This window comes from Flavobacterium daemonense (genome assembly GCF_007341385.1).
Lineage (GTDB): Bacteria > Bacteroidota > Bacteroidia > Flavobacteriales > Flavobacteriaceae > Flavobacterium > Flavobacterium daemonense.
In genome coordinates, this window is sequence record NZ_VJYD01000005.1 from 230,687 (window position 1) to 288,357 (window position 57,671).

Genomic DNA, 57,671 nt, shown 5'->3' on the forward strand with positions numbered 1-57,671 from the left:
CATCAGCAATACGACAGTATAGCTAAAAGTCAAGCTGCATCTGGAATAATCTATATTGGTAAAGAGAGAAAAGGAAGCGAATTAAAATCGTATGTGCTTTCTGGTTTTATAAAAAACATCAAAACAAAAAACGAACTTTCTAATGCAACAATAAGAGTTCGTGATAAAAATATAAGTACGGTCGCTAATAATGACGGCTCTTATAAATTGACTGTTCCGTATGGATTAAATTATATAGATGTAGAATTAGTAAATCATAAAAAGGCAACCGAAACTATTATGGTTTATGACAATGGGACACTTGATATTTTTCTATACGAAAGCATCAATGAACTTGATGAAGTAGTAATTAAAAAGAACGCTGACAAAAATGTAAAAGATGTTATTGCGGGAGTTTCTACCATTGATGTTGAAAAAATAAAAAACATTCCATTAGTTCTTGGTGAAAGAGATATTTTTAGAGTGGCAACAACTTTGCCCGGTATAAAAACTACAGGAGAAGGTTCTGCTGGATTTAATGTTCGCGGAGGAAAAGATGATCAAAACTTAATTCTTTTAGACAATGCTGTTTTGTATAACACATCGCATTTCTTAGGCTTTTTCTCGGCTGTAAACCCTTATACGACAAGTAAAGTTGACATTTACAAAGGAAGCATTCCTGCTAGATTTGGTGGTCGATTGTCTTCTGTATTTGATATTGCTTCAAAAAACGGAAATCCTCAAAAATTTTCTGGTGAAGCTGGCATTGGTTCTGTAACGAGTAATTTATCGATTGGAGCTCCAATTGTAAAAGACAAAGCAAGCATTTTGGTTGGTGTACGAACTACCTATTCGGAATGGATTTTAAAACAATTAGACAACGAAAATTTAAAAAATAGCCAAGCAGCATTTTTTGACGGAATCATAAAATACAATCATAAAATAAATCCAAACAATAATGTTGAAACAACTTTGTATTATAGCAAAGATCGTTTCAGTATTTCTTCCGACTCTGTTTACAAATACAGCAATGCCTTGATTTCCCTAAAATGGAACCACGCATTCAGCAACAAAACTAAAACGGACTTTATTTTTACGAATAGCAATTATAAATTCAATATTGACTTTGATAACGGAACTGCAAACTCGTTTGATTACGGCTATAAATTAAACGAAACGCAATTTATTGCAAATACAAATTATTCGCTAAACAGCAAACACGCATTTAATTATGGTTTATCGAGTAAACTTTACAATGTTGCACCAGGATATCTGAACCCAAAAACAGCGGAATCTACCATTATTCCGATACAAATTGACGATGAAAAAGCGCTCGAATCTGCTTTATATTTTTCTGACAATTATACTTTGAATGAGAAAATACAAATTAGTCTCGGGCTGCGATATTCGACCTATTCTGCACTTGGAGAATCCACACAACAAGTTTATAAAGAAAACGCCCCTATAAACGACAACAATGTTATTGCCACAAATTATTACAAAAAAAATGAAGTCATAAAAACCTATGGTGGATTTGAGCCAAGAATCGCAATGCGTTACTTATTTACAGATGATTTGTCAATTAAAGGAAGTTATGACAAAACCTATCAATACATACATTTGCTAACAAACAATACGACGCAATCGCCAACCGACGCTTGGAAATTGTCTGATCTGAACATCAAACCTCAAGAAGCACATCAATTTTCTTTAGGACTTTACAAAAATCTAGATAATGACAATGTCGAATTGAGCGTTGAAGGCTATTATAAAAAATCATACAATCTTCTGGATTATAAAGTCGGCTCACAATTAATGCTGCAAGAAAATACCGAAACGCAATTATTGCAAGGAGAAGGAAAAGCGTATGGTGTTGAATTTTTAGTAAAAAAGAATGCCGGAAAACTTAATGGTTGGTTAGGTTATACTTATGCACGTACTTTTATAAAATCGGACAGTCAGTTTCTTGATGAAAAGGTCAACAATGGACATTATTTTCCAACAAACTTTGACAAACCGCACGAGGTAAGCGCAGTACTAAATTATAAATTTACACAGCGTTATAGTATATCTAGTAATTTTGTATATCAATCTGGACGACCTATCACATTTCCAGTAGGAAGCTATATTTATAATGGTATGGAATATACTTTATATAGCGACCGAAATAAATACAGAATACCTGATTATTATCGACTTGATATTGGTTTTAATATTGAAGGAAATCACAAAATAAAAAAGTTATCGCATAGCTTCTGGAATATATCAATTTATAATGTTTTAGGCCGAAATAATCCATACTCGATATTTTTTGTAACGACAGATGGACAAATAAAAGCATACAAAACTTCTATATTTTCTGTGCCAATTCCGACCATAACTTATAACGTTAAATTTTAATCAATACTGTAATGAAATTTAAAACCCATTATATTAATCAATTTTACAAAATATTATTTTTTGCGATATTTTGCTTTTCTGTTAGTAGTTGTACGGAACAATATGTTTTTCAATCAAATACTTTCGAAAGCATATTGGTTGTTCAAGCAAATATTACAAACGAATTAAAGAAACAAGAAATAAAAGTGAGTCGCACTTACCGCCTGGGAGAAAAAGAACAAGAATTTGAAAAAGGCGCAAATGTTTATGTAACAGATAGTGATAATAATAACTATAGTTTTGAGCTTGAAGATTTCTCAGGCCTTTATGTTTCAAAAGACCCTTTTCAAGCAGTTCCAGGAAGATCATATCAATTAAATATCACTACAAAAGATGGAAAATCCTATTCCTCAACTTTGCAAACATTGACATCTGTAAGCGAAATCAATGTCGAACCAAAAGTTGTTACGGTAGATGGCATCAAAGGTGCGGAAATACTTGTAACTAGTAATGATCCTACCGCAAGTTCAAAATTTTATAGATTTGAATATGAGGAAACTTATAAAGTCATTTCTCCAAGCTGGAATCCAGACAAGCTTATAGTAGACCCAAACGGCACTGGTCAATATCCTAGTTATTTAATTGTACCCAGAGACAAGGAAACAAGAGTATGTTATACAACAAAAAAATCAGATGATTTAATTTTAGTCAGTAATGCTGGTCAAAACGAAGATCGCATCAATTTGCCAATACGTTTCATAGACATTAAAAGTCCTATTATTAACGAACGCTATAGTATTTTAGTGCGCCAATATGTTCAAAATTCAGAATCTTATACGTATTATAAAACTTTAAAGACACTTTCAACTTCCTCTAGTTTATTTTCACAGGTACAACCAGGATTCAATTATGGAAATATTAAAAATAATGATGATCCCGAAGAGAAAGTTGTTGGTTATTTTGAAGTTTCTTCGGTTTCTTCAAAACGAATCTTTTTCAACTTTAGAGACTTATTTCCTACAGATCCGTATCCGCCATTTTATACAGAATGCAGAACACAACTATTGGCAAACTGCTGGACTTCTAAAGGCTGTGCAGGATACACCATATTAGCATTAATTCAATCACCAGTACCAGAAAAGGTATATTATGGAGCCTTAGACGATATGTCGGCTATAGTATTTGTTCCTTCTCCTTGTGGCGATTGTACCAGTATTTCATCTAACATTAAACCTGCATTTTGGATAGATTAAAAAAAATAATCGGCTTGATAATGCTCATAATTGGACCTGCAATTATTGGGCAAAATAATTTATTACAGAAAAACATAACCATTAGTAAATCTAATGATGAAAGTCTTTTCATTCATTTAAGCAACACAACTTTAATTGCTGGAGAAACACTGCATTGCAAGTTCTATTGCTTAAATCCATCTGACAATACATTTAGTCTTATAAGCAAAATTGCTCATGTAGAACTTCTTGACAGCCAAAACCAAAATGTCCTTACCAATAAAATTTATCTGGAAAATGGCAACGGACAAGGCGATTTTTTTATTCCTACAACAGTAAATACAGGCACTTATAAACTGATTGCTTATACGAATTGGATGTTAAACAAAAAGGAACATAAAATATCAGAAGTTGAATTGGTAATTATTAATCCTTATGTAATTGCTAAAAACAGCATTGTCGGTAAGAAAAATGAGCCCCAAAAGAATGATGCACAAATCACAGAATCTAATTCAGTAAACAATGCAAAAAACGAACTTTTTTCATTAGAATTGAACAAAAAAACGGCTTCAACAAGAGATCAAATTCAGGTAAAAATAAAATCTTTAAAAGCACTTAAATCTGCTGGAGGAAGTTTTTCAATAGCAATCAAAAGAGCAGATAATTTACCGTCACTAAAACAAAAAGATGCTTTTGAATTCGCAAAATCAAACGTAAAAAGCACTTTGAATGACAGTTTGCAATTTTTACCAGAACTTAGAGGAGAGCTTGTATCGGGCACTATCATCAACAACAAAAATCCAAAGGAAGTTGCAGGCAAAAACATTGCACTTTCAGTTCCTGGCATCGATTTTTCTTTTAAAATTGTCAAAACAGATATACGAGGAAAATTCAATTTCATTTTAGACAAATTACCAAATTATCCAAATGTTGCGATTCAGGTTTTAGAAAGCAACAGAGCTGATTTTAATATCGAAATTAATAAAGACAAAAAATATAGCTTGTCTGAAATAAAACCTCTTGATGATTTGAATCTTACTTCAGATTATAAAAATAGCATCGAACAAAGGTCAGTCGCCAATCAAATTGAAAATATCTATTATACACACAAGAGAGACAGTATAAAAGCGGTTAAAAAAGCCATACCATTCTATCATCCTGCAGAAAAGGAATATGTTCTTGCAGATTATACTAAATTTCCAACTCTCAAGGAAACGGTTACCGAGATATTAAAAGAAGTTTATTATCGTGAGGACAATAACAATTTCACTTTGGGTGTGAGAGACATTAATTATGATTTGAAATTTTTTGCAGAACCCGCTTTAGTTCTTGTTGATGGATTATTAATTCAAAATACTAACGAGTTGAAAGACTATAAAATGGAAAATGTCTATAAAATAAGTATTGTTCCTGGAGTTTATCTATATGGCCCAACAGCTTTCAATGGCATCATAAGTTTTACTACAAAAAACAATGATTATGAAAGCAAAGAAAAAGGAAGTTATTATTTGAAAACAGAAATTCAGCGACCACAGGAAAAAATAACGTATTTCAAACAAGATTACACCGATAAAAGTAAATACGACAGAATTCCAGATTACAGACATTTATTGCTTTGGGAACCAGATTTGAAGCTTGAAAACGTAGAAAACAGCATTTCTTTTTTTACATCTGATGTGCTTGGCGTATATGAAATCGATCTAGAAGGTTTTACAAAAGATGGTTCTCCTGTATCATTAAAAGAAACTTTTGAAGTAAAAGATCTTAAAACAAATTAAAAAAACTTTCGTTTTTTGACTTTACAAACCTTTGTTCTCACATTTTGGAACAAAGGTTTTTATTTTGATATTCATTTGAAAACAAACAAATTAAAATACAAAAACTAAATACTTTTCATCCAAAACGAAATTAAATTTAAATATTTTAAAATATTTTTCATTTAGTTGTAACTTTTTTGATACATCATACGTATAACCATTTGTACACTTTAAAAATAGAGGAGGCAAAAACATGAGACAACTTAAAATCACCAAGCAGGTAACTAATCGTGAAACTGCATCGTTAGATAAATATCTACAAGAAATCGGAAAAGTTGACCTAATTACCGCTGATGAAGAGGTAGAATTAGCACAAAGAATTAAGGCGGGTGATCAAAGAGCATTAGAAAAATTAACAAAAGCCAACCTACGTTTCGTAGTATCTGTGGCTAAACAATATCAAAATCAAGGATTAACTCTTCCTGACTTAATTAACGAAGGAAACTTAGGTCTTATCAAAGCCGCACAACGTTTTGATGAAACTCGTGGATTTAAATTTATCTCTTATGCAGTATGGTGGATTCGTCAATCGATCCTTCAAGCATTAGCAGAACAATCACGTATCGTTCGTTTACCATTAAACAAAATTGGTTCTATCAATAAAATCAACAAAATGTATGCATTATTAGAGCAATCTAATGAGCGTCCGCCTTCTGCTGAAGAAATTGCAAAAGAACTTGACATGACTGTAAATGACGTAAAAGAGTCTATGAAAAACTCTGGACGTCACTTATCTATGGATGCACCTCTTGTTGAAGGTGAAGATTCTAACCTTTATGACGTTTTACGTTCTGGTGAATCTCCAAACCCAGACAGAGAATTAATTCACGAATCATTACGCACTGAAATCGAGCGTTCATTAGAAACATTAACTCCAAGAGAGGCTGATGTAGTTCGTTTGTATTTTGGTCTTGGCGATCAACACCCAATGACTCTTGAGGAAATTGGAGAAACTTTCGACTTAACTCGTGAGCGTGTTCGTCAGATTAAAGAAAAAGCAATCCGCAGATTGAAACATACTTCTAGAAGTAAAATCCTTAAAACTTATTTAGGATAAACAATATTTGTTTCAGGTTTAAAGTTTCAGGTTGTTTTTGTAACTTGAAAAATTAAACATGAAACCTTTGTAACGTAAACAACAGTTTGATTGACTGTTCGTTTTTTGATTGATGATTGAAACTCCGGCTGATTACCGGAGTTTTTTATTTTACATTTTTGAAATTTAACCGCAAAACACACAAAGGTTTTTTAAAGAATCTCGCAAAGTCGCAGAGTCGCAAAGAATAATAAACTTTGCGACTCTGCGACTTTGCGAGCATATTTCCATAAATAACAAACTTTTCATAAATCTTCGCGTGCTTTGCGGTTAAATTTCACTGCAACTCATAAAAAATTTATCTTTGTAAAAAAACAACACACAACTAAACAATGAAAAATACACTTATTGCTCCTTCCGTTCTTGCTGCCGATTTTGCAAATCTACAGCGCGATATAGAAATGATCAACAACAGTCAGGCCGATTGGTTTCATATCGATATTATGGATGGAGTTTTTGTTCCGAATATTTCTTTCGGGATGCCGGTTTTAGAAGCGATTTCAAAACATGCAAAAAAATATATTGATGTACATTTAATGATAATTGATCCTGATAGATATATTAAAACTTTTGCTGATTTAGGAGCAAATGGATTAACGGTTCATTACGAAGCCTGCACTCATTTGCACAGGACTTTGCAAGCCATTAAGGCAGAAGGCATGAAAGCTGGAGTTGCAATAAATCCGCATACAAACGTTGATTTATTAGAAGATGTGATAAACGATATTGATTTGGTGTTGGTAATGAGTGTGAATCCAGGTTTTGGCGGACAATCGTTTATCGAAAACACATATGCTAAAGTTCAAAAACTAAAAGCTTTAATTACACGAAAAAACGCTTCGACATTAATTGAAATTGATGGTGGTGTTACAAGCAAAAATGCAAAACAGCTTGTAGAAGCCGGAGCTGATGTTTTAGTCGCAGGAAGCTTTGTTTTTAAAGCGGAAAACCCAACTCACACTATTGAAGAATTAAAAGTCCTTACTGCTTTTTAAGTTTTTCAAATTTGGGAAGAAATCAATTCCAGTCATTTTTTCAACAGTTTCAATTGGAACAACGAAATCATAAATTGACTTATAGCTGAATTCATTCGGAACCAAAAAAGCAATTGCTTTATGTTCTTTTCCTGATTTAGCGACGATAATTTTATAAAAATATTGAGGGACAGCAACATTTTCTGTCCCTATTTTTTTATCTGAATCTTTCAAAATTCCACCCGTTACAATATAAATGTCATTGTATTTCCCTGCCCAGTAACGTGTTTTTTGTTCTATTCTATTCCAAATACCACTATTAAAATCATGGTCTTGAGGTGAAATATTAGACGTATAAAAAGTATCATTATAAGCACTTTCATTAAACTCCATATCACGAGCCGGGCAAAGATGCCCTTTATCATATCCTGACTTTTTATAGTTTCTCCAGTCGGCAGAACCGGTTGTTACCTTTGGATCTTCAATAAAATACGGACGCTTATAATCTCCATTTTTCAAATATTCCTTTTTTAGTTCATACGCCACCCATTCAGCCTGCTCGAATTTTTCATTATAAGAAAGTGTATAATATTTGTGCTTCACAATTTGCCCAGTAGTTGAAGTTGGCAAATATGAAATTGTGTACAAAGAATCTGTACTATTTTGAGTTGAAGCAAAAGAAGAAGTTTTTTCTGTTCCCAGATCTTCCCTTTTTGAATTCTCATTTTTACAAGAAAACAATACAAAACCAATTAAACTCAAAACAATATATTTCTTCATCTTTTATTTTTATCAGGTAATAAACTTACAAAAAAATGCTCCATAAATAATATATCTATGGAGCATTTTAATAACAAATTAATTCTTTATCGAACTAAGATTTTACCAGTTTATCCTTTTTCATTTTAGGAGTAACTGTATTTTTTACAAGACTTTTAGTCTGCAAATCATCTAAAACATTCAAAGCTTCTTCCACATAAACATCTTTAGCTAATGCTTGGTGCCAAGCCTCTCTCTTTTCTTTTAATGTAGCATCATTATTCATTTCAAGTTCTTCATAAGGCAATGATTTAAAAACCAGATTGTTTTTATAATCCGCAATTGGTTTGTATTTTTTACCTTCATTTTCAACTTGTTCCTGAGTTGCTTTAAAGTTTTTGATATTTAAACTATATGTATTCTCTTTATTTTTAAGATCAATCCATTTTGCATTGTCCTCAATCAACTTGAATTGATCGTTATTTGCAATTCTGTTTCGGCTGTTATTAATCGCCTGAGTAAATTTTTCGTTAGAAGTCCAAGTGCTGTAATCAGCCGGATCAATTTTATCCCAAGGCATTGCGTTGTCAATATCACGCTCACCCATTTTTAAGTAAGCATAACGATCTGGCATCACAACATCACTATGAACACCTTCTAATTGCGTAGAACCTCCATTGATTCTATAGAATTTTTGTCCCGTAATTTTCAAAGCACCAAGGTCGCCATAATTTGCATTACGCACAAACTGATTCAAATCAAGAACATTTTGTACAGTTCCTTTTCCGTAAGTTTGTTTACTTCCAATGATAACTCCACGTTTGTAATCCTGAATTGCAGCCGCCAAAATCTCTGAAGCCGAAGCTGAGAAACTGTTAACCATAATTACTAATGGTCCGTCCCACTCGATTTTTTTATCTTTATCGTATAAAACTTCTTTCTTTTTACCAGCAGATTTTACCTGTACAATTGGCCCTTCTTCAATAAACAAACCTGCAATGTCAACAACTGTTGAAAGAGATCCACCACCATCATCACGAACGTCCAACACAATACCATTTACATCTTCTTTTTTCAATCTTTCTACTTCAAGAGCAATATCTTTTCCAGCATCGCGTCCATCTTTATTTTCAAAATCAATGTAGAATTTAGGCAAATAAATAACTCCGTATTTCAAGCCGTTTCTTTCAACAATACTAGATTTAGCATATGTTTCTTCAATTTCAACAACATCTCTAATAATTGAAATTACTTTAATAGTTCCGTCAACTTTTTTAACTGTTAGTTTTACTTCTGTTCCTTTGTGGCCTTTGATTTTTTTCACGACATCATCAAGACGCATTCCAACAACATCAACTGGCTCTTCGTTTCCTTGTGCCACTTTCAAAATCATGTCACCTGCTTCAAGTTGTTTTCCTTTCCATGCCGGACCTCCAGAAATCAACTCATCAATTTGAGTAAAATCATTTTTCTTAGTCAAACGCGCTCCAATACCTTCTAATTTTCCACTGATATTTACATCAAAACGATCTTTTTCTTCAGGTGCAAAATAACTTGTATGAGGATCAAAACGAGTCATGATTGAGTTTACATAAACAGAAAACCAATCTTCTTTATTCAAATCTTTAATCAAACTGAAATTATCATCTAGAGATTTTAAAGAACTTTCACGAGTTTCTTTCTCTAAAGCTTCAAAAGATTTTTCTTTATAATTAGGATCTGCTTTCTTTTTATCTTCTTCCAATTTTTGTTTTGTAACCAATGAAGAAAGCGTCGACAATTTAATTTGTTTTCTCCATCTTTCATTAATTTCCGCAGTATTTTTTGCATAAGGAATATGCTCATAATCAGCATTAAAAGTCTCATCAACATTGTAGTTGAAAGGCTGTGCCAAAATTGTTTTGTAGCGTTTTTTGCTTTCTTCCATACGCTTCATCAATCTTGTGTAAGTAAGATTAAAAAACGTAAGATCTTTGTTTAAAAACTGGTCATCAAGCTGTAATTCATACTGCTTGAATTCGTCAATATCAGACTGCAGGAAAAACCTTTTTGAAGGATCTAGTGCATCTATATAATCTTTAAAAATACCTTTCGAAAATTCATCGTTGATTTCAGCCGGACTATAGTGTCCTTTTTCAATAACAAAAGCAAGCAATTCTAAAAGTGTTTTGTCTCTATTTGGATCCGGATCTTCAGACTTATCTGCATTTATCTTAAAGGCAAACAAGGTAACAGACAAGCATAATACGGCTATAAGTATTTTATAATTTCTTTTCATAAACTTAATAATAGCATTCATCAAATTTTTTAATCTAAGTTACGGTAAAAACTGTGCCAACAAAGCCAAGCCCACTATAATTTTTTGTTAAAGATATAAAAATGTTTGTTGTTGAAAAGTCCTTTAAGATTTAGTTTACAATTTTTATTTATTTGTTAGTATTCTACCAAAATCTGTTGCTACATTTGCCTAAAGAAGCCTTAATTTTGACAAAACAAAAAAAATCCTGCGACCGCATGAAAGACGAAAAGCCTTTAATATTAGTAACTAATGACGACGGAATTCTGGCTCCTGGAATCAGGGCTTTGATTAGTGTAATGGAAACCATTGGAGATGTTGTTGTGGTTGCTCCAGACAAACCTCAAAGCGCCATGGGACACGCCATAACGATAAATAATACTTTATTTCTAGATAAAATTTCGAAAGATGGTGATACAGTTACAGAATATAGTTGTTCTGGAACTCCTGTCGATTGTGTAAAATTGGGTGTAAATGAAATTTTAAAAAGAAAGCCAGATCTTTGTGTTTCTGGTATTAATCACGGTTCAAATTCATCTATAAATGTGATTTATTCGGGAACAATGAGCGCAGCTGTTGAAGCCGGAATTGAAGGAATTCAAGCAATCGGATTTTCTCTTTTAGACTTTGATTGGAACGCCGATTTCGAGCCAATAAAATCATTCGTAAAAAAAATAGCGCTTGAAACGCTTGCCAATAAATTACCTGCCGGCGTCGTTTTAAATGTAAATTTTCCGAAATTAAAAGAAAACGAAATCAAAGGAATAAAAATTTGTCGTCAAGCGAAAGCGTACTATGCCCAAAAATTTGACAAACGACAAACTCCTTTCGGGAAAGATTATTACTGGCTTACCGGAAAATTTACAAACGAAGACAAAGGCGAAGATACTGACGAATGGGCGCTTGAAAACGGTTATATTTCCGTTGTTCCGGTTCAGTTTGATTTAACGGCTCATCATTCAATGCAACAACTTAATACTTGGAAATTAAATGAGTAAATTAGACATGCTTTTTGGTTTTATAATCGGAATTATCACTTCGCTTATAGGAAGTTATCTTTTCATAAAATTATTTACCTCTTTTGATCTTTCAAACGGCCTTCAAACCATAAAACAATATGGATATTTAGGAAAAGTAATTACTTTAGGAACCGTTTTGGATCTTATTCTATTCTTATTTCTTTTGAAAAAAAATAAAGAATTAATGGCGAGAGGTGTTGTTTTTGCTGTGATTGTTTTAGCAATTTCAACTTTATTTATTTAAATCTTATCTTTGTTCTGCAAAAAAATGCTGCGTTTCTAAAATTCGGCGCACTTTTAAAAAACTCAATATGAAATATTACATCATAGCTGGCGAAGCTTCTGGAGATTTACACGGTTCAAACTTAATGAAAGCTTTGTACGAAGAAGATCCGCAGGCTGAAATCAGATTTTGGGGAGGCGATTTAATGCAAAAAGCGGGCGGAACTTTAGTAAAACACTATCGTGACCTAGCTTTTATGGGATTTGTTGAAGTCGTTTTTAACCTAAAAACGATATTGAACAATATTAAAATCTGCAAAAAAGACATTTCTGAATTCAAGCCAGATGTAATAATTTTTATTGATTATCCAGGTTTCAATATGCGTATTGCAAAATGGGCAAAAGCATTAAATTACAGAACACACTATTATATTTCGCCACAAATTTGGGCTTGGAAAGAAAACAGAATCACAGCTATCAAGCAAGATGTCGACAAGATGTTTGTGATTCTTCCGTTTGAAAAAAGCTTCTACGAAGACAAACATCATTTTCCAGTTGATTTTGTCGGGCATCCGTTAATTGATGCGATCCAAAATCAGCCTGCATTTGATGAAGCAACATTTAGAAAAGAAAATCAATTGGGCGAAAAACCAATTATAGCTGTTTTACCCGGAAGCCGCAAACAGGAAATCACAAAAATGCTAAGCGTAATGTTGAGCGTTGTTGATGATTTTCAGGATTATGAATTTGTAATTGCTGGCGCGCCGAGTCAGGATTACGAATTTTATCAGCAGTTTATAAAAAATAAAAATATCGCATTTGTTTCTAACAGAACTTACGATTTGTTGCGTTCTTCAACTGCTGCTCTTGTAACTTCAGGAACGGCAACTCTAGAAACTGCGCTTTTTAAAGTTCCAGAAGTGGTGTGCTATAAAGGAAGCGAAATTTCATATCAAATTGCAAAACGAATTATCACTTTAAAATACATTTCACTTGTCAATTTAATTATGGATCAAGAAGTTGTAACCGAATTGATTCAGAACGACTGCAACACAAAACGCATTAAAGAAGAGCTAAAAAAATTGTTAGAACCTGTTTATCGCGAAAAACTATTGAAAAACTACGATATTCTGGAACAAAAACTTGGCGGTGTGGGCGCTAGCAAAAAAACAGCAAAACTTATCGTAGCCGATTTAAAGCAAGCTTAAAACTTTTTGATTTTGAAAAAAATAATTGTTTTAATTCTTTTAGCAATCACGTTTACATCTTGTAAATCTTCTTCAAGCACAGTTAGCAAAAAGGAGACAAAACGAGAAAACAAATCCCTTGTAAATCATTTAATTGAAACTGCCACAGAAAATATTGGCGTAAAATATAAAGCTGGCGGTACTACAAAAAATGGTTTTGACTGCTCGGGATTGGTTTTTACTACTTTTGAATCTGAAAATATTAAATTGCCAAGAAGTTCTTTTGAGCAATCGCAAATTGGAACTGTAATTCCAATAAAAGATGCTCAAAAAGGCGATTTGATTTTCTTTAAAACCAACAAAAGCAGGCAGATAAACCATGTTGGACTAATTACAGAAATCAATTCAAACGAGATAAAATTCATCCACTCATCTACTTCAAAAGGCGTTATTATTTCGTCGACAAAAGAGCCTTATTACCAAAATTCTTTTGCTCAAATCAATCGAGTTGTAGAATAATTAATTTATATTCTTTTTCTTACAAAATTTTAATACTTTTAAATCATGAAAGTATTAGATTTTCCTTTGATTAAAATTACCGTTTGGTTTCTTGCCGGAATCTTGTTTTTTTATCACATACAAATTTCAGCGCTTGTTGCAATTACTGCAATAATTTTCGGCACAACTGCATTTTTGATTTTATATTTTTTAAGCAAACAACATAAAACTCTTATACCATTTTTCGGTTTAAGCACGTATTTTATAGCCTTTTTCTTTGGAGGAATTACGCTACTCGTACATACAGATTCGCTCCAAAAATCAAATTACATACATTGCCAGAAAGCATTTGAAATTCCGTCACAAATAACATTTACTTTACATGAAAAGCTCAAAAGCAATTCATACAGTGATCGTTATACAGCGCTAGTAAAGCAAATCGATGATAAAGTCTATTCTGGAAAAATTATTGTCAATATTGCAAAAGACAGTACTAATAATTCTCTCATTATCGGCAATATAATTAGAACCAAAACTACTTTACAGGCAAATAAATCGAACAAAAATCCCAGTCAGTTTGATTATGCCAAATACTTATCTGACCGACAGATTTATGCTCAAATTTACATTTCAAGACCTCAAATTCAGTTCAATAAAACCATTCAAAAAGATATCTGGTATTATTCAGATGGTCTTCATCAGCGCATTATTCATAATCTAGAAAACTCACATTTTAATGCCGACGAAATGAATGTTGCGCTTGCTCTAATTTTAGGCCAACAACAAGAAATTTCGCCAGACATCATTCAGGATTATCAATATTCTGGCGCGACACATATCTTATCTGTTTCGGGACTCCATGTCGGTTTTATAATGCTTTTGATAAATTTTCTTTTAAAACCAATTCCAAACACGAGAAAAGGATCTTTCATAAAATTAATTTCGGTTTTGACGGCTCTTGGCTTTTTTGCTATAATTTCAGGATTATCTCCTTCTGTATTGCGTTCTGTTGTAATGTTTTCATTTCTCACCATTGGAAATCATCTCCGCCGAACAGGAAATATTTACCACACTCTTTTAGTTTCAATGTTGTTGATTTTGCTTTTTGAACCTTATTTTCTTTTCGATGCAGGTTTTCAGTTAAGTTATATTGCGCTGTTTTTCATTCTTTGGCTACAGCCATTATTAAAAAAAATATGGGTACCAAAAAATAAGATTGCGGCTTATATCTGGGATGCGCTGACGGTTTCATTCGCCGCTCAAATAGGCGCCTTTCCATTATGTCTGTATTATTTTCATCAATTCCCTGGACTGTTTTTCATTACAAATATTGTTATCATTCCTGTTTTAGCCTTTGTGATGATTGCCGGAATTATTGTAATGGTTTATGCAGCATTTGATTCTCCTCCACTTTTCTTGACTAAAATTCTAGAAAAAAGCATTTATATTTTAAACGAAATTATTCATGCTATCGCTTCTGTCAAATCATTTGTAATTCTGGACATCAGCTTTAATTTTTACTTTCTTCTTACTTTTTATCTTTTGATATTCACAGCAATTATTTGGCTTAAAAAACCTGCTTTCAACAAATTAATTGCATTATTGCTAGCTATAATCATGGTTCAGATTTCTTTTATTTATACCAAAAAAGAAACACAAACACAGCAAGAATTGACCATTTATAATTTGAAGAAAAAAACAGTGATTACAATTCGAAACGGAAAAAATATTGCACTTTATACCAATGATAAACATTTTTCGATCGACTCTAAAACCAAAGTTTTAAATTCATATTTGACAGGAACTTTTGGTAAAATAAAATCCATCAGTCAAACTAAAAATTTGCTTTTTTATAATGGCAAAAAAATCTTTATCATAGACAGTTCTGCTATTTATGACCAAAAGATTCAACCAGACATTTTAATATTGGTACAATCCCAAAAATAAATTTAGATCGAGTGCTCGCGGAAATTCAACCAACAATAATCATCGCTGATGCTTCAAATTCTAACTCAATTCAAAAAATTTGGAAAAGCACTTGCAGTAAAAAAAACATCCCTTTTCATGCCACAGCCGAAAAGGGATATTATCAGTTAAAATAAAAATTTTGTTATTCTGGATTCATCATAATATTAGCTTCAGAAATCCATGCTTTTGCAGTAACGGGTTTGTAAGGAAGCCTGCCAAGCAAATTAAAAGTTGTTTTAGTTTTTCGAACAGAAGCTAAGGTTAAACAAGCCTGCGGCAATTCTACTACACCAAGTGCATTCTTCAAACTAACGTTTTGTTCTTTTTCGGCATCAGATATTGTTGTGTCTGATAAATCTAATCTTACCAAAACAACATTGTCACGAGCCCACACCACAAAATCTGGCGTATTAAAAATTTCATTTTGGAGTCTTGTTGGAGCGCCCGCAATTGTAAAAAATATAAATAGCGGTCTTTTCTGTTCCATACTTGCTGCAACAGCATCAGTCATTGAAGTTTTCCACACCAATCCTTGCGAATGGAGGCAAAACGAACCTAAAAACACGAGCAGTGTCAGTACTTTTTTTGTCATAATTATTTGGGGTTTGAAGTAGGTTAATTTCGACTAAAGTACTATAATATCCGACGAAATACCACATCGTTAAACAAAAAATCGCAAAAAAAAGTAAGAAAATCGAAATTGCTAATAAAAAGTTAAATAAATAAAAAATTGCAAAAAAATGCTCCTGAAATTTTTAAACTTTTCATCTCAATTTAAAAAATATCCCCTTTTTACATTCATAAAAAGGGGATATTTAACGAAAAAATTAGCTAATTCTTATTCGCTTGGATGCAAAATTCCATTTGATTCAGCAATCCATGCTTTTGCTCCTCCAGGTTTATAGGATATTTTTCCTAGAGCACTAAAAGTTGTTTTGTTTTTTCTGATCGATGCACTGGCAAAACAAACCTGTGGTAAATCTTCAACGCCAAAAGCATTTTTCAATCTGAGATTTTGTTCTTTATCACTGTCTGAAGCTGAATTATCAGACAGATCAAGTTTTACCAGAACAACATTGTCGCGCGACCACACAGCAAAATCTGGCGTTTTAAATATTTCATTCTGAAGATTCTCTGGTACACCTGAGGCAGTGAAAAGAATTAACATTGGTTTTCTTTGTTCATTACTAATTGCAATTGCATCTGTCATATTAGTTCTCCAAACGAGATTTTGCGCCTGCATAAAAAATGAACCTAAAAAAAATAGTAGGATAAGTAATTTTTTGGTCATATTCATTGGTTTTGGTTGGATTAGTGAAACGAAATTAACATAATATTTTAATTATGCAATTTATTTAAGATAAAAAATACATAATGTGTTTTTTTACAAACAAAAAAATATCAAATACTCAATAATATAAAAAATCTACTCAAAACTTTTCCTACTAAATAAAAAACGCTCCTTATGCAACGAGCACAAGGAGCTTTTATTTTTTTTATATTTTAAAACTTAAGACTTCTTCGGATTTATAATTCCGTCTGCAACGGTCAGCCAAGCTGAAGGCCCACCGGCAACATAACCCGTTTGCCCTAAACCTTTAAAGTTTACTTTTCCATCTTTAGATTCAGCACTTGTAAAAAAGATTGTTGGAAAACCTTGTATCCCAAATGCTTGCTGTAATTCATTGTTCTGATTTTTAATTTCTGGAGTCTGAGGTGTTCTTCTCGGGTAATCCAATTCTACCAAAACAACATTATCAGTCGCCCATTTTTTAAATTCAGGCGTCTTCAAAACTTCATTCTGCAAACGAATACACCAACCGCACCAATCACTTCCTGTAAAAAACATCAACATTGGTTTATGCACCGTATTACTTACCGTGATTGCTTCTCTTACATCAGTGTACCATTTAAGTTCCTGCGCTTGAGATGCAAAACTTCCAATTAAAAACAAAGCGATAAAATAAAACTTTTTCATATTTTATATTTTTCCACAAATTTAAACAAAAAAGGAATCAGAAAAACATGTCCTATTTTACTTCTTGCATTAATTTTTTCATCAACGGCATAGCAACTATCAAAGCAACAGCGGCAATTACCGCATAAATTGCTAATTGATAATAACCATCAGTATAAGCCATTAATTTAGACATTAAGGTTGTTCCGGTATTAGCATTTGACATTTCAGCTCCTAATTTTCCAGCAGCAAATTGTCCGAATGCGCTTGACAAGAACCAAAGTCCCATCATCATACCAAACAAACGTTTTGGCGAAAGCTTAGTAATTACAGACATTCCGATTGGTCCAATACATAATTCTCCAAGTGTGTATAAAAGATATCCTAAAGCAAAGACATCCAGAGAACTTAGCCCGTCTTTATTGACAAAAAATCTTGCCGCATAAAAAATAAAGAATCCAGCCGCTAGTAAAAGGAACGACAAACTAAATTTAATAATCGTATTAGGCTCGACTTTTCGTTTAGACAAATAAATCCACAACAACCCAACTAATGGGCTAAAAATAATAACATATAATGAGTTTATACTATTATTTACAACGTTTGGATCAATGTTAAAAAACAACAATTTAGTAGACAAATTGTCTTTTGCAAACAATGATAATGACCCTCCAGATTGTTCTGAAATAGCCATAAACATAAAATACGCAAAAATAAAGACAAATGCCGCCAATAGCTTAAGCTGCTGCTTTCGCTCTTTGATCATTATCAATTCGTATATAAAATACACTAATGCCAAAACCCCAATTGTATACATAAAATATTCTGTATAATCAGAGTTTATAACCATTATGTACACAAGCGGAATTACGACTATAGAACCCGCATAAACTGCAATTTCATAAAGACTACGTTTTTTCGGCGTCTGTTTTTCTAATGGAGAATTTCCTATTGGAGCAAGATACTTTTTAGTCAAAAGAAATGTTACAACCCCAATAACCATAACAATTGCCGCAGAAAGGAAACACAAACTCCAAGAATAGTTTTTGCCTAAATAAATAGGAATTGCTCCTCCTAACATTCCGCCAATATTGATTCCGGCATAAAACAATCCGTAACCTGCGTCACGACGTCCATCTTCTTCATGATATAATTCACCAACCATTGACGAAACATTCGGCTTAAAAAAACCAGTTCCAATAATAGAAAGTGTTATTCCGTAATAAAAGAAATCATGCGGATTTGCGGCAATCAGTAAATTACCCAAAATCATAACTATTCCTCCAAAAAGAAGTGACTTTTTAAAACCTAAAACTTTATCGGCAAAAATTCCACCAATAAAAGTAAAAGCATAAACAAATGCTTGTACAGCACCATATTGAAGATTTGCTTTCCCTTCAACCAAACCTAATTGGTCGACCATGAAAACTGCTAAAACCCCTCTCATTCCGTAGAAGCAAAAACGCTCCCACATTTCAACCAAAAACAAGTACCACAATTGCTTTGGGTACTTGCCTTTAAAATTTTGAATTTCTTCTAATGTAATTGTCTTTTCCATATTATCTAACACCGTGCATCATTTTTTTCAAGAACGGCGTCAAAGCAAATAAAATCAATGCAGCAATACCAGTAAGAACAACAAATACCATGAAGAATTCATATAAATTATGAATTTCGAATCCTGCAAAAAAGTGATTATGCGCACTAATTTGGTGTTGATCTAAAAGTGCTAATTGCTCAGCAGTTGGCGTAATTTTATTATCTAAAACTGCTTGAAGATCAATTCCTAATTCTTTTGCCTTTGCAAATTTATCACCTGTTGCTGGCAAAATAGAACCTAAAGTTCCTCCTAATGCATATCCTGATGCATTTGACAAGAAAAACACTCCATATAACAATGAAGCAAAACGTTTTGGAGATAATTTACCTACCAATGATAAACCAATTGGAGATAAACACAACTCTGCACAAGTATTCAAAAAATATAATAAAATAAGCCATTTTACTAATAACAATCCAGATGTTCCAATGTAAGAAACCTGAGTCGCAATCATGAAGAAACTTATTGAAATTATAACTAATCCTGCAGCTAATTTTACTGGAGAAATTGGTTCTTTATCCCTAGCTCTTAAGAAATCCCATAGTACACTAAATGGTACTGCCATTATAACCACAAATAATCCATTGAAAATTTGAACCATTGATGGCGGCATCAGAAAACCAAAGAAATGTCTGTCGGTTTGATTATCTGCAATAAAAGTCAATGAAGAACCTGCTTGCTCAAAAGCCGCCCAGAAGAAAATAATAAAGAACGAAACAATGTAAATTACAATAATTCTGTCTCTTTCAATTTTAGTCAATGAAGTATCTGAAATAATCAATCCAGCCAATGCCAATCCACTAGAATAAATCAAAGTATAAATCAAATTTTGACCTACTACATAATGAAAAAAGAATCCTAATGCAATAAATGCAAGTCCAGCAACCACTAAAGCTTTAGTAGAAAAATTAGCTTTTTGCGCTTCACCTTCTTCAAAGTCTGAAGCTTCATTTTTAGAAGGCAAACCTCCTAATGGTCTTCCTTCAGGAGAAACCACATATTTATTTTTTAAGAAATAGAAAAGGATTGTTCCCAAAAGCATTGCTACAGAAGCCGCCATGAATCCCCATCTAAAAGCATGAATATCTCTAATTCCTCCAGCATCTTTAACATCTCCCAATAAAGGACAAATCGACTGTCCTAAAAAAGCTCCAATGTTGATACCCATATAGAAAATAGTAAAAGCACTATCTAATTTTGTCTTTTCTTGTTTTGGATACAAGCTTCCCACCATACTAGAAATATTCGGTTTGAAGAATCCATTACCAAAAACAATAACTCCTAAAGCAGAGTACATAATAATTTTAGCCAAAGGCAAATTACTTTCAAAAATACTACCGCTGGTAAATAACAACATTTGTCCTGTTGCCATTAATAACCCACCTAATAAAATACAATTTCTGTTACCTAAAAAACGATCGGCAACAAAACCTCCTAACATTGGAGTTAAATAACAAAGCCCAAGAAAACCTCCATAAATTAATGAAGCTTCCTCTTCCTTCATCAACAATGAGTTCACAAGAAATAAAGTCAATAAAGCTCGCATTCCATAAAAATTGAATCGCTCCCACATCTCCGTCCCAAACAATACCCAAAGTCCTTTTGGATGCGCAGTTTTTACTTTAGTTTCTCCCATATTATTCATTCTTATTTAAGGTTAATATTTTTAGATTATAAATTTGCTTTGATAAAGTTAGTCATTTTATTATAAAGCTGAATTCTTGTGTTTCCGCCAGAAATACCGTGGTCTTTATCCGGATAAATTTGAGAATCAAACTGTTTGTTTGACTGAATCAAAGCTTCCATCATCTGCATTGAATTCTGAACATGAACATTGTCATCACCAGAACCGTGAATCAATAAAAATTTCCCTTTTAGTTTATCAACATGATTTATAGGAGAGTTTTGATCATATCCAGTTGGATTTTCCTGTGGCGTTTGCATGTATCTTTCTGTATAAACACTATCATAAAATCTCCAGTTTGTAACTGGCGCAACAGCAATTGCCATTTTGAAAACATCATTTCCTTGGAAAATACAGTTAGAAGCCATAAATCCTCCGTAGCTCCATCCCCAAATACCAATTCTTGAAGCATCAACATATGGATAAGAACCAATTACTTTTGCAGCATCAATTTGATCTTCAACTTCGTATTTACCTAATTGTAATTGTGTAACTTTTTTGAAATCTGCACCTTTATATCCTGTTCCTCTTCCATCAACACACGCCACAATGTAACCTTGCTGTGTAAGCATCATGAACCAATAATCGTTAGAAGCGTTCCACTGATTTGCGACCTGCTGCGATCCCGGACCAGAATATTGATACATGAAAACTGGATATTTTTTTGAAGCATCAAAATCTTTTGGCTTCATAATCCATGCATTCAATTCATTTCCTTTTGCCGTTTTTAAAACAAAAAATTCTTTTGAAGGCATATTGTATCCTTTTAATTTATCAGCAAGAGCTTGATTATTTTCTATAACCTGAATTTCTTTTCCAGCTTTAGCATCATTTAAAGTATAAACCGTTGGCTGAGAAGCGCTAGAATACGTATTAATAAAGTATTGAAAATTTGGACTGAAAGTCGCTTTGTTTGTACCTACTTTATTTGTTAAAGCAACTTTGTTTTTTCCGTCTAATGAGATACGGTAAACTGCTCTATTTATAGAACCATTTTCTGTAGATTGGTAGAAAATAGTTTTAGTTTTTTCGTCGAAACCGTAGTATGAAGTAACTTCCCAGTTTCCTTTTGTAACCTGATTTTTAAGTTTTCCGGTTTTATCATAAACATAAATATGATTAAATCCGTCTTTTTCGCTTGTCCAGAGAAAACTGTTGTCTTTAAGGAAAGTCAAATTATCTGTAACATCAACATAAGCTTTATCTTTTTCGTTCAAAACTACTTTTGCAGCAGCTGTATTTCCATCGATAAACAATAAATCTAAATTATCTTGATGACGGTTTAAAACTTGAGCAGACAATACATTATTGTCATTTGTCCATTGCATTCTTGCAATATAAAAGTCATTGTAGTTTCCTAAATCAACTTTTTTTGAAGTGTTTGCTGCAGCATCATAAATATGTAATGACACTACTGAATTTTTCTCTCCTGCTTTAGGATATTTGAACGTTTCAATTGTTGGATATAAATCTTTGTGGAAGATTGACATTGAAAATTCCGGAACCTGACTTTCGTCAAAACGGATATAAGCTAATTTTTTACTGTCTTTACTCCAGTCAAATGCCCGTACAAAAGCAAATTCTTCTTCATAAACCCAGTCCGTAATACCATTTATAACTGCATTCTTTTTACCGTCAGTTGTAACCGCAACCGATTTTTTTGAAGCAACATCATATATATATAGGTTGTTTTCTTTTGCGTAAGCAATTTTTGTTCCGTCAGGCGAGAAAGTTGGTTCCTGAATTTGAGAATCAAGCAATTTCGTCAACGTTTTTCCTGCAATATCATAAACAAAATAATCAGCAGTAAAAGAGTGGCGGAAAATCTTGTTTGAATTACAAGCAATCAGCATCTTTTTTTCAGAAGCATCAAAAGTGTAAGCATCAATTCCTTCTGCAAGCTCGTTGAAATTCTTTGTATCAATTAAATTTGAAACTTTTTTTAGCGTTGCAAAATCGTATAAATCAACCTGCATACTTCTGCTTGCCTGATCGACATTTAAAACAGTATATTGATTGGTATTTTTTAAGGATTGCATCTGGTCCATTCCTTTAGCACGAAATGTACCTCCAAAAATGTTTTCGACAGTTATTTTCTGCTGTCCAAAAACAACCGCAGTTAAAAATAAAAGTACTGCAGTAAATTTACTTGTGTTCATTATAATTATTTTAAATATAAAAAGAGCCCAATTTTAGTAAAAAAAATAAACATAATACACATTTTAAGTGTTAAATGTTAAAAAAAATAACGATTGCGTACTTTCACAACTTAAATAGATTGCAATCAAAACTCTTAAAATAGTATCTTTGTGCGCACAATATTATTTAACACACTGAGAATGAACAACGCTGTTGCCGGATTTTCTAAATTATCCAAAAAAGAAAAAATAAACTGGATCGCAAACGAATATTTTTCTACTCCTGAAGAAGCTCTAAATATTATAAGAAATTACTGGAATTCAGACGAAAAGCTTCAACAGCTGCATGACGAATTTATCGAAAACACAATTACCAATTTATATATTCCGCTTGGAGTTGCTCCTAATTTTTTAATTAATGGGAAATACAAAACGATCCCAATGGCAATCGAAGAAAGTTCTGTTGTTGCGGCAGCATCAAAAGCAGCAAAATTCTGGGCAACACGCGGCGGATTTAAAACAACTATAATCAATACCGAAAAAATTGGCCAAGTTCATTTTACATTTAATGGAAATGCTGAAAACCTACATTCTTTTTTCGACCAAATAAAACCTAAATTTTTCTCTGAAACGCAAAGCATCACTAAAAACATGCAACAGCGTGGCGGCGGAATCTTGGACATTCAATTAAAAGACAAAAGAAATTTACTTGAAAATTATTTTCAGCTTCATGCTACTTTTGAAACCAAAGACAGCATGGGAGCCAATTTCATCAATTCTTGTCTGGAACAATTTGCTTCAACATTAAAAGAGGAATTCCAAAACTCCGATTTATTTTCTGAAGATGATACACTTCAGGTGATCATGAGTATTTTATCTAATTATGTCCCTCATTGCCTTGTAAGAGCTGAAGTTTCTTGCCCAATTGAAGATTTAGCAGAAAAACATATTCCAAATCCAAAAGAATTTGCTGAACGTTTTGTTCAAGCTGTTCAAATTGCCGAAGTGGAGCCTTTTAGAGCCGTAACGCACAATAAAGGAATCATGAATGGAGTTGACGCCGTAGTTTTAGCAACCGGAAATGACTTTAGAGCAATCGAAGCCGGCGTTCACGCTTATGCGTCAAGAAACGGCCAATACGCAAGTTTATCTCATGCAAAAATCGAAAACGGAATTTTTACATTTTGGATGGAAATTCCTTTAGCTTTAGGAACTGTCGGCGGTTTGACTTCATTACATCCGTTGGTAAAATTGTGTTTAGAAATTCTTCAAAAACCTTCAGCAACCGAATTAATGGAGATTACGGCTGTGGCCGGACTTGCGCAAAATTTTGCTGCATTACGATCACTTACAACAACCGGAATTCAGGAAGGACACATGAAAATGCACCTTAATAATATTATCAACCAGTTCGAAGCTACAAACGAAGAGCGTCAATTAATCAAAGCGCATTTCAAAAAAACCGCAGTTTCGCATAGTGCAGTAGTTGAATTTATTGAAAATTTAAGAAAATAATTAGAAGCTAATCCCGCTATCCGTTACAATCTTTTGTGCCTCGTTAAAGAAACGAGACACAAAAGGATTTCCACTGCTATCGGGGCTAAAAAATCACGTATGTCAACAACATTTTATAGTAACGGAAAATTATTCATCTCTGGAGAATATTTAGTTTTAGACGGTGCAGATGCTTTTGCTTTGCCAACTAAATTTGGACAGAATCTAATTGTCGAAAATGCAAAAGACAAAATCATTGACTGGAAAAGTTATGATTACGATAACACGCTTTGGTTTGAAAACACCATTTCATTTGACGAAGTCATAAACAATCCTAATTCTGAAATCGAAACTGTAAAAACAACTTTAATAAAAATTCTTCACGAAGCTTATTTATTAAATCCAGATTTTATCAATAATTCAGAAGGCTATAAAATCACGACAAACCTCACTTTTCCAAGAAACTGGGGACTAGGAACTTCATCAACATTGATCAATAATATTGCGCAATGGACAAAAATTAACGCTTTTACATTGCTGAAAAACAGTTTTGGCGGAAGTGGCTATGATATTGCCTGCGCTCAAAACGACACTCCTATTCTTTATAAAATAGAAAACAACAGTGTTGAGCCTGTAGATTTTAATCCGGATTTTACAAAAAACATCTATTTTGTTTACTTGAATAAAAAGCAAAACAGTAAAGCCGCAATTCACGCTTACAACAAACACAAGGATCAAAATTTATCAAAAAGTGTTGCCGAGAACAATAAAATTACGAATGCAATTTTACATGCTAAAACCTTAAAAGAATTTGCAAACGCAATTGAAAGACACGAAAATCATTTAAGTGATATTCTGGAGATTCAGACGATAAAAGAAAAAGCTTTTTCTGATTTCGATGGCACAATTAAAAGTCTAGGTGCATGGGGAGGCGATTTTGTTATGGTATTATCTAAAGATAATCCAAAATCGTATTTTCAATCAAAAGGATATGAAACCATTCTCACTTATGAAGAAATGATTTTATAAAATATTAAAGACTTACTTTTTTATCCTCAACAGGTTCTGATTGCAGATGACGAACCTTTTGGTTTTCTAATTCATTAGATTCAATAAGTGTATTATGGAGACGTTCAGCCATCTTTTCGATACTATTATTGATAGAATCATAGACAAGTTCCATTCTGCGATGTTTTTCCTCCTTTACAGCTTTCAAAACATCTTCAACAAATACCTTGTCGTATTTTTCAGCCACAGAGTCGCGAGTGTTCGTCAACCTGATGACGTAATCATTACTTAAGATCGTAACCTTAAAATGCTGTTCTTCGTTGCTTAAGTAGTATTTACCACCAAGCTCATCAACATTGATGTCGGTACTGCTTACTTTTAAAAGCTCTATAATAATCCCATAAATATGATTCTCAATTTTGGAATATACCCTAGGTTTTCTTTTAAAAAGCTTAAACACAAAAAACATTAACTAACTGATTATTAAAATACTGATTCATTTTCTCTTGCTATTTTTAAAAATCGTACAAATAAAATTTATTCTGTTTAAATAAAAACGCTAACAAATTAACTGTAATAATTTTAATAACCCAAATTTTTTAAATTATATTTCTATTATTCCTATATAACTTGCAAAAAATAGCGAGATATGTATTACAAAACCGTAAAAACGTTAAACAAAAAACCCGAAACATTTTGAATGTTTCGGGTTTTTATATTTTAATTATAACTAGAAATTAGTAATTAAACTGTAATCTGTTATCTTCAATTTTAGCATTGTTTTTCAAAGCTGGCAATACTCTGTTTGTATCAGATGCACTTTGAGCTTTTAATTTAGCAACATACTCTGCGTGATTTGCAATTGCAGGAGCTTTAACAGTGCTAACGTTTTTCACTACATAAACTCCAGTATTTCCTTCAATTGGAGCAGAAAGTTTATTTGCTGCTAAAGCAAATGCATTTCCAACAACTTTAGGCTCTTGTCCAACTCCACCTGGCAACACTGGGTTATCCATAGTTACGTCAGTTGCTTGCTGAACTGCTACACCAGCACTTTTAGCGATAGCTTCGATGCTAGATCCTGTCATTTTAGCTTTTAAAATTTCAGCTTTTTTCTTGTTTTTCAAGATTGGCTCAACATAAGGTCTTGCTAAAGTTACAGATACTAAACCTGATTTGTTTTCGCTTTTGTATTGTGCAATTACGTGACCGATATTAGCCAATTCAAAACGTTTAACATCTCCAATGTTAGTTTCTTTGTCATACGCCCATCTGATGATGTTTCTTTGGTTTCCTAATGGACCAAATTGCTCATCCATAGCTTTTGCAGTTACAGGAGCCGCAACTTTTAAACCAAGTTCTTTAGCAGTAGCACTGAAATCTTTATCAGCAGCTTCCATTTCAAACTTAGTAGCCAATGTAAATACTTTATCAGAAGTAGCTTCAGATGGCTCAATTTTTTGAGCGATTGTAGCTAAACGAATTCCATCTTGTTTGTCTGTAATTTTGATAATGTGGAAACCGAAAGGAGTCTCAACCAATCCAACTTTACCAATTCCGTTGCTGAATACAAAATCATTGAATGGTTTTACCATTTGGCCTTGACCAAAATATCCTAAATCTCCACCTTGCTGTGCAGATGAATCATCAGAGCTTGTAAAAGCAAGCATCATGAAACTATCTGGATTAGCTTGAACTTGAGCTAAAATTTCTTCAGCTTTAGCTTTTGCCTCTTCTTTAGTTCTTTTCTCTTTTTGGTTTGGTGTTTGAGAACCTTCATAACCAATTAAGATATGGCTAGCCTTTGCGTTAACACCTGCTTTAAATCCTAAAGATTTAGAAATAGCGTAGTATCTTCCATAAACATATGGTCCGTAGATTGCTCCTGCTGGCAAGCTGAATAATTTATCAGCATCAACAGCTGGCAAAGCATTTTTAGGAACATAAGTAGAATCATAAGGAACATCAGAGTTTGAGTTTACAAATTCTGCAATGTTAGTAGCATTTTTAAAACCAGGCAAAGTATCATTTTTACCAGTTTTAGCATTGTAAACAACACTTCCGTTTAATAATCCTGTGATTTTAGCTTTGATTTCAGCTTCGTCTTCTTTTGAAGCTTTGTCTTCAACTAATACATATTGAATTTCACGAGTTTCATCCGCTTTAAATTTTTTCTCGTTTTTCTTCATATAATCTACGATATCTGAATCAGAGATTTTTACTTCACTGTCTTTAATAGAAGAATATAAAGCTGCAACATAACTAAAGTTTACTTTGTTAGCTTCCATTTCATATTTCAACTTTCCTTCACTAGCAGTTGTGTAAAGTCCAGATTTGATTAACGTATTGTAGATTTGAAATTTTGCATTTAATTCAGCATCTTTTTCTTTAGCAGAAATATATTGCGCTGCTTCAGGATTGCTTTTGAAGTATTCTTTAAATTTAACTACATCAAAAATTCCTGCTGCATTTAAAAACATTGGGTTTTTTCCAATATTTGGATCTGCTTTTAAAACTTCAATCAAATGTTTCTCACCTACTCTCAATCCTAATTTATCAAATTGAGCAGATAATAAGGCGATTGAAACTTCTTGATCCCAAACTCTATTTGCAGCTTCAGTGGAAGTAATTCCTTGACCACTTTTTTCAACATTACTAACTTTAACTCTAAAGTCTTCAAATGAAATATCTTTTCCGTCGATGCTTCCCACATCTTTTGAACTTTGACTAAATGTTCCTCTATTAAATAGATCTTGTATTATAAATGCAAATAATGCAAGTGCAATAACTCCTATCAATAAAGCGGAACGCTGTCTAATTTTTGCTAAAACTGCCATTTTTATTATCGTTAATTTTATATTCAGTTTGCGAAAATACAATTATCTAGTTAATAACAATACAACTAGCGTTTTATTTTCAACAATTTTTTTAATTATTAAAAAAAATCAGTCTTTTATGGTTATTTTCACCAATTCGATTTTCTTATTTGTGGCTTCTTCTATCACAAAATGATAGTTATCGATTACAATTTGATCTCCTTTTTGGGGAATTTTCTTAGTAGAATTCACTATAAATCCGCCCAAGGTTCCGTACGAGTCTTCTTCTGGGATTTCTAATTTATAGGTCTCATTTAAATATTCTACGTCTAATCGGGCTGAAAACAAGTATTTTCCTTCCCCTAATTCTTGTTCCAATAATTCTTCGTCAAGATCATGTTCGTCTTCAATTTCACCAAAAAGCTCCTCTACAATATCTTCTATTGTAATAATCCCTGCAGTTCCACCATATTCATCTAATACAACGGCAACATTTCTTCTTTTTTTGATAAGCAGATTCAGCGCATCTTTAATTAGAATTGTTTCTGGCACAAATTCAACTGTCATTAAAACAGATTTGATTGTTTTTGGTTTTTTAAACAAATCAAATGAATGAACATAACCTACAATATCATCCAATGAATTTTGGCTGACAACAATTTTAGAATAACCTGTTTCAATAAAAAGCGCTTTTAAGTCGGCCACGCTTTCAAACAAATCAATATCAACTATTTCTGTGCGTGGCGTCATGATATCGCGCGCTTTTACGCCCGAAAATTCTAATGCATTCTGAAAAATCTGAATTTCCGAATCAACTTCCTCATCATCTTCCACAGCGTTCATCTGTTCTGCAATATAGTTTCCTAACTCTACTTTACTAAAATACAACTGCACTTGATCGCCTTCGGTCTTGAAAAATTTCTTTAACACAAAGTCGGAAATCCAGATAAAAAAAGTAGATATATAATAAAACAGCTTGTAAAAAATATAAGCCGGAACTGCGAAAAACTTGATCAGCGAATTCGCATAGATTTGAAAAAATACTTTTGGAAGAAATTCGGCAGTTATCAAAACAATAAAAGTCGAAAGTGTTGTCTGAATCAACAGGCTTGTCAAATCAGAAAATTGAAATCCTAAATCTACAAAGCACTGCAGAATTAAATCTCCCATGTAAAATCCGTAAATTACAAGCGCAACATTATTGCCAATAAGCATTGCTGCAATAAATTTTGACGGATTCTGCGTTAGTCTGGTTAAGATTTTTGATAAAAAGTTATCTTGTTTTTTCTCTATTTCAAGATAAATTTTATTGGAAGAAATAAAAGCTATTTCCATTCCCGAAAAAAAGGCTGATAGTATTAAACATAGTATTATAATACTAATTTCCATTTTTTACTGTTTTTTATAATGATCGTCAAATCTCTTAGCGTATTTTCTTCTGAAGAAAAACATAAAAACACTTACTGCCGCAATCACAAAACTTAACCAAGGATTGGTAGTTGGATCATTTAATTTTGTAATTCCGTCATATATAAAAGCAACGGCAATTAATAAGTAGAGATATTGTGTATATTTTAAAATTCCCATAATATTTTTTATTCGTTTGATTCGATTTCACCGCTAATTCGCTGTGAATTAATCATTTTAAAATCTTTGCTAAAATCAATTCCCTGCCCGTTTGAAACTCCTTTAGCATCTGTAAGCTTAAATTTTCTTTCCGTATAAAACCACTCGTTTTTTTGATCAAAATAAAGCTGTTCTGTTTCCAGCATCTGACCTGCTTCTGAAGTAATTTTTACCTTGCCCTGCAAATCAATTATTCCCGTTTCTTTATATGAAACAGCGTAATTTGATGTGATAAAAGTACGTTTTTGTTTTTTATCATATAAGGTCACGTCAATTCCTTTTGGAAAATCAGTAAAAGGAAATTCAAGATTTGAATAATCCAGCATCTTTGGACTTATCAAAACGCCTGTTATGCGGCCAGAATCAGTATATTTTATATTGACAGTATCAGCATCACTTCCCGGAACGAATTCGGCAAAATTACTTCGCTGTACTTCTTTAAAATTACTTTCGCACCCAAAAAACAGTGTCACAGCAAGAACTGTGACAACGCTTATAATATATCTTTTTGGTAAATTCATTTGCCAAAAGTAGTAAATTGTGATGAGCTTAAAAAAATATAACTCACGTATTAGTCGAATTTACGATGCATAAACCATCTGTCGTTGAAAGAGAAACTTGCACTGAAGTTAAGATAATTCTCTTGAATCAAGCCTGCTGAAGTTGTACCACGTTTACCAAATTCAATTCCGAAATTCACATTTGAAAAAGATCCTGTAATTGGAAAACCAGCACCTAAAGTCATCCCGACATCATTAATTGATTGGTTGTTGATCACCATTCCAATTTGCTCATATTTCAAACCTGCTCTGTAAGTAACTCTGCTGAAATAATTTGTAAACGAAGTATAATTAGGAATATAATACCCTCCAAGAGCATATTTCGAATATTTCTCATAACGAACATTATCGCTTGAATTGTAATAATTTTGATATTGTCCTTCGCCTTGAAACGCCAAAGTCGTACCTACAAGCCATTTTCTTGGAACACCAACTCCGGCGCCAATTGTCAATTTATTTCCCATTTTCAATTTTGCCGAAACGGGATCAAATGTAATAGGATCCGGATCTGTACTTACTGCAATAACTCTTGTATTGTCAGCATTTAATGTACTTGCAAATGTATAATTCAAACTAGTAAACAATGTCATGTTTTTATAAAACTTGGTCTGATACATTGTTCCGATATTAAAATTAACACCTGATAACGTAGATTTGTTTGTTTCCTTAGTTGAATTTTGCACTCCGGTAATTGCTTCAACGCTTGTTGTTGTAATTGTACCAAAGTTATATTGCGCATCAGCTCCAATGTTCCAGTTTGGTTTAATTTTGTAACCTAAACCAAAAAACACTTTATTAACGCCGCCCTTTCCTTCAAATTGGCTATTTGTTGCGCCCTCTGTAGCGGTATTGTCATTTAAGATTTTATACCCAACAGACGTTAATGGAACCAAACCAAAAGCCGCTCCCCATTTACCCATCGGAATTCCTACGGCTAAATAATCGAAAGTTGCTCGCTGTGCTTTTTCTGAGTGGTCAGAATTTTTTAATGTAGAAGTACCAAAACTTCCTCCAACCGTAAATGTAGTTTGTCTTAAACTCGCATAACTTGAAGGATTATCAACATTCAAGTGGATACTATCTTGTTCTATTGAAACTCCAGCCATCGATCTGTTTTCCAAAGTACCTTTGAATCTTGCGTCCCCAATTCCGTAAAAAGAATATGGCGAAGCTGTACCTTGCTGAGCAAATGAAACGAACGAGATAAGTAAACAAGCACTTATTATAATTTTTTTAATCATTGTCGATTTTATATTGAAATGTTTGGTTCAAACTTTCTAGTAGGAAATTTGAATTGGCAAATATGGTATTTTTTAATCGTTTAGCCAAAAATTCTGCATCGCCTCCCGTTAAAATTATTATAAAATTTGAAAACTTAGCCCGATATTCATCGATAAAACCGTCTATCTCATAGACGAAGCCATTGACAACTCCAGAATGAATAGCTTGTTTAGTCGAATTTCCAATATACGATTCTGGTTCTTCAAAAGTCAGCAAAGGCAGTTTAGCCGTGAATTGATGCAATGATTCATAACGAAGACGAAGACCCGGAGAGATTGCACCACCGAGATAATTATCATTTTCGTCGATAAAATCGTAGGTAATGCAAGTGCCTGCATCAATAACTAATCTATTTTTTTTAGGAAATTGCAAAGTTGCACCCGCAGCCAAAATCATTCTGTCAATTCCTAACGTTTTTGGAGTTGCATATTTATTGTGAAAGGGAAAAATATCTTCATGTGTAAAAAAATGAATATTCAATTGATTTTCGAAGACCAAAAAAGCTTGTTTTTCTATATTTCCAACCGAAGCAACAACCAAATCGGAACAATTTTGAAATTTTTCTATTATTTCTTTAATTTTTTTTTCGAGTTCATTTTTCTCAAAAACAAAATTCCCCACAGAAGTATTTCCCTCAAAGACAGTTGCTTTAATTCTCGTATTCCCAATATCTACCGTTAAAATCATATCTATTTTATTACCATTGCGAAGATACGAATTGATTTTTTTAAAAAAATGTTTTGGATAAACGAAAAATGATTCTATCTTTGCACCCGCATTGAGCACAAGACGGTACCTTAGCTCAGATGGTAGAGCAATGGACTGAAAATCCATGTGTCCCTGGTTCGATCCCTGGAGGTACCACGAAACCCGAATAGCAATATTCGGGTTTTTTGTTTTTATGATTTAACCACTTTATAATCCTTATACTGTTAAAAAAACAAAAGTCAATAAATAGATTGTTTTTGTTAAAAAAGTATTAAGTGAATAAAAAAATATCTTATATATTCGTAAAAATATATTTTTATCATCTAATCACTAATAAGTATACAAAACAGTTTTTATGAGCAAAACTTCTACTAAAGGTATTTGGAAAGTTATTTCGGCGTCCTCAATGGGAACAATGATTGAATGGTACGATTTTTATATTTTTGGAAGTTTAGCGGTTGTTATCTCAACAAAATTCTTTCCAAGCGACAATCCCACTGCTGCCTTTTTATCCACTTTAGCGACATTTGCTGCTGGATTTGTTGTACGCCCTTTCGGAGCTTTATTTTTTGGAAGACTAGGCGATATTATTGGACGTAAATATACTTTTATGGCCACATTGCTCTTAATGGGAGGTTCTACTTTTTTGATAGGCTGTATTCCGAGTTATGAAACCATTGGCTTTTTTGCTCCTTTATTAGTGTTAATGCTGCGCTTGCTTCAAGGACTCGCTTTAGGTGGCGAATATGGTGCGGCGGCGACTTATGTTGCAGAACACGCTCCGGTAGGACAAAAAGGATACTGGACTTCTTGGATTCAGACTACGGCGACTGTTGGATTATTTATTTCATTGATGGTAATTCTAGCCACAAAAAACATACTTTCTGCAGAAGATTTTGACACTTGGGGATGGCGTGTTCCGTTTTGGGTTTCGATCGTGATGGTTGGTGTTTCATATTTAATCAGAAAAAATATGGACGAATCGCCTGTATTTGCAAAAGCCAAAAAAGAAGGAACAACAAGCGCAAATCCGTTGAAGGAAAGTTTTGGAAACCGATATAACCTAAAATTTGTTTTGCTAGCTCTTTTTGGCGCTACAATGGGACAAGGAGTTGTTTGGTACACAGGTCAATTCTACGCGATGAGTTTCATGAAAACTGTGATGAATGTCGATTCTTCGCAAGTTGATGAACTTTTAGGAATCGCTTTACTTCTTGGAACACCCTTTTTTATTGTTTTTGGATGGCTGAGTGATAAAGTTGGACGAAAATACATCATGATGTCTGGAATGCTTTTGGCAATCTTATTTTATAGACCTATCTATAAAATGATGTACAACACGACGGATGTTGCCTATAAGACAGAAATTACTGAAAAAACAACTCAAAATACTGAAATAAATCAAAAAAATGATGCTGTAACAACAATTTCTAAAACCTATACAGACGGAACTTCGTATGTAGAAAAGAAAACTGTTTTTGCAGATAAAAAAGAAGCTCAAACTAGTTTTACTGTCAAAATAAATTCTGGCGATGAATGGACATTGATTTTTTTAGTTTTCATTCAGGTTTTATTTGTCACAATGGTTTATGGTCCAATTGCAGCGTTTTTAGTTGAGATGTTTCCAACTAAAATCAGATATACTTCAATGTCTCTTCCCTACCATGTTGGGAATGGAATTTTTGGAGGATTATTGCCAGCAATTTCAACGTATTTCGTAACACATGCCAAAGCAAACGGAAAACCCGAATTTTATCTTGACGGCCTTTGGTATCCAATTATTATAGCTTCAATCTGCTTTGTAATTGGAATGGTTTACATTGATAACAAAAACAAAACGAATCACCTTTAATACCTACATATAATATGAATACAGTTAAGCAAATTTTAGGTGTTTTGTGGATTATACTTTCCATTGCTGCCGCTTATTTCTGTGTGTTTGAATTTGGCTTGCCCAAATTTTTATCAGACAAACAGGATGATTTGGTATTCGGAATTATAATTCTTTTCATTCTCACCCCATTAATCGTTTTAGGCTTGGGAACTTTTGGCTATTTTTCTCTGATTGGAGAATACAATGAGAAAAAATAACCAAAACGACTTAAACAAAAAAGGGCTGTCTAAAAATAGACAGCCCTTTTAACTACTAAAAAACCAAAATTTAAATACCTATTAAAATTTTAAACTTGAAAACTTCTTTAGCTTTTTGTCTAAATTTTAAAGAGATGTATTTATTTCTTAATGAATTTCATTACCTGAATTTTATTATTTTCATCGTGTGCTTTGACCACATACAATCCTGTTTTCAGATCACTTACATTATATTGAAAATCTGCATTTCCATTAGAAGTAAAACTTTTCACTAATTGTCCTGATATTGCATACACCTGAACTTTTGAAAACGCACTATTTAAAGTGAAATAATTTGAAACTGGATTTGGATATAAATTTACGGCACTTGTTTGTCCGAAATCTGGAATTGCCAAATTGGCCGTTTTATTTCCATAAATTCTATATTCTCCAGGAGCTAAATTTACTGTCGCATTCACATCGGTAACATTTAAAGAAGAATTGTCCATTAAATTATACCAAGTTCCTGTGTATTGAAAACCTGTGGCAACATTTTGTGGTATTACATCAAAATTGGCCAAAATCAAAACATCTTTTAATTGAGTCGCTGCCAAATTGCTGTTTGTAATTTTAATATTTACTGTCAATGTATTTGCATTTGCCATTGTCGCTGTTCCTGAGAAAACAGGTTCGGTCACCTTCATATTGATCATTTTAGCCCAATCATAATAAATTTTATTGCGATTTGTGTCGCCTAACCAATTTTCTGCCCATTGTGGCTGTGGTTTTGTATCAAGCTTGCAATCGCCAGCAATAGTTGCCGAAGCATCATTTACAGTTCCGTCATTACAAGTATAAATCGAATCATCCCATCCTAATTCTCCAAAATGCCAAATCATTTTTGGTCCCGGAATCAAAAGCGAAACAGCTCCAATAGCTGACATTCTTGACAACGCTGTATTTAAGTTTTTCACATTATAAGTTCCTGATGTATTTCCGTACTGAACATTTTTATACATCAAGCGTTCTTCGTCATGACTTTCTGCATAACCCATTAAACGATTTCCTGTGAAGCCACGGCTAGAACTCATCATTCTCGAAATATTGCTGCTTGACGAATATCCCATTGACAATTGATTGTACTGATCTGTCATTTTTCCCCACATCATTACACCTTTGCTTGGCGTTTCTGCAACACGGTAATTTGCCCATTGTTGCTCTTCGCTGTCAGAACCTAAGTGTTCAAAAATGGTATAATGCGTTGGGTCAAGACTCCAAGAATAATCAGCATATTTTTTCAAGATATCAACTCGATCTTGCTGATAAGCATTGGTACAAGATTCATCTGAAGCTGTACAAGCCTGAGTAAATCCTTTGGTTAAATCCCAACGGAAACCATCAATTTTGTATTCTTGAATCCACTGTTTCACCACTCTTTCTACATAATATTGTGTTTTTAAAGATTGATGATTAAAATCTTCTCCCACACTATAAGAGTGTTTTGCAACCGTATTGAAATACGGATTCTCTGAAGTTGGTGATCCAAAACCATCTCCGTCAGGATCATTCATCCACATTCTAACCATTGGATTTCTTCCAAAAGCATGATTTAAGGCAACGTCAAGAATCACTGCAATTCCGTTTTGGTGACACAAATCAATAAATTCTTTTAATTTGTCTGAAGTCCCATAAAATTTATCCAAGGCCATATGGAAGGAAGTATTGTAACCCCAGCTTTCATTTCCTTCAAATTCCATTACCGGCATTAATTCAATAGCATTTATTTTAAGTGTTTTAAAATAATCTATACGATCAATCAAAGTCTGATAATTTTTCTTCGCATCAAAATCTCTAACCAAAACTTCATAAACAACTAACTTGTCTTTTTCTGGTTTTGTAAAATTTGTTACTTGCCAATTGTATGGCGTTTGTCCCGTTTTAAGAACTGTAACTTCAAAATTTTGTCCAGCCGGATAAGCAGGTAAATTTGGATATGAAGTCGCAGGAATTCCTGGATCATCATATGGTGATAAAACCAAAGTTGAATAAGGATCTGCCGTTTTTACTAATGCAGGAGAATTTGCTATTGGCGTGCTCTCTCCTACCCAATATTGATATGTATTATTTGCTCCCGAAACCAATCCTGTCAATTCCAACCAAAATTTATCAGAAGACGGATCTTTTTTCATGGCATATGCTGTTGTTGGTTGCCAATTATTGAAACTTCCAGCAACGTAAACAAAATCTTTTAAGGGCGCATCTAAAACCAAAGTTGCTTTTGTTGCATCTGTGGCATTATAATTTATTCCATCAGCCAAACCTGCTGGCATAGCCTCTGAAACTGTATTTGGATTTATAACAACCGAAAACTTTTTAGAAATTGTAACAGCGCCTTGAACCGCCACTAGCTCATAACTTTGATTTTCGGTAATATTATTTGCAGTATAGGAATAACTTGCTGTACTTGCATTAGTATCAATTGTAGTTCCGTTTGACTTTAGCGTATAACTTGCTACTCCATTTGTATTTGTTGCTCCAATATTAAAATTAGAACCAGACGCCAGAATTGTTGTGCTATTTTCGGCAGGAGAAGTCAAGGTTACTTGAAAAGAACCAACTTCGACTAAAATGTCTTGTGATTTTTTGTCTCCAGTTCCGTTTTTAGCTTTAATCAAAAAACCAATTTTTCCTATTCCAGTTGTATTGTAATAAGTGGTTGGCGTAATAGTTTTAGTATACGTATCGGTTCCTGCGTTGTAAGTAAATTTACTTTCTTCGCTTGAAGCTTCCCACGCACCATTGTTTGGAGTTCCTTTTTGAGTTGTGTCATTTGTATCAAATGCCCAGGCCCACATATATAAAGCATTTCCTGTAACACCCCATGTACTCTCGTTTATACTGCTTCCGTTTATTGTAATCGTAATAGAAGTAGTTTCCTCAAAAGTAGATGGACTTACCGAATATGTCACTGTTTGCTGTTGCCCAAATGAAATTGCCGACAACAAAAAGAAAAATAAAAGTAAAGTTTTTTTCATAATTAATATGGTTATTAAAAAAGGCTATCCGTAGATAGCCTTTTTTTTACTAAAATTTTAGTTTTTAGTAAGTGTATAAGTATAATGTCTTGGTGTACTTAAATCCAATGATATAGTATAGTTACCCGCAGAAGGAACTTTTATATTAGTAGGGTCATTAAATTCTAAGACATTGTCTGCACCTGCATCACCATAGTTAATATCCCAACCATCATTTGCTCTGAATTTAATTTCACCCGCAGCCAAAGCAACTTTTAAGCTCCATTTTTTTGCAGTGCTGTCATATGTCATATCAATATCAGCCCCCCAACCATCACCTCCGGTAATAGCTGCTGTTGCGCTTCCTATAACTCCCCATTTAGTAGAAGTTAAAGAATATTTTAATGTTTTTGTATCAGCCTTTACCCAGTAATAACCTGCTGATGCCACTGGAATATTAGCACCTCCGTCAACTGTTAGAGTTCCAGCATCAGCCCCCATTCCAAACTTGTGATCCCAATTTGCTGCAGGTGTAAACAAGAATTCTCCAGGAGCTGCAAAATAAACATATCCTTCAAAAGCAGTTTTACCGTAACCTTCGGCTATAACTTGAGGAGCTGTCGTAGGGGTCCAATCTCCTCCATAACCACTTGCATTTTGATAACCTCCTGGAAGCCACAATTTAGGGCTTTCAGTAGTATAAGCACTTACTGTAATTCCTACTGCAGATGAGTACATTACATTTGAACCATTTGTATCAGATTTTACTCTAACCTCATAATCAGTCGCTGTAAACGGCACTGCACCCAATGCTAGAGCTGCACCGTTCATTTTAGATACAGAAACAGAAGTTTGGTTTTCAGATTTAGTAGAACCTAATTCCTGAGGTGTTTTAAAATTATTTCCTTTCACATCCATTTGTACGGTATAGTTTACTTCAACATCTCCACCATAATTAGCAGATTTCCAAGTAAATCGCTCCGCTTGATTATCTGCTGCATCTGGAGTTAATGTATAAGCTGAGCCAGATGAAGGTGCCGTTAATACTGGTGAATCAATTCCTGTGATAACAGGTCTGTCCTGTACATCTTCAACGCTGCATGATATTGCAACTAATGCTAATAAAGCAATTAGTGATTTTGTTATATTTTTCATTTGGTATATTTTTAGTTAGTTAGTATCCTGGGTTTTGTTTTAAATTTTGATTTGATCCTAAAGCACCTGCTGGTATTGGAAATAAATCTCTAAAAGTCTGAGTTGAAGTTCCGTTTGCGACATTACCTTTCCAAGGCCATAAATAGCTTCCTCCAGTAAATTTCCCAAAACGAATTAAATCGGTTCTGCGATGTCCTTCCCAATGTAATTCTCTAGCTCTTTCATCAAGAATAAAATTCAAAGTAAGATCACCTTGGTTTATAGTAGTCGCATGTGCTCTTGTTCTCACAGCATTTACATAAGTTGTTGCATTACTCATGCTTCCAGCTCCTCTGATTGCACATTCAGCATACATCAAATAAGCATCAGCTAATCTGAAAATTGGAAAATCTGTATCGGCAAAATTTCCTGTTTTATCAGATCCCGAAACACCATTTACATCAACGTTTTTAAATTTCTGTAATGCATATCCATCTGTAAAACTTCCAATATCAGCAATTTCTAAACTTTGACCTGGTGTAAATGCATCAATCCTTGTGTCCGTCCATAGTTTTTGAGGTCCAACTTTAACAGCAGCAGCAGGTACATCAACAACAACTCCATTAAGTGTTATTACGCCATTTTTCGAATTAAATACGTATGTTTTATTGATATCAAATCCAGCTTGATCTGATGCTTTCCCATTCGAATCAAAAAGAAGTCCTTTGTCATTAATTAACTTGTAATTTTTATCAAATTTGTAAAAATCAAATGAACTACTGTTAGCTCCAAAAAAATTAACAAATGAAGAAGTTGTTCGAACTCCTCCCCAGCCTCCGGCAATTCCAAACTCTCCAATTGTCATTGCGCCTCCAACAGGAGCATGTACTAAGAAAGTTGTGCCTCCGTATGTTTGAGTGTTAATTCCGTCAAAAGAAATTGCAAAAATAAATTCATTTTGCGCTCCATTTTTGTTATTATCTGCAAGAAACAATTGGTTGTAATTGTTGTGCAAAGCATAACCTGAAGCGATAACTTTATCTAATAAAGGAACAGCTTCAGCATAATGATCTGTACCAATATAAACTTTAGCATTCATGTATAGTTTAGCCTGAAGCATCCACGCAGCAGCCTGATCCACACGATATGCTTCGTTTGATTTTGGTGCTTTTAATAATGGTGTAATCGCCGTTAACTCATCATCGATAAACTTATAAATCTGAGCTCTTGAAGCATATTCCGGATAGTAGAATGTTGTTGGAGAATCTTCTGTTACGATAGATCCAGCTCCAAAAGTATCTACTAAATGCCAATACGTCATTGCTCGTAAAAAACGAGCTTCTGCGCGAAATGTTTTAATTTCTGCTAATGTTGCAGCATCTGTCAATCCTCTTGCTGCTAATTTTGCATCTGTAGTTTGTCTTAAAAATTCATTACAGTTTACAATCTGGAAAGAAAAACGTGCAAAGGTCGCTGCAATAAATGTATCTGATGATGACCAAGTTTGTGAATGGAAATCTTTAATTGTTCCGTCATTCCAAGCAATAACCGCCTCATCAGTTGTTAATTCCTGCATCATCCAAAAACCTCTAATATATTGACTTGTTCCTTCGTCAATACCAGAAATATCAGGACTTCCTGCAGGACCTTGCTGACCAGTAGTCGCAAAACCAGCATATAATTTTGCTAAATTTTGTTTGTAAGCTGCCGGATCTTTAAAAAGCTCGTCACTACTTACAGAATCTCCGTTATCAGGTGATTGGTTTAGATCATCTGTACATGATGAAAACAACATCGTCATCATAAACAAAGAAATACCTATTAATTTTATTTGTATCTTTTTCATTTTTCTTGTTATTTGAATTAGAAGTTAGCGTTTAATCCTAACATGAAAGTAATTGGTCTCGGATAAACATTATTATCAATACCATTAGAAATTTCAGGGTTCAAACCTTCATACTTTGTAATAGTTAAAACATTCTGAGCAGATGCCGTCAATTTTAACATCGAAATACCTTTGATTTTCTGGTTGAAGGTATAACCAATCGTAACATTATCTAATTTTACGAAAGATGCATCTTGTATGTAATAATCCGAATGCATTTGAAAATCAGTTTGTTTTTTAAACCCTGTCTCTAATAGATTTTCTACTCCATTTGACAAATCATTTTGTCTGCTCGTTATTACATTAACATAAGTTCCATTTCCAGAGTCTACGTTATTGTATAAAAAGTTCCCCCAAGAACCTCTCCAGTTCATAGAAAAATCCCAGTTTTTATAAGTTAAACTAGTATAAAATCCGTAGAAAACATCAGCAGCAGGTTTATGAAAACGATATTTATCATCGGCATTTACAATTCCGTCTTTATTACGATCTACAAAAACTCCATCTAAAGGCTTACCATCTGCCCCGTAAGCTTGCTCATATACATAGAATGAATTAGGTGCATAACCAACTTGGTTATTTTGAATTTTATTTCCAGTTCCTCCAGAAATATTATCTCCAGCTTCTAATCCAGGTGTATTATCCTGAGTTGTAGTTAATTTTGTGATTTTTGAATTTTGGAACGTAATATTTCCTCCAATTTTCCACTCTAAATTATCTGTTTGCACTGGAATAACCTCAGCGGAAAGCTCAATACCTTTGTTTTTAAGACTACCAACATTGTAATTGTCATAGTTAGAAAACCCAAAGAAAGCAGGATTTTGAGTATATAACAATAAATCGTCTGTAGTTCTTTGGTAAACGTCAGCAGTACCCGTAATTCTATTATTAAATAACCCGAAATCTAAACCAATATTTATTGTTGTAGTTTGTTCCCATTTCAAATTACTATTATATGGCTGTGGTCTGTAAGTTGTATAAAAAGTATTTCCAATTTGATATTGTGCAGCACTATTTGAAGCCAAATACAATGGAATAGAAGGATAAGCATTTCCTATATTTTGCTGTCCTGTAATACCCCAACCTCCTCTTAATTTAATAGAGTTAATGCTAGTTACATCTTTTAAGAAATTTTCTTCGTTTAATTTCCAAGCAACAGAAACTGCAGGGAAATTTGACCAACGATATTGTTCCGTAAATCTAGAAGTTCCGTCACGTCTTAAAGAAACAGTTGCTAAATATTTCTCAGCTACAGTGAAATTCGCTCTTCCAAAAAATGATTGTAGGTTAATATGAGTTGGCGTAAATAACTCAACAGTATTTAAATCATTTTCAAAATTGTAATTAGATTTGTTTTTTTCTTCTCTAAAATCCTGATACGTATAGCCTCCTGTTACATCAACCTGAGTATCTATCGCATCAATTTTTTTATTATAGTTCAAGTACAAGTCCATTAACTTGTTATTTCTCTTTTCTATATTTTCATAATTATTATTATATCCTGAACCTTTTAGTCCATTCAAATAATCCGCATCAATTCCTCCGTAACCTCTACCACTCATTTGATCATATCCAAAATTTGCAACTGCCTTTAATTCTGGCAAAAAGTGCATTTTATAATCTAATTGGATATTTCCGATACTTCTATTGAAAGTACCAAAATTATCTTGCTGGTTAATCATTGCTACAGGATTTTTCCCTGCCAATTGATTAAATTCTGTTGGGCTGGTTAACCATTGAAAATAAGTTCCGTCAGCATTTTTTACTGATTGAGTTGGATCGAAAGCTACAGCAGCTCCTACAGCTCCAGTATTACTATAATTACTTTTGATTATAGAAGTATTATTATTAACCTGGATTTTTAAATGATTGTCAAAGAAATCTCCTACCAACGAAACTCCTAAAGTTGTTCTTTCGAAGTTATCTCTTAACAAAACACCATTTAAGTTAGTATACCCTACAGAAGCTCTATAAGAAATGTTATCTTTTCCTCCACTAGCAGAAATATTTTGATCTGTTCCCATAGCGGTTCTGTAAATTTCGTCCTGCCAATTTGTGTTAGCCTGACCCATTACTGCTTGTTGCGAAGCACTTCCATTTGCAGTTACAAAATCTCTAAACTGCCCGCTTGATAAAGCGTCAACTTTTTGAGTTATTTCAGAAACTTGGAAATTACCATTATAACTTACTTTGATATCACCAGCTTTCCCTTTTTTAGTAGTAATAATGATTACACCATTTGAAGCTCTTGAACCATAAATTGCAGTTGCCGAAGCATCTTTTAAAACTGAAATAGATTCGATATCATTTTGGTTGATTGTAGACAATGGGTTTCTTCCGCCTTCAACTCCTCCATTTGCAACAGGAATACCATCAATTACATATAATGGATCATTGTTTGCACTAAGAGAAGATCCACTACGGATTCTTACAATTGGATCAGCTCCTGGAGAACCTCCACCATTAATAATCTGTAAACCAGCAACTTTACCTTGAATCATTTGATCTGCAGATTGCACTGGTCCTTTATTAAAGTCTTTTGCACCTAAAACAGTTACAGCTCCTGTCGCATCTTTTTTCTTAACAGTACCGTAACCTACTTGTACAACAACCTCTTTAAGTTGGTTTGTATCTTCTTCAAGTGAAACGCTTACGTTTTTTTGTCCCGAAAAAGTTACTGTACTGCTTACATATCCAATAAATGACACGACAATTTTATCGCCATTCTTTAAATTTGGCAATTGAAATTTCCCGTCAAAATCTGTAGAAGTACCTGCTTTTGAGCCTTGTACATTTACATTTACTCCCGGAATCGGCTGTCCTGTCGCCTTATCGACAACAGTTCCATTTAATGTGCTTTGAGCGAACACAGCAAACGGCAGCAGTAGGAATAAAAATAACAACTTTTTGTAAATTGTTTTCATACTTTTTGTTTAAATTAGTTTGAGTTTGTGATTGTTAGTTAAGTTTTTAATTTTACTTCGAATTTCAAAATTATGAATTTATTAACACGAACAACCGGTGGCAATTTTTATTGGTTTACGAAAACGTGGTAGTGTTGAAAACTTTCTATTTTTTGTAATCTTTTAAGTCAAAAATTGTCAATACCAAAAATATTATCCATCTTTATTATCAATTAGATTTTTTCCAAAAAACGCTATGAAACGTAAAATAACCTTAAAACAGATAGCAAAAGAACTTGACGTATCTATTTCAACTGTCTCAAAATCACTTAGAAACAGTCTTGAAATAGGCGAAGAAACACGTCTAAAAGTGCAAGCTTTTGCTAAGTTTTACAACTATAAGCCTAACAACATCGCCCTTAGTCTAAAAAACCGAAAAACCAAAAGTATTGGTATTATCATTCCGGAAATTGTACATTATTTTTTCTCTACTGTAATCAACGGAATTGAGCAGGTTGCAAACGAACACGGTTATAGCGTAGTAATCTGTTTATCAGATGATTCCTTTGATAAAGAAGTTTTAAATATGGAAATGCTGGCCAACGGAAGTATCGATGGTTTTATCATGTCGCTTTCTAAAGAAACACAGTACAAAGGTGACTTTCACCACATTACAGAAGTTATCAATCAAGGAATGCCGGTAGTTATGTTCGACCGTGTTACCAATGATATATTGTGCGATAAGGTAATTATTGATGATAAAGCCGCTGCATACGAAGCGGTTCAAAGTTTAATTAATAATGGAAGAAAAAAAATCGCTTTAGTAACAACTGTCGATTATGTAAGTGTTGGAAAACTAAGAACTGACGGTTACGAAAAAGCGCTTTTAGACAACGGAATTCCGTTCAACGAAGATCTAATCATCAAAATTGAAGATGTAGATACCTGCGAAATAACTATTTCTGAGCTTCTGCACGCTAGAGCTTTTGATGCTGTTTTCGCAGTAAATGAGCTTTTTGCAGTAACTATTATCAAAACGGCATCAAAAATGGGATTAAAAGTTCCCGAAGATTTAGCGGTAATTGCATTTACTGACGGAATTATTTCAAAATACTCCACTCCAAGTATTACAACGGTAAGTCAAAGTGGCGAAAAAATGGGCAACAAAGCGGCGAAAATGCTTATTGAACGACTTGAGGCCGAACATGACGACGATGAAGACGAAAACGAAAATTATACTACAGAAGTTATAGAAACTCACCTTATAAAAAGAGAATCTACTGACTAATTTTCTTAAAATCAACGCATTCTAAAGCCATAAAAAATATTTATGGCTTTTTTATTAGCTTAAATAAAAAAATAATTTATACTTTTACGCCCAGTCAAGGCTTTTAGTTTTACTTCGAAAGAAACAAAGTTTTGATAAGCAAAGCGCTTATCGTATAATTTTCAAATTACGATAATGGAAAAGCGTAAATTAAGTTTCTGGGAAATTTGGAACATGAGTTTCGGTTTCTTAGGAATACAATTTGGTTTTGCACTGCAAAACGCAAATACTTCAAGAATTTTTGAAACCCTTGGTGCTAAAATAGATGAAATCCCAATTTTGTGGATTGCTGCGCCTGTTTCTGGTTTAATTATTCAGCCCGTTATTGGTTATTTCAGTGACAGAACTTGGACGCGTTTAGGCAGACGACGCCCTTATTTTTTAATTGGCGCTATTTTGTCTTCACTGGCATTATTCGTTATGCCCAACTCTCCTACTTTATGGATTGCTGCAGGAACTTTATGGATAATGGACGCTTCGATAAATGTTTCTATGGAGCCTTTTCGTGCTTTTGTAGGCGATAATTTGCCTGATCATCAGCGTGCATTAGGTTTTGTAATGCAGAGTTTTTTCATTGGTACTGGAGCCGTTGTTGGTTCTGTCTTGCCTTATCTTTTCACAAATGTTTTTGATGTCAGCAACGTTGCGCCAAAAGGAATTATTCCGGATGCGGTAAAATGGTCGTTTTATATTGGCGGGATTGTTTTTCTGCTTTCCGTATTATGGACTGTTTTTAAAACAACGGAATATACGCCTGAAGAACTTCATGCTTTTGAAGCAAATAACAAAAAAGATGATGAAAATATTTCAGATTCTGAAACGGAATCGGGTGTTTCTACGAAAAAACAATCGCTTTTAGGATTAGCATTTGCTTGTATCGGCGGATTAATTTCTTTCCTAATTTTCGAAAACAACCTTGCAAAAGAACTTTATATTCTTTTTGTAGGCTTAATTTTCATGGGCGTTTTATTTATGATTGCTTCGCAGCTCCGAACTAAAAAAGTTCAGAATGGTTTCACCATAATCATGACCGATTTGCTGAATATGCCAAGAACAATGCAAAAATTAGCCTGGGTTCAATTCTTCTCTTGGTTTGCGCTTTTCTCGATGTGGATTTATACAACACAAGCGGTTACACAGCATATTTTTGGAACAACAGATACAACTTCAAAAATCTACAATGATGCTGCCGACTGGGTTTCTGTTTTATTTACAGTTTATAATGGAGTTGCAGCAGCCGTAGCTTTCTTATTACCAGTTATTGCAAAAAAAGTAGGCGTTAGAGCAACACACTTATTAGCATTATGCGCAGGAGGTGTTGGTTTAATTTCGATTTATTTTATTGGTGATAAACAACTGCTTATTCTTCCAATGTTGGGAGTTGGTATTGCTTGGGCAAGTATTTTGTCAATGCCTTATGCCATGTTATCTGGTGCTTTGCCAGCTGCAAAAATGGGCTATTATATGGGTGTTTTTAACTTTTTTGTAGTTATTCCGCAAATTGTAGCCGCGACGATATTAGGATTTGTAATCAAACAATTCTTTAATAATGAACCTATTTATGCTCTAATAATTGGAGGTATATCAATGATTTTCGCAGGATTATTGACTCTGAGAGTAAATAGCAAAACTAAAATTGAAATCCATGAATAATAAAAAAGCATTCATCTTCGATCTTGATGGAGTGATCGTTGATACCGCTAAATACCACTTTTTAGCTTGGCAGAAAATTGCCAAATCGTTAAATATAAATTTTACACATGAAGACAATGAACTTTTAAAAGGCGTAAGCCGAGTTCGTTCGTTAGACATTATACTTGGATTAGGAAATGTTCAGGCTTCGCAGGAAGACAAAGACAAATGGCTGATTCAAAAAAACGAAGATTATTTATCTTATTTAGTTGACATGGATGAAAGTGAGGTTCTTCCAGGGGTTTTAAAAATCCTGAAACTATTAAAAGATAAAAACCAAGGAATTGCATTGGGTTCTGCCAGTAAAAATGCAAGACCAATTTTAGAAAAAACAGGGGTTCTGTCTTACTTCGATGTTATTGTTGACGGAAACGATGTCAGCAATGCAAAACCAGATCCTGAAGTTTTCTTAAAAGCGGCTCAATTATTACATATTGACCCAAAAGATTCAATTGTATTTGAAGATTCTGTTGCCGGAATTCAGGCAGCAAACATAGGAGGAATGGTTAGTGTGGGAATTGGTGAGGAAACAATTTTACATGAAGCTGATTATATTTTTAAAGATTTTACCCAAATCGAAACAAGCTTTATTGAAACTTTAATTGAAAAATTAAAAGATTGAAAGATTTAAAAATTAAGATTTAGAGCGATTCGAAAATCTTTAAATTTTTAAATCATTAAATCATTAAATTGAAAAAAATGAACCAAGATTATATAAAACCAGACAATTGGTCTATTATAGAAGAAGGATTTGATGCCGAAAGAGTAAAATCGTCTGAGAGTCTTTTTAGTATCGGGAACGGCGCTATGGGACAGCGTGCGAATTTTGAAGAAAGCTATTCTGCTGAAACTTTTCAGGGAAGTTATATCGCCGGAATTTATTATCCAGACAAAACAAAAGTGGGCTGGTGGAAAAACGGTTATCCGAAATATTTTGCCAAAGTACTTAACGCTCCAAACTGGATTGGAATTGACATTGAAATCAACGAAGAAAATCTTGATTTAAACACGTGCACTGAAGTTAGAAACTTCCGAAGAGAATTGAATATGAAAGAAGGTTGGTACAATCGTTCTTTTGAAGCAGTTCTGAAAAATGGAACTGAAATCGCTGTAAATGTTCGTCGTTTTCTTTCGTTAGATTTAGACGAAGCTGGAATCATTAAATACGATATTACACCTTTAAATAAAGATGCAAAAATCGTTTACAAACCTTATGTCGACGCTGGTGTAACTAATGAAGATGCGAACTGGGAAGAAAAATTCTGGGAACCGCTTGAAGTTAAAAAAGGCGCAAACGAAGCTTTTGTAACAGCTCAAACTTTTAAAACACATTTTAAAGTTACGACTTTCATGCACAATACGATTTTGGCAAACGGAGAAAATATCAACGTTTCGCCATCAACAATCGATTCAACTACTGATAAAGTTCAGTACACTTATGGAACTATTATTGCAAAAGGACAAACCTCATCAATTCAAAAAATTGGTGGATATACGGTTTCTTTAAACCACGAAAATACTTTGGCTGGAGCCGAAAAAGTAATTAAATCTGCTGTTGCTTTAGGATATGATGCTTTGCTTCAAAACCAAATCGAAGCTTGGGCAAAAATCTGGGAAATGTCAGATATTACTATTGAAGGCGATGTAAAAGCGCAACAAGGTATTCGTTTCAACATTTTCCAATTAAACCAAACGTATTTAGGAAAAGATTCTCGTTTGAATATCGGTCCAAAAGGATTTACTGGAGAAAAATACGGCGGATCTACTTATTGGGACACTGAGGCGTATTGTATTCCGTTCTACATGGCTACAAAAGATCAGCAAGTTGCGAGAAATTTATTGACGTATCGTTACAATCAATTAGACAAAGCGATTGAAAATGCTAAAGATAATTTAGGTTTCAAAAACGGCGCTGCATTGTACCCAATGGTGACCATGAATGGTGAAGAATGTCACAATGAATGGGAAATCACGCACGAGGAAATCCACAGAAATGGTGCGATTGCTTTTGCGATTTACAACTATTACCGTTACACAGGTGATTACTCTTATATTCCGGAAAAAGGTTTAGAAGTTTTAATCGGGATTGCACGTTTCTGGCACCAAAGAGCTTCTTTTTCAAAAGAGAAAAATCAGTATGTAATTCTGGGAGTTACGGGTCCAAACGAATACGAAAACAACATCAACAATAATTTCTACACGAATTATATCGCAAAATGGTGTATTGATTTTGCTTCGGAACAAATCAATAAAGTCGCTTTAGAATATCCTTCAGATCACAAACGCATTTTAGAAAAAGTAAGCCTTTCGGCAAATGAAATTCAGGAATGGAAAAAAGTTGCCGATGATATGTATTTCCCAATTTCAAAAGAACTTGGAATTTATTTACAGCAAGACGGTTTCTTAGACAAAGAATTAATTCCGGTAAAAGATTTAGATAAATCGCAGCGACCAATCAACCAAAAATGGTCTTGGGATCGCGTGTTGCGTTCGCCATACATCAAACAAGCTGACGTTTTACAAGGTTTTTATTTCTTCGAAGATCATTTTTCTAAAGAAGAATTGAAACGCAATTTCGAATTCTACGAATCATTCACGGTTCATGAAAGTTCGCTTTCGCCTTGCGTACACTCGATTCAGGCTGCAGCTTTAGACAAAATGGATATGGCTTACACTTTCTACTTAAGAACTTCGCGTCTGGATTTGGACGATTATAATAAAGAAGTGGAAGAAGGTTGCCACATCACCTCAATGGCAGGAACTTGGATGAGTATTGTGGAAGGTTTTGGCGGAATGAGAGTTAAAAATGACCAGCTTCATTTCTCACCAAAAATCCCAAAAGAGTGGAATGGATATTCGTTTAAAATCAATTTCAGAAACCAAATTTTAAAAGTGGCTGTAAATCATAACGAAACAACTTTTACGGTAGACGGCGATCAAGATTTAACAATTATTGTGAACGGAAACCCTGTTGTTGCTGGTAAATTTGCACAAATGAATTAACATAATAAACCCTTAGGAGTAATTAACAAAAAATATTAAACACATAGAAACATAGATTTAGAGTACTCAAAAAGGCGTTTCACTTATTTAAAATAAACATAGTTGGCTATGTGAAAGAAATGGGTTTCTCTTTATTCTCTCTTTTTTACAAATAAAATCTATGTTTCTATGTGTTAAAAATGATTACATCTACCAATACGTTACTATAAATTTAAAATCTAAAAAACATGAAAAACTTATTTTTCGCAAGTTTAATTTTGTTCGCGTTTAGCACCGTTGCAAAAGCGCAGCAGTTAAAATCACCCGAAGGCAAGTTCGTAATGGAATTTTCTCTTCAAAATGATGGGACTCCAACGTACAATTTAAAATACAAAAACAAAGAAGTTGTAAAAACCAGTAAATTGGGTCTTGAACTTAAAGATGACAAAAAATCTTTGTTGAATGACTTTACAGTTGTTGATACTAAAACTTCAACTTTTGATGAAACTTGGAAACCAGTTTGGGGAGAAGTAGATCACATCAGAAATCATTATAATGAATTGGCTGTAACTTTAAATCAAAAAGGAACAGACAGACAAATCATTATCCGTTTCCGTTTATTCGAAGACGGACTTGGATTTAGATATGAATTTCCGACTCAAAAGAATCTTACTTATTTTGTAATCAAAGAAGAAAGATCACAATTTGCAATGACTGGAGATCATACTGCTTTCTGGATTCCGGGAGATTATGATACTCAGGAATACGATTATACAAAATCAAAATTATCTGAAATTAGAGGTTTATCTCAAAAAGCTTATACAGCAAACGTTTCGCAAAGATCTTTTTCTCCAACAGGAGTTCAGACTTCTTTAATGTTAAAAACTGCTGACGGAATCTACATCAACTTACACGAAGCAGCTTTGATAAACTATTCTTGTATGCACTTGAATTTAGATGACAAAAACATGGTTTTCGAATCTTGGTTGACGCCAGATGCAAAAGGTGATAAAGGTTATATGCAAGCGCCAAGCCACTCCCCTTGGAGAACGATTATGGTAAGCGACGACGCTAAAGATATCTTGGCTTCAAAGATGACTTTAAACTTAAATGATCCATCAAAAATTGATGATACTTCTTGGATTAAACCAGTAAAATACGTGGGTGTTTGGTGGGAAATGATTACAGGAAAAAGCTCTTGGTCTTACACAAATGATTTTCCAACAGTTCAATTAGGAGTTTCTGATTTCTCAAAAGCAAAACCAAGCGGAACGCATGGCGCAAACAATGCTAACGTAAAAAAATACATTGATTTTGCTGCTGCAAATGGTTTCGATGCTGTTTTAGTTGAAGGATGGAACGAAGGCTGGGAAGATTGGTTTGGGCATTCAAAAGATTATGTTTTTGATTTCTTGACGCCTTACCCAGATTTTGATGTAAAAGGTTTGCACGAATATGCAAAATCTAAAAACATAAAAATCATCATGCACCACGAGACTTCAGGATCTGTTCGCAACTACGAGCGCCACATGGATGCGGCTTACAAATTCATGAAAGACAATGGATATGATGCTGTAAAAAGCGGTTATGTTGGAGATATTTTGCCTCGCGGTGAAAATCACTACGATCAATGGATTGTAAACCATTACCAATATGCGATCGAAAAAGCAGCTGAATATAAAATTATGGTGAACGCTCACGAAGCCGTTCGTCCAACTGGAATTTGCAGAACGTATCCAAACTTAATTGGAAACGAAGCCGCAAGAGGAACAGAATACCAAGCTTTTGGAGGTTCTAAACCAAATCACGTAACGGTTTTACCATTTACACGTTTAATTGGTGGTCCAATGGATTACACGCCTGGAATTTTCGAAATGGATATCAGCAAAATGAATCCTGAGAACAAATCGCATGTAAACAGTACAATTTGTAACCAATTAGCTTTATATGTAACAATGTACAGCCCGTTGCAAATGGCGGCTGATACTCCGGAAAACTACAACCGTTTTCCAGATGCATTCCAATTCATTAAAGATGTAGCTGTAGATTGGTCAGAAAGTAAATATATTGAAGCTGAGCCAGGAGATTTCATCACAGTTGCTCGTAAAGCAAAAGGAACAAACAACTGGTTTATTGGAAACGTAAACGGAGAAACGCCGCGTACATCAAACATTGATTTCAGTTTCCTTGAAAAAGGTAAAAAATATACAGCAACAATTTATGCTGATGCAAAAGATGCGCATTACAAAACGAATCCGCAAGCTTACACCATCAAGAAAATTGCTGTAACAAACAAATCAAAATTATCTCAGTTTTCTGCTCCAGGCGGAGGATATGCGATAAGCGTTATTGAAACAAAATAATTTTAATTAACCATATAAGAAATGTAAGTCCATTTAAATAGAAATCTCCCCAGTTTTTGTCTTAAATGTTCTTACATTTCTCATATGGTTTAAATTCATCTTTACTATGAATAACCTAAAAATTAACCACACATTCTATAAAATAGTTTTAATGGTTTTGTTGTTTTCCGCTTCCGCGAAAGCGCAAATCCAAAAAGTAGAACCGCCGTTTTGGTACGCCGGAATGAAAAATCCGGAACTTCAGATTATGTTCTACGGAAAAAACATTGCACAATACGAAGCTTCGGTTTCGAATAATGTGACGATCAAAAATGTAGAAAAAACAGAAAATCCAAATTATCTTTTTGTAACTATTGACACGCAAAATTTAAAAGCTTCAGAATTGGTTTTCTCTTTCAAAAATAATAATAAAGTAGCTTTTACGCAGAAATATTCCCTTAAAGAAAGAAGAGCAAACTCGGCTGACCGAAAAAGTTACGATGCCTCAGATTTGATTTATTTAATCATGCCGGATCGTTTTGCAAACGGAAATCCGAAAAACGACAGCGATGCTTCTTTAACTGAAAAAGGAAATCGTCAGGAACCTGCTGGTCGTCATGGTGGAGATATCGAAGGAATTATTAAAAACTTGGATTATATTTCATCTCTTGGTGCCACAACGGTTTGGAACACACCTTTATGTGAAGACAACGACAAACAACATTCGTATCATGGATATGCGCAATCTGACGTTTACAAAATTGATCCGCGTTACGGAACGAATGAAGATTATGTTCGTTTATCTTCAGAATTACACAAAAAGAACATGAAACTGGTTATGGATTATGTTACGAATCACTGGGGAATTACGCACTGGATGATGAAAGACATGCCAACCAAAACCTGGTTCAATCAATTCGAAAATTTCACTCAGACAAACCACAGACGTGAAGTAATTCCGGATACGCACGCTTCAAAAGCAGATCAGGAAGTTTGTGTTGATGGATGGTTCGTTCCTTCAATGCCCGATTTGAATTTAAGAAATCCTCTTGTTGCAAAATACTTAACACAAAACGCAATTTGGTGGATTGAATACGCGAATCTTGATGGTTTCAGAGTTGATACTTATAATTATTCTGACCCAACTGCTATGGCAAATTGGGCAAAATCAATTACAGATGAATATCCAAACTTTAATATTGTTGGTGAAATCTGGATGCACAATCAGGCGAGTATGGCGTATTGGCAAAAAGACAGTAAAATTGGAGCAATCAAAAACTACAATTCGAATTTGCCAACTGTAATGGATTTCACTTTACAAGACCAAATTGGTTCTGTTTTCAATGAAGATACTCCAAATTGGGACAGCGGATTGATAAAATTCTACAACAATTTTGCTTTGGATTATTTGTATCCAAACAACAATAATATTTTGGTTTTTGCCGAAAATCATGATACCAATCGTATTAATGAAGTTTACAAATACGACTTCGCTAAATACAAATTGGTTATGACGTTAATGGCAACCATTCGCGGAATTCCACAAGTGTATTACGGTACAGAAATTGGAATGGGCGGAGAAAAAAGTAAAGGTGATGCCGATATTCGTCAAGACTTCCCAGGTGGATGGGCTGGCGATAAAAATAATGCTTTTACAAAAGATGGAAGAACAACTCAACAAGCGCAATATTTTGATTTTACATCCAAATTATTCAATTGGAGAAAATCAAATGAAGCAGTTCATTTCGGAAAAATGACGCATTATATTCCGGAAAACAACACTTACGTTTATTTTAGATATACGGATGCAAAAACGGTTATGGTAGTTTTCAATAACAATGCAAAAGAGCAGGTTGTAAAAACAAATCGTTTCAAAGAAAACATCAAAAACTTTAAATCAGGAAAAGATGTTATTAGCGGAAAAACATTTGATTTAGCTACTGAAATTACTTTAGAACCAAAATCAGCTTTGGTTTTAGAATTGGAATAACTATTTTATTTAAACACATAGAAACATAGATTTTCTAGCTCAACAAAAGGCGTTTCACTTGTTTAAATAAACATAGCCTTTGCAAACACAAAGCTATGTGTAAATGACGAGTCATTTATTTAAATCTTTTAAGACAAAGAAAAGCTATGATTCCATGTGTTTAAAATTTATTGCCACAGATTAACAGATTATCCCAGATTCAAAAAATCATTTTAATCTTTTAATCTGTGGCTTATTTTTTAATTACAATCCATCCTAAATTATTCTAAAATAATGAAAAAATACACTTTCCTTTTTTTATCTTTAGTATACTTAACAATGAGTTGTTCTGGCTCAAAATCAGTTACAATGAATAATACTTCGAAAACACCTTTCGTTTGGGAAGGAGCAAATGTTTATTTTTTACTTACAGATCGTTTTTACAACGGAGACACTTCCAACGACCTCAATTTCAACCGAACCAAGACTCCAGGAAAATTACGCGGATTTGAAGGCGGTGACATCATCGGAATCACAAAAAAAATCGAATCTGGCTATTTTGAAAAACTAGGAATAAATGCTATTTGGCTTACGCCAATTGTAGAGCAAATTCACGATGGAGTTGACGAAGGAACCGGATTGAGTTATGGTTTTCACGGTTATTGGGCAAGAGACTGGACGGCTCTCGATCCAAATTTTGGAACCAAAGAAGATTTGGCAAAACTGGTTAAAAAAGCACACGAAAAAGGCATCAGAATAATTCTTGATGGTGTAATAAACCATACAGGCCCCGTAACTCCCGAAGATCCCGTTTGGCCTTCTGACTGGGTTAGAACCGGTGTTGTCTGCGATTACAAATCTTTCGAAAACACAACGATGTGTACTTTGGTGGATAATCTTCCAGACGTAAGAACCGAAAGCAATCAAGAAGTTCAACTTCCTCCTTTTTTAGTTGAAAAATGGAAAAAAGAAGACCGTTATGAAAAAGAAATTGCTTCGTTAGATGAATTCTTCAAAAGAACAAATTATCCAAGAACACCAAAATATTATATCATAAAATGGCTTACAGATTATATTGTAGAATTTGGCGTTGATGGTTATCGCGGAGATACGGTAAAACACACAGACGAAAACGTTTGGGCCGATTTTAAAAAAGAATGTGATTATGCATTTGAAACTTGGAAAAAACATCATCCATTGGAAGTTTTAGATCAAAATCCGTTTTATACAATCGCCGAAGTTTACGGTTATGGAATTAGCGGTGGACAAGATTATGATTTTGGAGATCGAAAAGTAAATTATTTTCAGAATGGCTTCAACAGTTTAATTAATTTTGAATTTAAATGGAATGCCGCGCAAAACGATTATGAAGGTTTGTTTTCTAAATATTCAAACGCTTTAAATAATGACTTAAAAGGATATTCTGTCCTTAATTATATGTCTTCGCACGACGATGGTCAGCCATTTGACGGCAACCGAACAAAAAGTATCGAAACTGCTAATAAATTATTGCTTTCTCCCGGAATCGCTCAGGTTTATTATGGAGATGAATCAGCACGATCTTTAGTGGTTGAAGGCACGCAGGGCGATGCCACTTTGCGTTCAAACATGAATTGGGATGCTATTCAGAATAATTCTGAAACGCAGAAAATACTTTTGCATTGGCAGAAATTAGGTCAGTTTAGAAAAAATCATCCTGCAATTGGCGCTGGTGTTCACAAACTAATTAATCCGTATCCATATACTTTTTCCAGAACGTTTACAAAAGGCGTTTTTACAGATAAAGTAGTTATTGGTTTAGATTTGCCAAAAGGCAGAAAGGAACTTCCTGTTGGTGACACTTTCCCAAACGGAACTAAATTACTAGACACTTATTCAGGTCAAAAAGTTGAAGTCGTAAATGGTAAAGTCATTATCGACAATGATTTTGATATTGTTTTACTGGAAAAACTTTAAGAATTTAACCGCAAAGGTCGCAAGGGAAAATCGCAAGGTTCGCAAAGATTATAAAAAACTTTGCGAACCTTGCATAAAACTTTGCGACCTTTGCGGTTAGAAAAAAACACTGCAAAATGCTAAAAATAGCTCACAGAGGTGCAAAAGCATACGAACCTGAAAACACTTTGCAAGCTTTTCAGAAAGCATTAGAATTAAATTCAGACGGAATTGAATTCGATGTTCATATGAGTGCAGACGGGCATATAATCGTAATTCACGACGAAACAATCGATAAAATGACTAACGGAAAAGGCGCTGTAAATACCTTGTCTTTGTCCGAATTAAAATCATTTTTGATTGACGGAAGGCATGAAATTCCAACTCTAAGAGAAGTTTTTGATTTAGTTGATAAAAAGTGTTTCATCAATATTGAATTAAAAAGTAGAGACGCGTCACAATCCGTTTGTAAATTAGTTGAAGAATATATTTCAGATAAAAACTGGAATTACGAACATTTCATTGTTTCAAGTTTTGACTGGATTGCTTTGCAGGAAATTCATAATTTGAATCCAAAAATTCCAATTGGTGTTTTAACAGAAACAGATCTTGATTTGGCTTTGGCTTTCGCCGAAACCATAAAAGCAAAAGCGATTCATCCTTATTATCATTTATTGAATCCGAAAAATGTTCAGGAAATGCAGGAAAAAGATTTTCTAGTTTTACCGTGGACAGTAAACATTGCAGAAGACATTCAAAAAATAAAAAGTTATAAAGTAAACGGAATAATCTCTGATTTTCCAGATAAAATATAAAGTTTAAAATTTTAGCCACAGATTTGTTTGCCACGAATTGCACTAATTTTCACGAATTAATTTATGTGCGAATTATGAGTAAAAAATCTGCGAAAATCATTTTAATCTGTGGCTAAAAAAATTAGTGCCAATTCGTGAAATTCGTGGCAAACAAAAAAATATGATCAAAAATTTCGACATCATCATCGTTGGCGGAGGCGCTGCAGGTTTTTTTACCGCAATTAATATTGCAGAGAGAAATCCGAAACTCAAAATTACCATTTTAGAAAGAGGAAAAGAAGTTCTTTCTAAAGTTCGCGTTTCTGGAGGCGGTCGCTGCAACGTTACGCACGCTTGTTTTGAACCGAATGAGTTAGTAAAATTTTATCCGCGAGGCGAAAAAGAGCTTCGAGGACCATTTCATCAATTTTGTTCTGGTGATACGATTGAATGGTTTGAAAAACATGGCGTAGAATTAAAAATTGAAGAAGATGGAAGAATGTTTCCTGTTTCTAATTCTTCTCAGACCATTATTGATTGTTTCTTAAAAGCGACTGAAAAACTCGGTATAAAAGTGCTGACTGGTCAAAGCGTACAATCTATCTTCAAAAAAGAAAATCATTGGAAAATTGACACTCAAAACGACAATTTCGCTGCCGAAAAAATAGTAATGGCAACCGGAAGCAATCCTAAAATCTGGGAAATGCTTCAACAACATGGACTTGCGATTGTGAGCCCTGTACCTTCCCTATTTACTTTCAACATTAAAGATTCGAGAATTAAAGAATTGCCCGGCGTTGCGGCACAAGTTACAGTAAACGTAAAAGATACTAAACTGGAATCAACAGGACCTTTGTTAATTACGCATTGGGGAATGAGCGGTCCGGCGATTCTAAAACTTTCAGCTTGGGGTGCGCGTATTTTACATGATAAAAATTATCAGTTTACGATTTTCGTTAATTGGTTGAATGATGTTGATACCGAAGATGCCGAAAAAATCTTAAAAGACTTAAAACAAGAACACGCTAAAAAAGCGGTTTCTAAAAAATCTCCTTTTGATTTCCCGAATCGTTTATGGGAAAGTTTGGTTCTCGCTTCAGGAATTGATTCGGAAACCAAATGGGCAGATTTATCGAAAATTCAATTACAAAATCTAACTTCACAATTAACAAAAGCCGAATTTAAAGTAAACGGAAAAAGTACTTTTAAAGAAGAATTTGTTACCGCTGGTGGCATTGATTTAAAGGAAATCAATTTCAAAACAATGGAAAGCAAAATTCACGAAAATCTTTATTTTGCTGGAGAAATTGTAAATATCGACGCTAT

The 57,671-nt window shown here is 33.8% G+C and carries 42 protein-coding genes and 1 tRNA gene (2 of these 43 running past the window's edge); 24 read left to right on the plus strand and 19 right to left on the minus strand.

Annotated features, from left to right (window positions below):
• The 5 genes from FND99_RS08910 to rpe all read left to right on the plus strand — a co-directional run.
• Positions 1–2,379, plus strand: partial view of a TonB-dependent receptor gene (locus tag FND99_RS08910; RefSeq protein WP_144337616.1) — the 3' portion only. It extends 387 nt beyond the left edge of the window; the window shows 2,379 of its 2,766 coding nt (coding positions 388–2,766); its start codon lies off the left edge, out of view; the stop codon is at positions 2,377–2,379.
• 11 nt (positions 2,380–2,390) lie between these two features.
• Positions 2,391–3,611, plus strand: a complete 1,221-nt coding sequence (locus tag FND99_RS08915; RefSeq protein WP_144337617.1) for a DUF4249 domain-containing protein — start codon at positions 2,391–2,393, stop codon at positions 3,609–3,611.
• Positions 3,612–3,625: 14 nt separating this feature from the next.
• Positions 3,626–5,368, plus strand: a complete 1,743-nt coding sequence (locus FND99_RS08920) for a hypothetical protein (protein ID WP_144337618.1) — start codon at positions 3,626–3,628, stop codon at positions 5,366–5,368.
• Between the two features lie 232 nt (positions 5,369–5,600).
• Positions 5,601–6,464, plus strand: coding sequence for a sigma-70 family RNA polymerase sigma factor (locus FND99_RS08925; protein ID WP_007804760.1), 864 nt, complete (start codon positions 5,601–5,603; stop codon positions 6,462–6,464).
• Positions 6,465–6,835: 371 nt separating this feature from the next.
• The gene (gene rpe, locus FND99_RS08930) at positions 6,836–7,498 is read left to right on the plus strand and encodes a ribulose-phosphate 3-epimerase (RefSeq protein WP_144337619.1); all 663 of its coding nucleotides are present in this window, start codon (positions 6,836–6,838) and stop codon (positions 7,496–7,498) included.
• Here rpe and FND99_RS08935 read toward each other — a convergent pair.
• Together FND99_RS08935 and FND99_RS08940 are read right to left on the minus strand one after the other, a co-directional pair.
• A complete protein-coding gene (locus FND99_RS08935) occupies positions 7,475–8,257 on the minus strand; it encodes a DNA/RNA non-specific endonuclease (protein WP_144337620.1) in 783 nt (260 codons plus the stop codon). The genes rpe and FND99_RS08935 overlap by 24 nt on opposite strands.
• A 94-nt stretch (positions 8,258–8,351) precedes the next feature.
• Positions 8,352–10,535: a carboxy terminal-processing peptidase gene (locus tag FND99_RS08940; RefSeq protein WP_144337621.1), complete on the minus strand. Its 2,184-nt coding sequence runs from the start codon at positions 10,533–10,535 to the stop codon at positions 8,352–8,354.
• A gap of 215 nt (positions 10,536–10,750) precedes the next feature.
• On the opposite strand from FND99_RS08940, the gene surE reads away from it, so the two are divergent.
• The 5 genes from surE to FND99_RS08965 all read left to right on the plus strand — a co-directional run bounded on the left by surE (position 10,751) and on the right by FND99_RS08965 (position 15,405).
• Positions 10,751–11,530: a 5'/3'-nucleotidase SurE gene (gene surE / locus FND99_RS08945; RefSeq protein WP_144337622.1), complete on the plus strand. Its 780-nt coding sequence runs from the start codon at positions 10,751–10,753 to the stop codon at positions 11,528–11,530.
• Entirely contained in the window at positions 11,523–11,795 is a 273-nt protein-coding gene (locus FND99_RS08950; protein ID WP_144337623.1) for a hypothetical protein, read from the plus strand. Before surE ends, FND99_RS08950 begins: the two co-directional genes overlap by 8 nt.
• A 67-nt stretch (positions 11,796–11,862) precedes the next feature.
• Positions 11,863–12,981, plus strand: a complete 1,119-nt coding sequence (gene lpxB / locus FND99_RS08955) for a lipid-A-disaccharide synthase (protein ID WP_144337625.1) — start codon at positions 11,863–11,865, stop codon at positions 12,979–12,981.
• 12 nt (positions 12,982–12,993) lie between these two features.
• A complete protein-coding gene (locus FND99_RS08960) occupies positions 12,994–13,479 on the plus strand; it encodes a C40 family peptidase (RefSeq protein WP_144337626.1) in 486 nt (161 codons plus the stop codon).
• A gap of 45 nt (positions 13,480–13,524) precedes the next feature.
• Positions 13,525–15,405 (plus strand): ComEC/Rec2 family competence protein, encoded by a 1,881-nt coding sequence (locus FND99_RS08965; RefSeq protein WP_246074198.1) that lies wholly within the window; start codon positions 13,525–13,527, stop codon positions 15,403–15,405.
• 163 nt (positions 15,406–15,568) lie between these two features.
• Here FND99_RS08965 and FND99_RS08970 read toward each other — a convergent pair whose 3' ends face one another.
• From FND99_RS08970 to FND99_RS08995, 6 genes are all read right to left on the minus strand, one after another.
• Positions 15,569–16,018, minus strand: coding sequence for a thioredoxin domain-containing protein (locus FND99_RS08970; protein WP_144337627.1), 450 nt, complete (start codon positions 16,016–16,018; stop codon positions 15,569–15,571).
• Positions 16,019–16,264: 246 nt separating this feature from the next.
• The gene (locus tag FND99_RS08975; protein WP_144337629.1) at positions 16,265–16,717 is read right to left on the minus strand and encodes a thioredoxin domain-containing protein; all 453 of its coding nucleotides are present in this window, start codon (positions 16,715–16,717) and stop codon (positions 16,265–16,267) included.
• 219 nt (positions 16,718–16,936) lie between these two features.
• Positions 16,937–17,404 (minus strand): thioredoxin family protein, encoded by a 468-nt coding sequence (locus FND99_RS08980; RefSeq protein WP_144337631.1) that lies wholly within the window; start codon positions 17,402–17,404, stop codon positions 16,937–16,939.
• Positions 17,405–17,456: 52 nt separating this feature from the next.
• The gene (locus FND99_RS08985) at positions 17,457–18,941 is read right to left on the minus strand and encodes a peptide MFS transporter (protein WP_144337632.1); all 1,485 of its coding nucleotides are present in this window, start codon (positions 18,939–18,941) and stop codon (positions 17,457–17,459) included.
• Between the two features lies 1 nt (position 18,942).
• Positions 18,943–20,619: a peptide MFS transporter gene (locus FND99_RS08990; protein WP_144337717.1), complete on the minus strand. Its 1,677-nt coding sequence runs from the start codon at positions 20,617–20,619 to the stop codon at positions 18,943–18,945.
• A 35-nt stretch (positions 20,620–20,654) separates the two neighbouring features.
• Entirely contained in the window at positions 20,655–22,826 is a 2,172-nt protein-coding gene (locus tag FND99_RS08995) for a S9 family peptidase (RefSeq protein WP_144337634.1), read from the minus strand.
• A gap of 180 nt (positions 22,827–23,006) precedes the next feature.
• Between FND99_RS08995 and FND99_RS09000 the strand changes: the two genes are divergently transcribed.
• Positions 23,007–24,320, plus strand: coding sequence for a hydroxymethylglutaryl-CoA reductase, degradative (locus FND99_RS09000; protein WP_144337635.1), 1,314 nt, complete (start codon positions 23,007–23,009; stop codon positions 24,318–24,320).
• A 99-nt stretch (positions 24,321–24,419) separates the two neighbouring features.
• A complete protein-coding gene (locus tag FND99_RS09005) occupies positions 24,420–25,328 on the plus strand; it encodes a GYDIA family GHMP kinase (protein ID WP_144337637.1) in 909 nt (302 codons plus the stop codon).
• Between the two features lie 4 nt (positions 25,329–25,332).
• On the opposite strand, the gene FND99_RS09010 is transcribed toward FND99_RS09005, so the two are convergent.
• The 7 genes from FND99_RS09010 to FND99_RS09040 all read right to left on the minus strand — a co-directional run bounded on the left by FND99_RS09010 (position 25,333) and on the right by FND99_RS09040 (position 32,277).
• Positions 25,333–25,776, minus strand: coding sequence for a hypothetical protein (locus FND99_RS09010; RefSeq protein WP_144337638.1), 444 nt, complete (start codon positions 25,774–25,776; stop codon positions 25,333–25,335).
• 268 nt (positions 25,777–26,044) lie between these two features.
• Positions 26,045–28,144, minus strand: coding sequence for a peptidylprolyl isomerase (locus FND99_RS09015; protein ID WP_144337639.1), 2,100 nt, complete (start codon positions 28,142–28,144; stop codon positions 26,045–26,047).
• A 108-nt stretch (positions 28,145–28,252) separates the two neighbouring features.
• Positions 28,253–29,512 carry a hemolysin family protein gene (locus FND99_RS09020; protein ID WP_144337640.1) on the minus strand — a complete coding sequence of 420 codons (1,260 nt, stop codon included), beginning with the start codon at positions 29,510–29,512 and terminating at the stop codon, positions 28,253–28,255.
• Between the two features lie 3 nt (positions 29,513–29,515).
• Complete coding sequence (locus FND99_RS09025; protein ID WP_144337641.1) at positions 29,516–29,710, minus strand: hypothetical protein; 195 nt, start codon at positions 29,708–29,710, stop codon at positions 29,516–29,518.
• 8 nt (positions 29,711–29,718) lie between these two features.
• Positions 29,719–30,270 (minus strand): LPS export ABC transporter periplasmic protein LptC, encoded by a 552-nt coding sequence (lptC, locus tag FND99_RS09030; protein WP_144337643.1) that lies wholly within the window; start codon positions 30,268–30,270, stop codon positions 29,719–29,721.
• 50 nt (positions 30,271–30,320) lie between these two features.
• On the minus strand, positions 30,321–31,550 hold the full coding sequence (locus tag FND99_RS09035; protein ID WP_144337644.1) for a hypothetical protein: 1,230 nt from the start codon (positions 31,548–31,550) through the stop codon (positions 30,321–30,323).
• Positions 31,543–32,277: a type III pantothenate kinase gene (locus FND99_RS09040; protein WP_144337645.1), complete on the minus strand. Its 735-nt coding sequence runs from the start codon at positions 32,275–32,277 to the stop codon at positions 31,543–31,545. The genes FND99_RS09035 and FND99_RS09040 overlap by 8 nt, the downstream gene beginning before the upstream one ends.
• Before the next feature lie 104 nt (positions 32,278–32,381).
• On the opposite strand from FND99_RS09040, the gene FND99_RS09045 reads away from it, so the two are divergent.
• The 3 genes from FND99_RS09045 to FND99_RS09055 all read left to right on the plus strand — a co-directional run bounded on the left by FND99_RS09045 (position 32,382) and on the right by FND99_RS09055 (position 34,389).
• Positions 32,382–32,454 (plus strand) — tRNA-Phe (locus FND99_RS09045).
• A 199-nt stretch (positions 32,455–32,653) separates the two neighbouring features.
• Positions 32,654–34,150 (plus strand): MFS transporter, encoded by a 1,497-nt coding sequence (locus FND99_RS09050; protein ID WP_144337646.1) that lies wholly within the window; start codon positions 32,654–32,656, stop codon positions 34,148–34,150.
• 14 nt (positions 34,151–34,164) lie between these two features.
• Positions 34,165–34,389, plus strand: a complete 225-nt coding sequence (locus tag FND99_RS09055; protein WP_115888113.1) for a DUF6814 family protein — start codon at positions 34,165–34,167, stop codon at positions 34,387–34,389.
• A gap of 140 nt (positions 34,390–34,529) precedes the next feature.
• Here the strand turns inward: FND99_RS09055 and FND99_RS09060 are convergent, their stop codons facing one another.
• From FND99_RS09060 to FND99_RS09075, 4 genes are read right to left on the minus strand one after another with little or no spacing between them, the layout of a single operon-like run.
• Complete coding sequence (locus tag FND99_RS09060) at positions 34,530–37,403, minus strand: alpha-amylase family glycosyl hydrolase (RefSeq protein WP_144337647.1); 2,874 nt, start codon at positions 37,401–37,403, stop codon at positions 34,530–34,532.
• Positions 37,404–37,460: 57 nt separating this feature from the next.
• Complete coding sequence (locus FND99_RS09065) at positions 37,461–38,537, minus strand: SusE domain-containing protein (protein ID WP_144337649.1); 1,077 nt, start codon at positions 38,535–38,537, stop codon at positions 37,461–37,463.
• Between the two features lie 19 nt (positions 38,538–38,556).
• Entirely contained in the window at positions 38,557–40,362 is a 1,806-nt protein-coding gene (locus FND99_RS09070) for a RagB/SusD family nutrient uptake outer membrane protein (RefSeq protein ID WP_144337650.1), read from the minus strand.
• Positions 40,363–40,379: 17 nt separating this feature from the next.
• Positions 40,380–43,325, minus strand: coding sequence for a SusC/RagA family TonB-linked outer membrane protein (locus FND99_RS09075; protein WP_144337651.1), 2,946 nt, complete (start codon positions 43,323–43,325; stop codon positions 40,380–40,382).
• Between the two features lie 235 nt (positions 43,326–43,560).
• Here FND99_RS09075 and FND99_RS09080 point away from each other — a divergent pair, with 235 nt between their 5' ends.
• From FND99_RS09080 to FND99_RS09120, 9 genes are all read left to right on the plus strand, one after another.
• A complete protein-coding gene (locus FND99_RS09080; RefSeq protein ID WP_144337653.1) occupies positions 43,561–44,592 on the plus strand; it encodes a LacI family DNA-binding transcriptional regulator in 1,032 nt (343 codons plus the stop codon).
• 174 nt (positions 44,593–44,766) lie between these two features.
• Complete coding sequence (locus FND99_RS09085) at positions 44,767–46,284, plus strand: MFS transporter (RefSeq protein WP_144337654.1); 1,518 nt, start codon at positions 44,767–44,769, stop codon at positions 46,282–46,284.
• On the plus strand, positions 46,277–46,945 hold the full coding sequence (pgmB, locus tag FND99_RS09090; protein ID WP_144337655.1) for a beta-phosphoglucomutase: 669 nt from the start codon (positions 46,277–46,279) through the stop codon (positions 46,943–46,945). The genes FND99_RS09085 and pgmB overlap by 8 nt, the downstream gene beginning before the upstream one ends.
• Before the next feature lie 77 nt (positions 46,946–47,022).
• Positions 47,023–49,326: a glycoside hydrolase family 65 protein gene (locus FND99_RS09095; RefSeq protein ID WP_144337656.1), complete on the plus strand. Its 2,304-nt coding sequence runs from the start codon at positions 47,023–47,025 to the stop codon at positions 49,324–49,326.
• A gap of 227 nt (positions 49,327–49,553) precedes the next feature.
• Positions 49,554–51,668, plus strand: a complete 2,115-nt coding sequence (locus FND99_RS09100; RefSeq protein WP_144337657.1) for a glycoside hydrolase family 97 protein — start codon at positions 49,554–49,556, stop codon at positions 51,666–51,668.
• 106 nt (positions 51,669–51,774) lie between these two features.
• Positions 51,775–53,637 (plus strand): glycoside hydrolase family 13 protein, encoded by a 1,863-nt coding sequence (locus FND99_RS09105; protein ID WP_246074200.1) that lies wholly within the window; start codon positions 51,775–51,777, stop codon positions 53,635–53,637.
• Positions 53,638–53,910: 273 nt separating this feature from the next.
• Positions 53,911–55,572 (plus strand): alpha-amylase family glycosyl hydrolase, encoded by a 1,662-nt coding sequence (locus FND99_RS09110; RefSeq protein WP_144337659.1) that lies wholly within the window; start codon positions 53,911–53,913, stop codon positions 55,570–55,572.
• Positions 55,573–55,688: 116 nt separating this feature from the next.
• Positions 55,689–56,366, plus strand: coding sequence for a glycerophosphodiester phosphodiesterase (locus tag FND99_RS09115; protein WP_144337660.1), 678 nt, complete (start codon positions 55,689–55,691; stop codon positions 56,364–56,366).
• 160 nt (positions 56,367–56,526) lie between these two features.
• Positions 56,527–57,671, plus strand: partial view of a BaiN/RdsA family NAD(P)/FAD-dependent oxidoreductase gene (locus FND99_RS09120; RefSeq protein ID WP_144337662.1) — the 5' portion only. The gene runs 64 nt beyond the window's last position; 1,145 of the gene's 1,209 nt are visible here — the first part of the coding sequence; its start codon is at positions 56,527–56,529; its stop codon lies off the right edge, out of view.

Excerpts from the sequence above, each read along its gene's own strand:
- FND99_RS08950 (WP_144337623.1), top strand. The coding sequence starts at position 11,523 with ATGAGTAAATTAGACATGCTTTTTGGTTTTATAATCGGAATTATCACT.
- FND99_RS08965 (WP_246074198.1), top strand. The coding sequence starts at position 13,525 with ATGAAAGTATTAGATTTTCCTTTGATTAAAATTACCGTTTGGTTTCTT.
- FND99_RS09015 (WP_144337639.1), bottom strand. The coding sequence starts at position 28,144 with ATGGCAGTTTTAGCAAAAATTAGACAGCGTTCCGCTTTATTGATAGGA.
- FND99_RS09085 (WP_144337654.1), top strand. The coding sequence starts at position 44,767 with ATGGAAAAGCGTAAATTAAGTTTCTGGGAAATTTGGAACATGAGTTTC.
- FND99_RS08985 (WP_144337632.1), bottom strand. The coding sequence starts at position 18,941 with ATGGAAAAGACAATTACATTAGAAGAAATTCAAAATTTTAAAGGCAAG.
- FND99_RS09115 (WP_144337660.1), top strand. The coding sequence starts at position 55,689 with ATGCTAAAAATAGCTCACAGAGGTGCAAAAGCATACGAACCTGAAAAC.
- FND99_RS09075 (WP_144337651.1), bottom strand. The coding sequence starts at position 43,325 with ATGAAAACAATTTACAAAAAGTTGTTATTTTTATTCCTACTGCTGCCG.
- FND99_RS09110 (WP_144337659.1), top strand. The coding sequence starts at position 53,911 with ATGAAAAAATACACTTTCCTTTTTTTATCTTTAGTATACTTAACAATG.
- FND99_RS09100 (WP_144337657.1), top strand. The coding sequence starts at position 49,554 with ATGAAAAACTTATTTTTCGCAAGTTTAATTTTGTTCGCGTTTAGCACC.
- FND99_RS08980 (WP_144337631.1), bottom strand. The coding sequence starts at position 17,404 with ATGAAAAAGTTTTATTTTATCGCTTTGTTTTTAATTGGAAGTTTTGCA.
- lptC (WP_144337643.1), bottom strand. The coding sequence starts at position 30,270 with ATGAATTTACCAAAAAGATATATTATAAGCGTTGTCACAGTTCTTGCT.
- FND99_RS08970 (WP_144337627.1), bottom strand. The coding sequence starts at position 16,018 with ATGACAAAAAAAGTACTGACACTGCTCGTGTTTTTAGGTTCGTTTTGC.
- FND99_RS08990 (WP_144337717.1), bottom strand. The coding sequence starts at position 20,619 with ATGGGAGAAACTAAAGTAAAAACTGCGCATCCAAAAGGACTTTGGGTA.
- FND99_RS09050 (WP_144337646.1), top strand. The coding sequence starts at position 32,654 with ATGAGCAAAACTTCTACTAAAGGTATTTGGAAAGTTATTTCGGCGTCC.
- FND99_RS09070 (WP_144337650.1), bottom strand. The coding sequence starts at position 40,362 with ATGAAAAAGATACAAATAAAATTAATAGGTATTTCTTTGTTTATGATG.
- rpe (WP_144337619.1), top strand. The coding sequence starts at position 6,836 with ATGAAAAATACACTTATTGCTCCTTCCGTTCTTGCTGCCGATTTTGCA.
- pgmB (WP_144337655.1), top strand. The coding sequence starts at position 46,277 with ATGAATAATAAAAAAGCATTCATCTTCGATCTTGATGGAGTGATCGTT.
- FND99_RS08995 (WP_144337634.1), bottom strand. The coding sequence starts at position 22,826 with ATGAACACAAGTAAATTTACTGCAGTACTTTTATTTTTAACTGCGGTT.
- FND99_RS09020 (WP_144337640.1), bottom strand. The coding sequence starts at position 29,512 with ATGGAAATTAGTATTATAATACTATGTTTAATACTATCAGCCTTTTTT.
- FND99_RS08940 (WP_144337621.1), bottom strand. The coding sequence starts at position 10,535 with ATGAATGCTATTATTAAGTTTATGAAAAGAAATTATAAAATACTTATA.
- FND99_RS09065 (WP_144337649.1), bottom strand. The coding sequence starts at position 38,537 with ATGAAAAATATAACAAAATCACTAATTGCTTTATTAGCATTAGTTGCA.
- FND99_RS09010 (WP_144337638.1), bottom strand. The coding sequence starts at position 25,776 with ATGTTTTTTGTGTTTAAGCTTTTTAAAAGAAAACCTAGGGTATATTCC.
- FND99_RS09105 (WP_246074200.1), top strand. The coding sequence starts at position 51,775 with ATGAATAACCTAAAAATTAACCACACATTCTATAAAATAGTTTTAATG.
- surE (WP_144337622.1), top strand. The coding sequence starts at position 10,751 with ATGAAAGACGAAAAGCCTTTAATATTAGTAACTAATGACGACGGAATT.
- FND99_RS09025 (WP_144337641.1), bottom strand. The coding sequence starts at position 29,710 with ATGGGAATTTTAAAATATACACAATATCTCTACTTATTAATTGCCGTT.
- FND99_RS08925 (WP_007804760.1), top strand. The coding sequence starts at position 5,601 with ATGAGACAACTTAAAATCACCAAGCAGGTAACTAATCGTGAAACTGCA.
- FND99_RS08915 (WP_144337617.1), top strand. The coding sequence starts at position 2,391 with ATGAAATTTAAAACCCATTATATTAATCAATTTTACAAAATATTATTT.
- FND99_RS09060 (WP_144337647.1), bottom strand. The coding sequence starts at position 37,403 with ATGAAAAAAACTTTACTTTTATTTTTCTTTTTGTTGTCGGCAATTTCA.
- FND99_RS09095 (WP_144337656.1), top strand. The coding sequence starts at position 47,023 with ATGAACCAAGATTATATAAAACCAGACAATTGGTCTATTATAGAAGAA.
- FND99_RS08975 (WP_144337629.1), bottom strand. The coding sequence starts at position 16,717 with ATGACCAAAAAATTACTTATCCTACTATTTTTTTTAGGTTCATTTTTT.
- FND99_RS09000 (WP_144337635.1), top strand. The coding sequence starts at position 23,007 with ATGAACAACGCTGTTGCCGGATTTTCTAAATTATCCAAAAAAGAAAAA.
- FND99_RS09005 (WP_144337637.1), top strand. The coding sequence starts at position 24,420 with ATGTCAACAACATTTTATAGTAACGGAAAATTATTCATCTCTGGAGAA.
- FND99_RS09040 (WP_144337645.1), bottom strand. The coding sequence starts at position 32,277 with ATGATTTTAACGGTAGATATTGGGAATACGAGAATTAAAGCAACTGTC.
- FND99_RS09080 (WP_144337653.1), top strand. The coding sequence starts at position 43,561 with ATGAAACGTAAAATAACCTTAAAACAGATAGCAAAAGAACTTGACGTA.
- FND99_RS09035 (WP_144337644.1), bottom strand. The coding sequence starts at position 31,550 with ATGATTAAAAAAATTATAATAAGTGCTTGTTTACTTATCTCGTTCGTT.
- lpxB (WP_144337625.1), top strand. The coding sequence starts at position 11,863 with ATGAAATATTACATCATAGCTGGCGAAGCTTCTGGAGATTTACACGGT.
- FND99_RS08935 (WP_144337620.1), bottom strand. The coding sequence starts at position 8,257 with ATGAAGAAATATATTGTTTTGAGTTTAATTGGTTTTGTATTGTTTTCT.
- FND99_RS09055 (WP_115888113.1), top strand. The coding sequence starts at position 34,165 with ATGAATACAGTTAAGCAAATTTTAGGTGTTTTGTGGATTATACTTTCC.